This window comes from Streptomyces sp. NPDC096013 (assembly GCF_044763565.1).
Lineage (GTDB): Bacteria > Actinomycetota > Actinomycetes > Streptomycetales > Streptomycetaceae > Streptomyces.
In genome coordinates, this window is sequence record NZ_JBIWGK010000010.1 from 1 (window position 1) to 54,379 (window position 54,379).

A 54,379-nucleotide genomic window follows, 5' to 3' on the forward strand; every position below is an offset into this window, starting at 1 on the left:
ACATTCCGAACCCGGAAGCTAAGCCTTACAGCGCCGATGGTACTGCAGGGGGGACCCTGTGGGAGAGTAGGACGCCGCCGAACAAATATTGCGAAAACCCCTGTACCGTTTATTCGGTACAGGGGTTTTCTGCGTTTAGGCTCGACGGTATGCGCTATGACCTCGTGATCTTCGACAACGACGGTGTCCTCGTCGACAGCGAGCCGATCTCCAACAGGCTGCTGGCCGGCTATCTGACCGAGCTGGGGCACCCGACCTCCTACGAGGACTCCCTCCGTGACTACATGGGCGCCGCGATGCATCGCGTCCACGATCTCGTCGAGGAGCGGACCGGGGAGCGGTTGCCGGACGACTTCGACGACGTCTTTCACGCGCGGGTGTTCGCCGCGTTCGAGCGGGAGTTGAAGCCGGTCGCCGGGGCCGTCGGGGTGCTGGAGAGGCTGGTCGCGGAGGGGGTGCCGTACTGCGTGGCCTCGTCCGGGAGCCATGAGCGGATTCGGGTGGGGCATCGGACGACGGGGCTGGACGAGTGGTTCGAGGACGCGTGGGTCTTCAGCTCCGAGGACGTGGGGCGGGGGAAGCCCGCGCCGGATCTCTTCCTGTACGCGGCCGAGCGGATGGGTGTGGCGCCGGAGCGCTGTGTCGTCGTGGAGGACAGTCCGTTGGGGGTGCGGGCGGCTGTTGCCGCTGGGATGGATGTGTATGGGTTCACTGCCATGACTCCCGCTGAGCGGCTGTCCGGGGTCACCCAACTCTTCGGTGACATGGGGCAGTTGGCTGACCTGCTGGAATGACCCCGGGCAGCGTCGGGGCGCTGACATTTGTCATGCCGAGCTCCGGACGATCGGTTCTACTGGCGGACCTGGTCCTCGCGGGAAGCTGAGGGCATGACGACGAACACGGGCTCCCTGAAGAAGAACTTCGCGCCGCTCCTCATGGACGTGGCGGTGCCGATCGGGTCGTACTACCTGCTGAAGAGCGCGTTCGGGATGAGCACGGTGGCGGCGCTGGGGTGGAGCAGTGTCGTGCCGGCGGTGCGGACCGTGTGGGGGGTTGTCGCCGAGCGGGCGATCAACGCCTTCGCCGCCCTGATTCTGTTCGTGAACGTGATCGGGCTGCTGCTCAGCTTCGTGGCCGGGGACCCGCGGCTGATGCTCGCGAAGGACAGCGGGATCAGCAGCGCGGTCGGGATCGGGATTCTGGTCTCCGTGGTGATGGGGAAGCCGATGATGACCGCCGGGATGAAGCCCTTCCTGGTGAAGGGGGACCCGGCGCGGGATGCCGCGTTCGAGCGGCTGCTCAGCGGGTCGGCGGCCTTTCAGCGGGCCGAGCGGCGGTTCTCGCTGGTGTGGGGTGTGATGCTGCTCGCCGAGTGCGTCGCACGGATCGTCGGTGTGTACACGCTGCCCGTGGACACCATGGTGTGGCTGGGCACGGTCGTGATGATCGGCACGATCGCCGTGACGTCCGTGATCAGTGGTGGGGTCGCCGTGGGGCCGATGGCGGAGATGATCGACGCGGAGCTGAAGCCCGCGGATGCCCCCGCACCTGCGGTGATGCCTTCGCTGGCCGTTGCTCGGTAAAGCTGAACAGAATTCATCTTTGGCTGGATCTACCCACGAGTACGCCGGGGCCCTTACGCTCGCCGCCATGACAGATGTGCTGCGGCGCGGTAGGGCCTCTTTGGCGTTCAGCTTCTTCGCTCAGGGCGCCACCTTCGCGCTGCTCGTGACGCGCATCCCGGCGATCCAGGACCGGTACGGGGTCTCGGACGGGCTGCTGCCCGTCTTCCTCGCGGCCGTGCCGATCCTCGCCGGCGTGGGCAGCGTCACCACCGAGCAGTTGGTGAAGCGAATACGGCCCAGCGTGCTGCTGCGCTGGTCCCAGCCGGTCGTCCTGCTGGCGCTGCTCGGCGTCGGGGCGGGCGACAGCATGGCCGAACTGGCCGTCTCCCTCGGTGTGTTCGGGCTCGCGGTGGGCGCGCTGGACGCCTCGATGAACATGCTCGGGGTGAGTCTCCAGCGGACGTACGGGCGAAGCATCATGCTCAGTTTCCATGCCGCGTACAGCCTGGGCGGGATCGTGGGGGCCTCGCTGGCGTGGGCCGGGGCGCACTGGCATCTCGCGCTGTGGGTGTCGTATCTGCCGGTCGTGGTGGTGCTGTTGCCCGCCGCGCTGGTGGGGAGCCGGTGGTATGTCGACGGGGGTGCGCCGGGGAGCGAGGCGGAGGGTGCGGAGGCCGGGCCGCTGGTCTTCAAGCTGTTGCTGCCGCTGTGTCTGGTGATGACCTTCGCCTATATCGGGGACTCGACGGTCTCCAACTGGAGTGCGAAGTACCTGAAGGACGTGCTGGGCAGTTCGGAGCAGGTGGCGACCGTTCCGTACAACGTCTACATGGTGATGTGCCTGCTCGGGCGGGGGATCGGGGACCTGGGCGTGCGGCGGTTCGGGGCCGTGGCCGTCGTGCGGCTGGGGGCGGTGGTGGCCGCGTTGGGGTTCGCCGTGGTGGCCGTGGCGCCGGGGGCCGGGGTCGGGATGCTCGGGTTCACGCTGCTGGGGCTCGGGTTGTGTGTGCTGGTGCCGCAGACGTTCGCGGCGGCCGGGCGGTTGTTCCCGGGGGCCTCGGACACGGCCATCGCCCGTCTCAACGTGTTCAATTACGTCGGTTTCCTGATCGGTTCGCCCTTGGTGGGGGCGCTGGGCGATGCCTGGAGCTACCGCGGGGCGATGCTCGTGCCGATGGTGTTGGTGCTGGTGACGTTGGTGTACGCCCGCTCGTTCGCGCCCCAGCCGGGCCGGTACGGTGACGGGCATGAGCGGGCGCGCACAGCTGATGTGGGACGAGGCAGTAACGGGCTATGACTTCGGCCGGGACCATCCGATGGATCCCGTCCGGCTCGCCCTGACCCGGAGACTCGTCGACGCCTTCGGGCTCGACAAGGACCTGGACGTCGTCGCGGCGAAGCCCGCCGGTGACTCGACGTTGCGGCTGGTCCACCGGGAGGACTACGTCGAGGCGGTGAAGGCGGCCTCGGCCGATCCGGAGTCCGCGGACGGGTCGTACGGGCTCGGAACCATGGACGATCCCGCCTTCGCCGGGATGCACGAGGTGTCGGCGTTGATCGCGGGGCAGTCCGTCGGGGCCGCCGAGGCCGTGTGGGGCGGGGACGTCCTGCACGCCGTGAACTTCTCGGGCGGGCTGCATCACGCCATGCCAGGGGCCGCCTCGGGGTTCTGCGTCTACAACGACGCCTCGCTGGCCATCGCCCGGCTGCTGGAGCTGGGGGCCGAGCGGATCGCGTACGTCGATGTCGACGTGCATCACGGGGACGGGGTCCAGGCGGCGTTCTGGGAGGACCCCCGGGTGCTGACGATCTCGTTGCACGAGCATCCGCGGACCTTGTTTCCGCAGACCGGGTGGCCCGAGGAGACCGGGGGCGGGGCCGGGGAGGGAGCCGCGGTCAATGTGGCGTTGCCCGCGGGGACCGGGGACGCGGGGTGGCTGCGGGCGTTCCACGCAGTCGTACCGGAGCTGCTCGCGGACTTCAGGCCGCAGGTACTGGTCTCGCAGCATGGGGCCGATACGCACTTCGAGGACCCGTTGGCGCATCTCGCGGTGTCGTTGGACGCGCAGCGGGCTGTGCAGGTCGCGTGTCATGAGCTGGCGCACGAGTACGCGGACGGGAAGTGGGTCGCGCTCGGTGGGGGTGGCTATGCCGTGGTGGAGGTCGTGCCGCGGTCGTGGACGCATCTCGTCGCCATCGCCGCCGGGCGGGAGATCCCGCCCGAGACGATGATTCCCGAGGGGTGGCGGCAGGAAGTGTTCGCTCGGACCCGGGAGTTGGGGCCGCAGCGGATGACTGATGGGCGGTGGCCGGTGGTCTACGCCGACTGGGAGTCGGGGTACGACCCCGCCGATCGCCTCGACCAGGCTGTCGTGGCGACTCGGCGGGCCGTGTTTCCGCTGCGGGGTTTGTTGGCGTAGGTGGGTGGGGGTGACTGGCCCTGGGGGCTGCGCCCCCAGACCCCCATCGGCCCTGAAGGGGCCTCGTCCTCAAACGCCGGACGGGCTGATTATTCGCGGCCTGCGTTGAGAGGCGCCGGAGGCAGCTCGCTCGAGCCGCCCCCGGCGTCGATCCCCGTGTCAGCCGCAGTGGCCCGAGTCGCCGCCGGTGGCGGTGCCGATCTCTCCGTACCACTCGGTGCAGTAGCCGCGGCCGTCGATGTAGACGGGGCCCGCGTAGGACGTGTACTGGCCGGTGTCGCTGACCGGGGTGCTCTCGTGGCCGACGATGACGTTGAGTTCGACGCCCATGAAGATCTTGGCGCCGGGAGTGTTGCGGATGGTCACGGCGCAGTTCTTGCCGGTGGACTCGTTCCAGGTGAGGAAGACCTTGCCGACGTTGCCGACCGGGGTGGAGTCGATGACCTTGTAGCCGGTGCCGCAGGCGCCGTTGTAGGTGGCGGTGGCCCGGACGGTGGCCTTCGCGGTTGTGGCCGCCGAGGCCGGGGCGGTGGCCGCTGCCGTGCCGGCCAGGGCCAGGACGGTGAGCGCGGCGGCGGTCGTGGTGCGACGGGACAGCTTCATCATGGTGTTCCCCCAGGTGATGGTGGTGCCTTGGTGGTGATGGTCAACTCGCTTGGGACGGTTGGTCGTTCCGTCCACGCAAGGTGAGACCCGGGAAGCCGTACGACAGTTGTGGTCCCCTTTGTCACCGTCCTGTCACCGGTGTTACGCCAACTGCGCGGTGTTTCCGGGGTTTTCGCGTGGGCGGTCGCCGGGTCCGTCACCATCGGCCTCGTGTTGAGCACCGGCGCCCTCCGCGCCCATCTGCTGGCCGCCCGGCTGGCCGGACCCGTGGCCACCTCGCGGGAGGAGAGCCTGCGGAGTTACCGCGCCTTCGCCGCCCGCGACCCCCGGGTGCTCATCGGGCTCGATCCCGAATGGACGTGGGGGCAGCGGGACCTGATCGGGTTGATGGCGGACAAGTGTGGGGTTTCGGCCGACCCGGCGCACATTTCCGGGCATGATGTGATCGATCCGGAGCGGACTCTGGCCGCGTTGGACGCCTTCGCCGACCGGGTGGGTGCGGTAGCACAGCGCAGCGGGGCGGTGCTTCTCGGTACCGGGCATCCGCACCGACTGCTCGAGTTCTACGCCTCGCTGGCGGACGCCTTGTCGGCGGCGGGATGTGCTGTTCTCACCCCGGCGCAGGGTCACTGTGTCGACATAACGACCCGGTTCGGTCTACGCACGTACAACCTCGACTACGTACAGGGCGTCGCGCTGATCCGCGAACCGGGCCCCGAACACTCCGGGCGTGAGCCCGGCGCACACACGCACTCGCCGCTGCCGGTTCGGACCGCGCTGGGTGCGGCGGCGGAGGCCGGCGGGGTGCTTCCCGAGCTGGTGATCGGGGACCACGGATGGGTCTGCGGAGCAGGTCAGCTGGGGTTCGAGGCCATTGGGCTCGCCGATACCGACGACCCCGCGCTGTTCGTGGGGGAGGCCGAGGGGTCGGTGTCCGTGGTCGTTCCACTTGATGACGCGGTGCGGTCCGATTACTACCGTCCGCTCACCCGCTACGTACTCAATCGAGCGTGTCTGTCACAGTAGGCCGCCGATGGGTGCACCTCTTCCCCACTCGCATCACACGCCCCTACATTGGGGAGTGAGCACGCAACGACGAAGAGTCACCGGAAGGGGAAGCCGGTGACCGTCGAGTGCGGAAGGTTCAGGTGTGTCATGGCTGCAGCTGGCGAGAGGCCTCTGAACGAGGTTCAGTTCCTTACCGTGGCGGAGGTCGCCTCGGTGATGCGAGTGTCGAAGATGACCGTGTACCGGCTGGTGCACAGCGGTCATCTGCCCGCTATCCGGGTGGGGCGGTCCTTCCGCGTCCCCGAACAAGCGGTACACGAGTACCTTCGCGAGAGTTATGTGGGGGTGGAGACAGCCTGAGGCGATGCCTCGATTACGACCTCAGCGCTCGGACGGGTAGGCTGGCCCCTTGTAGGTCGTATGGGCCCATGATGCCCAGCACCGAGTGATGAGAAGTGAGCGAGGGTAGTCGTGGGCTCTGTTATCAAGAAGCGGCGCAAGCGGATGGCTAAGAAGAAGCACCGCAAGCTGCTGAAGCGCACGCGCGTGCAGCGTCGTAACAAGAAGTAGGCGACGCGGCGCCGCGAGAGCGTCTCCTGTGGCCCCCCACCGCATGCGGTGGGGGGCCACAGTTATGTCTGATCACGCGTTTGCGGGTACTCGGAATGTCGTCGGTCGGGCGGTCATCACAGCGCAACACCCAACCGCTAGGTTGGCCGCACACGGGTAACTCAAAAGGAAGGCGCTGATCTTGGGGAAGGTCGTGCTCGTGACCGGAGTGGCCCGTCAGCTGGGGGGCCGGTTCGTACGGCGGATCCAGCGTGACCCACAGGTGGACCGGGTGATCGCCGTGGACGCGGTCGCGCCCGGGCACCATCTCGGGGGCGCGGAGTTCATCCAGGCCGACATCCGGCAGCCCACCATCGCCCGCGTGCTCGCCGAGTCGGGCGCCGACACGGTCGTCCACATGGACGTGACGGGCACCGCCCTGGGCAGCGGCAGCCGGACCACGGTCAAGGAGACCAACGTCATCGGCACCATGCAGTTGCTGGGCGCCTGCCAGAAGTCGCCGATCGTGCAGCGCCTGGTGGTGAAGTCCAGCACGAACGTCTACGGCTCCGCCCCGCGCGACCCGGCCGTCTTCACCGAGACGACCCCGCCGAAGTCCCTGCCGAGCGGCGGCTTCGCGAAGGACACCGTCGAGGTCGAGGGCTATGTCCGGGGCTTCGCCCGCCGCCGCCCCGACGTCGCCGTCTGCGTGCTGCGATTCGCCAACATCCTGGGTCCGACGGCGGATTCGCCGCTCGCCTCGTACTTCTCGCTGCCGGTGCTGCCGACCGTGTTCGGGTACGACCCGCGGTTGCAGTTCGTGCACGAGGACGACGTCATCGACGTGCTGCGGATCGCCTCGCACGATCCGGAGCGGGGCACGCTCAACAGCGGCACCTTCAACATCGCCGGGGACGGCCTTCTGCTGCTCTCCCAGTGCTCCCGGCGCCTGGGCCGCCCGACCGTGCCGCTGCTGCTGCCGGCGGTCACCTGGGCCGGTTCCCTGGTGCGTACGCTGGGGATGACGGACTTCTCCCCGGAACAGATCCGGCTGCTCACCCACGGCCGGGTCGTGTCGACGGTCCAGATGCGCGAGACGCTGGGGTTCAGGCCGAAGTACACGACCGCCGAGACCTTCGCGGACTTCGCGCGGAGCCAGGGCCCGGGGCTGCTGCCGCCGGAGGCCGTGGCGGGGGCCGTCGACCGGCTCGCCGCGCTCTCCCGGCCGGACCGCGGCCGTCCCCCGACGCCGAGCGTTAACTGAGGAGCGCATCAACGATGGCTGATGCCAAGGTCATTCGGTTCGACGACGACCGGTCCCGCGCGAACGGCGTGCAGCGGCCGCAGCGGCGCCGGAGCACGGGGAGCCGGCGCAAGAACGGCGAGCCCGCCCCGGTCCGTGAGGTCCAGCCCCTGCCGGGCGTGGCCGCCGCGCAGGATGATGTTCCTGTGACACGTGAGGAACAGGAGCCGGAACAGCCGCACGACGAGAGCGTCCAGGGCACGCAGAGCGGCCTGGAACGCCGGATCGCCCACGGCCTGGCCTTCCTGCGCCGCCGCCTCACCGGGGACTACGAGGTCGACGACTTCGGCTACGACGAGGAACTCACCGACCAGGTCCTGATGTCGGTGCTGCGCCCGCTGTACGAGAAGTACTTCCGGGTCGAGGTCAAGGGCATCGAGAACATCCCGGCCGAGGGCGGGGCGCTGATCGTCGCCAACCACTCCGGGACGCTGCCGCTGGACGGGCTGATGATGCAGGTCGCCGTCCACGACAACCACCCCGCAGGCCGCCATCTCCGGCTCCTGGCGGCCGACTTGGTGTTCATGCTGCCGGTCGCCAACGAACTCGCCCGCAAGGCCGGTCACACCCTCGCGTGCGCGGAGGACGCCGAACGGCTGCTGGGGCGGGGCGAGTTGGTCGGGGTGATGCCGGAGGGCTTCAAGGGCATCGGCAAGCCGTTCAGCGAGCGCTACAAGCTCCAGCGGTTCGGCCGCGGCGGCTTCGTCTCCACCGCCCTGCGCAAGGGCACGCCGATCATCCCGTGCTCGATCGTGGGCGCGGAGGAGATCTACCCGATGATCGGCAACTCCAAGACGCTGGCCCGCGTCCTGGGCTTCCCGTACTTCCCGATCACCCCGACCTTCCCGTGGCTGGGCCCCCTCGGCGCGATCCCGCTGCCCACGAAGTGGACGATCCAGTTCGGCGAGCCGATCCCCACGGACGGCTATCCGCCGGAGGCCGCCGAGGACCCGATGCTGATGTTCAACCTCACCGACCAGGTGAGGGAGCAGATCCAGCACACGCTGTACAAGCTGCTGGTGCAGCGGCGGTCGGTGTTCTTCTAGTTCTGGTTCCGTGGTCCTTTGGCTGCGAGCCGTTGGGGGCTGGTCGCGCAGTTCCCCGCGCCCCTGAAAGACGACCGGTGGGGGCGCTCCCAAAGACGGTGGGCGCCCCTTCGACGAGGGGCGCCCATGGCTTTTCAGGAGCGCGAGGAACTGCGCGACCGGCCCCCACCAACCCGTAGCCGAAGAACCACGGAACCGGCGGAGCTAGTTCGCGTCCTCGCTGTCGATGCCGAGGCCGGGCAGCAGACCCGGGAGCAGCGGCGGCAGGGTGACGTCGGGCTCGGTGATCGACGGCTTGCTCGCGGACGGCGATGCCGTGCCGGAGGTCTTCGGGGGGTCCAGGAGGCCGCCCGTGTTGCCGCCGAGGAGGCCGTTGCCGGTGGTGGCGGACTCGCTCGGGGTGCTGGAGTGGCTGGTCTCCGCGGAGCCGTGCGGCGCGCTCGGTGTCGTGGAGTGGCGGGTGCCGCTCGACCCGCCGCCCGTGGACGGGGTGCCCGGAGCGCGGTGCCTGCCGGTGCCGGGGGCCGTGGAGGGCGGCTGGGGGAGCAGGGACTGCAACGGGGCGACCTCTTCGTCTATGGCGTCGAAGACCGAGGAGACCTGGTCGCTGACGTCGCCGAGCTGGACGGGGAGGCGGTCGCGCAGGGCGCCCCAGGCCTCGCGGTGCGAGCGGGAGAACGCGGAGAGGGCCTGGATGGGGCCCAGCGAGTTCGGGTCCTGCTCGTACGCCTCGTGCAGCAGGCGGTGGCCCTCGGACGCGTCGTGCGTCATCCCGGCGAGCGTGCGGCGGATCTCGCCGAGCTGCTCGTGGTCGAGGTGTCCGCCGCGGTCCCGCTCGATCAGCCGGCGTGCCTCGCTCAGGCGGTTGGACGCCTGGTCGAGGTAGGCCACACCGCGCTGGTCGTCGCCGTCGGACAGGTAGTTGAGCTTGAAGTCCTCGATGCCGCGCTTCAGGCCGTAGAGCGAGTCGCCGGGCAGGGCGCCCGAGCTCGCCGCGGCCACTCCGCCGAAGGCACCCGCTGCCACCCCGACGCTCAGTCCGCCGGCCGCGAGGCCCTTGGTGAGCCGGGAGCGCGGTCGCAGCTTGCCCAGACCGGTGGCCCGGTGCGCACCCCGGGACCGGGGGGAACGCTGCTCCGGTACCGAAGCTTCTGGTGCCTCGCCCCCTTGCAGCATGGCCTCGAAGGCGGCGACCAGCTGGGCCCGCTGGACGACCTTGACCTCGGGGTCCAGCACTGGTTTGGGCAGCTCGCCCAGACCGGTGGCGAAGGCCAGCATGCGGCCCTGCTCGGTCTGTTCCGCAGCAGCCGGGGTGGCCGGAGCCGGTCCTTCGGGCTGCTCGGCCGCCGTACCCCGGTCGGACTGCTCCTCATCCAGGGCCTGGGCGAAGGCGTTCGCCCGCCGGTGCGCCGATACGTTCGCGATCACTGGCGGCACCTCCTCTCGTCATGACGGTCGACTCCCCAGGGGGTCCTGAGGGTTGCACCTCCTGACCGCATCCACACGATCGAGTGATCGGAGAGGGCCAGGGTGTGACCACAGGGAGCCTGTATCCCGCACAACGAGTGGCGCGGCACTTGGGTTACGGACGACGGATGATCCGACCGCGAACTCAACGGACTTTCACTGAGCGCGAGTTGGGCGTTACGGAACGTATGCCGTCAGCGGGCGTCGTCCGGGAGGAGCCGGGCGAGAGTGCGCACGGCCCGGTACTGGAGGGTCTTGATCGCGCCCTCGTTCTTGCCCATCACCCGGGCGGTCTCCGCGACGGAGAGGCCCTGGAGGAAGCGGAGCGTGACGCACTCCTGCTGCTGCGGGTTGAGCCGGCGCACGGCGTCGAGCAGCGCGGCGTTCGACAGGGACTCCAGGACGGAGTCCTCGGGGGAGCGCTCGACCTCGTTGGCGTCGAGCATCTCGCCGGTGGTCACTTCCAGCCGGAAGCGGCTCGACTTGAAGTGGTCGGCGACCAGGTTGCGGGCGATGGTCACCAGCCAGGCGCCGAAATCCCGACCCTGATAGGTGAACGTGCCGATGCGGCGCAGGGCGCGCAGAAAGGTCTCGCTTGTGAGGTCCTCGGCGGTGGCCTTGCCTCCCACTCGGTAGTAGATGTACCGGTACACGGTGTCGCTGTACTGGTCGTAGAGGCGGCCGAAGGCGTCGGCTTCGCCGGCCTGGGCGCGCTCCACGAGGTCCATCATCCGGCCGCTGTCGCTGTCAGCGGCCGGACGGCGTGCGGTGGCGGCGCCGGCCGGGCGCCCTCGTCTGCCGGCCGCCCGCCCGTCACCCGACCCCCGGCCCTCGACGACAGCGCTTCGCGCTGGCACCTGCTCGATGCCGTCGGCCAGTGCATAGCACGGGCCTACGGGCGCGGTGGTGGCGAAGGCGGCGGGGACGGCGTACGCGGTGGGGACGAAGCCGCGCAACAGGTCTTGGACCGTTGCGCGCAGCGTAGCCAGGCCCGAGGCGTCAACCCCGACGTGTGGGTACACGGGACTCCCAGAGGCAGAGCTTCCATCACGTGCAGTACCGGAACATTCACCCGTCGTAGCGACGGAGGGGTACCGGATTGCGTCTGAGGAGAATAACGCTTCGTGCAGGCGCTGCTACACCCAGTTGCTCAAATCATCGATTACGTCGCTTCTGTAACCGGTTGACGCCCGATCAAGTACCGCAGAGTGACCGGTTGTTGATCAGAACGGTCCGAATTCAGTCAGGGACCGGGGCGTGTTGTGGCCGTGTGCAGCCAACGTGACTGGACAGGGGGTTACGCGGGTACGTTCCGTGGATTGGCCGTGTTTACCGCGTCACCGGCGGCGGCGATGCAATGCGATCGCCGCGACCGTGCCACCCGCCACCGCGCCCACGCCGGCCGCCGCCGGGATGCCGACCTTGGCCGCCTTGCGGGCCGTGCGGTAGTCGCGCAGCCGCCAGTCCAGCTCGCGCGCGTGCTTGCGCAGCTTGGAGTCCGGGTTGATGGCGTAGGGGTGGCCCACCAGCGAGAGCATCGGGATGTCGTTGTGCGAGTCGGAGTACGCGGCGCAGCGGGACAGGTCCAGCCCCTCCGCGGCGGCCAGCGCCCGCACCGCTTCCGCCTTCGCGGGGCCGTGCAGGGGCTCGCCGACCAGCTTGCCGGTGTAGACGCCGTCGACGGACTCGGCGACCGTGCCGAGCGCGCCGGTGAGGCCGAGGCGGCGGGCGATCACGTTGGCGATCTCCACCGGGGCCGCCGTGACGAGCCACACCTTCTGGCCCGCGGCGAGGTGCGCCTCGGCGAGGGCGCGGGTGCCGGGCCAGATGCGCTCGGCCATGTACTCGTCGTAGATCTCCTCGCCGATCGACTGGAGCTCGGCGACGCGGTGGCCCTTGACGATGGACAGCGCGGAGTCGCGCGCCTCCTGCATGTGCTCGGGGTCCTCGAAGCCGGCCAGCCTGAACCACGCCTGCTGCCAGGCGAACCGGGCGAGGTCGCGGGTCTCGAAGAACTTCCGCTTGTAGAGGCCGCGGCCGAAGTGGAAGATCGACGCGCCCTGCATGACGGTGTTGTCGAGGTCGAAGAACGCGGCCGCTCGGTCGTCGCCGAGGACCGGGAACTCCGGTTCCTCCGCTGCTTTTTCCTCCGCGAGGGCGTCCTGTATGTCCTGGGCGTCCTGCGACGACTTGCGCGCTGCCTCCGCAGAGGCCTCGCCTGCCAACACGCTCCGCGCCGTGGCGGAGCGCCTACGGGGAGTGAGCCATCCGAGAGCGGCCATGCCGTGAGCATAGCCAGTTTGTTCGGTGGTTCCGGAGCCGCGAGGTTCGGAGGCTGTGAACTCTCCGCGGCCGGGCCGTTAAAGAACCGCACCGGTGGCGCGAGAATGGTGTGCATGAGTCATCTCGTCACCCTCATCCGCAAGCCCGGCTGTCATCTGTGCGAGGACGCGCAGCTCGTCGTGGAGAAGGTCTGCGCCGATCTCGGGGTCCCCTGGGAACAGAAGGACATCACCGAGGACCAGCGCCTGCACGACGCGTACTGGGAGCAGATTCCGGTCGTACTGATCGACGGTGAACAGCACACCTTCTGGCGGGTGGACGAGGGCCGTCTGCGCCGGGAACTGACCAAGTAGTTCAACGCGCACCCGAACGTCGCTTAGGATCGACGGCGGTTTGGTCTCGGGGGCGGGAATTACGAGGAGTGTGGCGGTTTTGCCCCCTGGAATACCGGGCGTGACCCCGGTCACGTTGGCCGGGCAAATCGGACACCATCTTTGTGCACGCGTTCACAAAGACATAGCCTGCTTCCGACGGGGCGGTCTGGGTACGTGTGACCGCCCACAGCCCCGCTCTACCCGCAGGAGCACCGTGGCAACTGGCCGAACTCACCGACCGGCGACCCGTAGCCGAGGAATTCCCGAGGCCACCGTCGCCCGTCTCCCGCTGTACCTCCGCGCGCTGACCGGACTCTCGGAGCGCTCGGTACCCACGGTCTCCTCCGAGGAGCTCGCGGCCGCCGCGGGGGTCAACTCCGCGAAGCTGCGCAAGGACTTCTCGTACCTGGGGTCCTACGGCACCCGCGGTGTCGGCTACGACGTCGAGTATCTCGTGTACCAGATCTCCCGCGAGCTGGGCCTCACCCAGGACTGGCCGGTCGTGATCGTCGGTATCGGAAACCTCGGCGCAGCCCTCGCCAACTACGGCGGGTTCGCCTCCCGCGGCTTCCGGGTCGCCGCCCTCATCGACGCCGACCCGGCGATGGCAGGCAAGCCCGTCGCGGGCATCCCGGTCCAGCACTCGGACGAGCTCGAGAAGATCATCAGCGACAACGGCGTCTCCATCGGCGTCATCGCGACCCCCGCCGGTGCCGCCCAGCCCGTCTGCGACCGCCTCGTGGCCGCCGGTGTCACGTCCATCCTGAACTTCGCGCCGACCGTGCTGACCGTCCCGGACGGCGTAGACGTCCGCAAGGTCGACCTCTCGATCGAGCTCCAGATCCTCGCCTTCCACGAGCAGCGCAAGGCCGGCGAGGAGGCCGCCAACCAGGCGGCGCACCCGACCGCCGCGCGCCGCGGCGACTCCGCCGAGCAGGGCCCTGACGGGGACGTCCCCGCCGTGATGCCGGCATGAGTCTCCTCGTCGTCGGGCTGAGCCACCGCAGCGCCCCGGTCAGTCTCCTGGAGCGGGCCACGCTCAACGCGGACGCCCAGATCAAGCTCCTCCAGGACACGGTCGCCGCCGAACCGGCCGCGGAGGCCGCGGTGCTGGCCACCTGCAACCGCATCGAGCTCTACGCCGACGTGGACAAGTTCCACGCGGGCGTCGCCGAGCTGTCCACGCTGCTCGCCCAGCACAGCGGCGTCGGCTTGGACGAGCTCACTCCTTATCTCTATGTGCACTACGAGGACCGGGCCGTCCACCACCTCTTCTCGGTGGCCTGCGGCCTCGACTCGATGGTCGTCGGCGAGGGCCAGATCCTCGGCCAGATCAAGGACTCCCTCGCCAAGGCGCAGGAACTCCACACCGCCGGGCGGCTGTTGAACGACCTGTTCCAGCAGGCCCTCCGCGTCGGCAAGCGCGCCCACTCCGAGACCGGCATCGACCGCGCGGGCCAGTCCCTGGTCACCTTCGGCCTTCAACAGCTGTCCTCCGGTACGGCGGTCGAGGCCTGGGCCAAGGGGAAGCGCGCCCTGGTCATCGGCGCCGGCTCCATGTCGTCGCTGGCCGCCGCGACCCTCGCCCGCGCCGGGGTCGCCGAGATCGTCGTCGCCAACCGCACCGCCGACCGCGCCGAGCGCCTCGCCCAGATCATCACCGAGAGCCCCGAGACGGACGTGTCCGCCCGCGCGGTACCGATGGACTCGGTGCCGTTCGAGCTGACACGTGCCGATGTCGCCGTGTCCTGCACGGGCGCGACGGGCCTGGTCCTGACGGCCGACGCGGTCGCCGCCGCCGTCGAGGGCAGGGTGTCCCAGGACGCCACCGCCGGAGTCGCGGCCCCCCTGGACGACGTACGCGAAGAGCTTCCGCCGACGTCCGTCGGGGCCGAGGACGGGTGTCCGCTGGACCTGTCCGCGGTGCAGGGGGCGAGCGGCTTCTCCGTGCTGGGGGAGGGCGCCGTGGCCGGGATGGACGCGGCGACGCTGGAGCAGCACGCGGCCTGGGTCGGCGGCAGTGCCGTCGACCGGCGCGAGGCGGCCCGGCGCACGCCCGAGGCCGAGGCCGAACTCATCACCGAACTCGCCACCATGGCCGCGACCGTCGGGCGCATCCCCGAGCGGCGCAGGCCCGAGCCCGTGGCCCACATCCCGCGCCCCGCACCGGCGTTGTCGCTCCTCGACCTCGCGATGCCGCGGGACGTCGACGCCGCCGTGCACCGGCTGGCCGGGGTCCGCCTCGTGGACATCGAGTCGCTCGCCGACGCCTCCGCGGACGCTCCGATGGCGGCCGACGTGGACGCGGTCCGGCGTATCGTCTCCGACGAGGTCGCGGCCTTCGGGGCAGCCCAGCGGGCCGCGCACATCACGCCGACCGTGGTCGCCCTGCGTGCCATGGCCGCCGAGGTCGTGGCGGGTGAGATCGCCCGGCTCGACGGACGGCTGCCCGGCCTCGACGACAAGCACCGCGCGGAGATCACCCAGACCGTGCGCCGCGTCGTCGACAAGCTGCTGCACGCGCCGACCGTACGGGTCAAGCAGCTCGCGGCCGAGCCCGGCGGCGCCGGGTACGCGGACGCGCTGCGCACCCTGTTCGACCTCGACCAGGAGACGGTGGCCTCCGTCTTCACGGCCCGACAAGACTCTGAGAACGAGAACAGCAAGAACCGAGGGCCAGTATGAGTAAGCAGGCACTGAGGCTCGGGACCAGGCGGAGCAGACTCGCCCTGGCCCAGTCCGGGTTGGTGGCGGACGCCGTGAGCCAGGTGACCGGACGGCCCGTCGAGCTCGTCGAGATCACCACCTACGGCGACACCTCCCGCGAGCACCTCGCCCAGATCGGCGGCACCGGGGTCTTCGTGACCGCGCTGCGGGACGCGCTGCTCGGCGGTGAGGTCGACTTCGCGGTTCATTCGCTGAAGGACCTGCCGACCACGCAGCCCGACGAGCTGGTGCTCGCCGCGGTCCCCGAGCGCGAGGACCCGCGCGACGTGATCGTCGCCAGGGACGCCCTGAAGTTCACCGACCTGCCCCGCGGGGCGCGCATCGGTACGGGCTCCCCGCGTCGCACGGCCCAGCTGAACGCGTACGCGCGCAGCCACGGCCTCGACATCGAGACGGTCCCGATCCGCGGGAACATCGACACCCGCGTCGGCTTCGTGCGGGACGGTGAACTGGACGCCGTGGTCCTCGCCGCCGCCGGACTCAGCCGGATCGGCCGGATCGACGAAGTGACCGACTTCCTGTCGGTCGACACGGTTTTGCCCGCCCCCGGCCAGGGGGCCCTGGCGATCGAGTGTGCCGCGGACCACGCGGACCTCATCGCGGCGCTCGGTGAGCTCGACGACCCGCTCACCCGGGTCGCCGTGACCGCCGAACGGTCCCTGCTCGCCGCCCTGGAGGCCGGCTGCTCCGCCCCTGTGGGCGCGCTGGCCGACCTTCCCCCACTCTCGGCTCCGTTCGAGCGGGGGGACCCCCAGGCCGCCAGGCAGATTGTCAAGGAAATGCGCCTGCGCGGAATAGTCGGCACGACCGACGGTTCGCGTACGGTGCAGCTGTCCACCACCGGTCCCGTGCCCGAGACGCATGACCAAGCGCTGACGCTCGGTCGCGACCTCGCCGCCGAGATGCTCGCCCAGGGCGCGGCCGGTCTGATGGGGGAGCAAGCCAAGTGAGCCCCACCACTCTTCCCGCCGCCGGTCCTGAACACGGGCACGTCACCTTCCTGGGTGCCGGACCCGGAGATCCGGGACTGCTCACACTGCGCGCCGTGGAGGCGCTGGCGAGCGCGGACGTTCTCGTCGCCGACCACGAGGTGCTCGACGTCGTCCGTGCGCACGCCCGACCTGGCGTGGCCGTCGTGCATCCGGACGCGGGTCCTTCCTCGGACTCGCTCCCGGGCACAGGCACGCCTCAACTAACGGTTGTTGACGGCGTGTCAACAACCGTTGGCCTACCCGCCGTGCGGGATGCCGCACATCTTGTCATGGAGGCCGCGCGGGGCGGCAGGCGGGTCGTGCGTGCGGTGTCCGGGGACCCGGGACTGGATACGTACGCCGCCGAGGAAATGCTCGCCTGCGTCGCCGCGGGTGTTCCCTTCGAGGTCGTGCCCGGTGTCGCCGCGGCCGTCGGCGTGCCCGCGTACGCCGGTGTCCCGCTGCGGGACGCGCAGGGCGCGGACGTCCGGTTCGTGGACGCCCGTACCGCGTCGGACCGGTGCTGGACGGAGGTCGGGGCGTCGGACGGCACGGTCGTCGTGTCCACCTCGCTGGACTCCGTGGCCGCGGCCGCCGGTGAGCTGGTGGCCGCGGGCCGTAAGCCGGACACGCCGATGACCGTCACAGTGGCTGGTACGACCACTCGTCAGCGGACCTGGTCCGCGACCCTCGGGACGATCGCGCAGACGCTGAAGCAGGCGAAGGTGCTGCCGTCCCCCGACGGTGGCCGGCCGGTGATAGCCGTGGTCGGTGAGCGGTCCGCCGCCGCGCAGCGCGACCAGTTGTCGTGGTTCGAGTCCAAGCCGCTGTTCGGCTGGAAGGTCCTCGTACCGCGTACGAAGGAACAGGCGGCGTCGCTCTCCGACCAACTCCGGTCCTACGGCGCCGTACCGCACGAGGTGCCCACGATCGCCGTCGAGCCGCCGCGGACGCCGCAGCAGATGGAGCGGGCGGTCAAGGGGCTCGTCACCGGGCGGTACGAGTGGATCGCCTTCACGTCGGTGAACGCGGTCAAGGCCGTACGGGAGAAGTTCGAGGAGTACGGGCTCGACGCCCGGGCGTTCGCCGGGATCAAGGTCGCCGCGGTGGGGGAGCAGACCGCCAACGCGCTGATCGCCTTCGGGGTGAAGCCGGATCTGGTGCCGAGCGGGGAGCAGTCCGCGGCCGGGCTGCTCGAGGACTGGCCGCCCTACGACCCCGTCTTCGATCCGATCGACCGGGTGTTCCTGCCGCGGGCGGACATCGCCACGGAGACGCTTGTCGCCGGGCTGATCGAGCTCGGGTGGGAGGTGGACGACGTGACCGCGTACCGGACCGTGCGGGCGTCGCCGCCGCCGGCCGATACGCGGGAGGCGATCAAGGGGGGTGGCTTCGACGCCGTTCTCTTCACGTCGTCCTCCACCGTGCGGAACCTGGTGGGGATCGCCGGGAAGCCGCACAACGTGACCGTGATCGCCTGTATCGGGCCCGCTACGGCGAAGACCGCCGAGGAGCACGGGCTGCGGGTGGATGTGATGGCTCCGGAGCCGTCCGTGCACAAGTTGGCCGAGGCGTTGGCGAACTTCGGACTCCGTCGGCGGGCGGCGGCTCAGGAGGCGGGGGACCCGGTTACCCGGCCCAGTGAGCGTCGTCCTGGTGCGCGGAGGCGTCGGACCACCTGAGGTCGAGTTCGAGGTTGCGGTGAGTGGGGGCGGGCGTCCGTGGGGCGCTGCGCCCCTACACCCCCGCTTCGGCCCCGAAAGGGCCTCGTCCTCAAACTCCCCCAGAGGGGGGACCCCCAACGGGCTGAGTACTGCGGGCCTGTGCCGAGAGGGCGCCGGACGGGCTGGATTGTGCCGACCCGTGCTGAAAAGTTCGCGGACTTGTCGCCGACCGATCACCGACTCACCGTCGGCAAAGGCGCCCCTGAGCCGGGCGTAGCGTAGACGTCATGACGACGTACGGATCCTTTCCCGGCTCGCGCCCCCGGCGGCTGCGGACCAGCCCGGTCATGCGGCGGATGGTTGCTGAGACCCGGTTGCACCCGGCCGACTTCATCCTTCCCGCGTTCGTGCGGGAGGGGGTTTCCGAGCCGGTGCCGATCGGGGCCATGCCCGGGGTCGTGCAGCACACTCGGGACAGTCTGAAGAAGGCCGCCGCCGAGGCTGTCGAGGCGGGGATCTCCGGGATCATGCTGTTCGGGGTGCCCGAGGAGTCCAAGAAGGACGCCCTGGGGACGGCCGGGACCGATCCTGACGGAATTTTGCAGGTCGCCCTGCGCGATGTGCGGGCCGAGGTCGGGGACGAGCTGCTCGTCATGTCCGATCTGTGTCTGGACGAGACCACGGATCACGGGCACTGCGGGGTGCTGGACGAGCTCGGGCGGGTGGACAACGACGCGACCCTTGAGCGGTATGCCGAGATGGCTCAGGTGCAGGCCGATGCGGGCGCCCATGTCGTCGGGCCCAGCGGGATGATGGACGGGCAGATCGGGGTCATCCGGGACGCGCTCGACCAGATCGGGCGGGAGGACGTGGCGATCCTCGCGTACACCGTGAAGTACGCGTCCGCGTTCTTCGGGCCGTTCCGTGAGGCCGTCGGTTCCTCGCTCAAGGGGGACCGCAGGACGTACCAGCAGGACCCGGCCAACGCCCGTGAGTCCCTGCGGGAGTTGGCGCTCGACCTGGAGGAGGGGGCCGACATGGTGATGGTCAAGCCGGCCGGGCCCTATCTCGACATCCTCGCCAAGGTCGCCGAGACCGCGGACGTGCCGGTCTTCGCCTATCAGATCTCCGGCGAGTACTCGATGATCGAGGCCGCCGCCGAGAAGGGCTGGATCGACCGGGACCAGGCGATCTTCGAGGCGCTCACCGGGATCAAGCGGGCCGGGGCGCAGAACATCCTCACGTACTGGGCGGTGGAGGCGGCGCGGAAGCTCCGCTGAACACGCGTCAACAGGCAACGCTTCGAGATCGTTCCGGCGTCGGGCTGATCTCGGTCCGGCGGCCGGGGCATGTCCTGGCGTGAAATCGACGGCCGTTGTGGGTGGGTGTGCCCCCAAATACCCTTCCGTGTCCGGCACTTATGTGGATTTGACGCGTGCGCATCACGGTCCATACCTTCTGCGCCTGGCCTGATCCGTTCCGGACGGTCTGGAATGTCGATCCCTGGGGGACACCATGAGCTGGTTCATCGAGGCGCTGAAGAAGTACGCGGTATTCAGCGGGCGCGCGCGCCGCAAGGAGTACTGGATGTTCGCGCTGTTCGCGGGCATCATCGCGATCGTCCTGGGCATCATCGGCGTGGCGATCAAGTTCCCGTACCTCGTGATCCTCTTCTACCTGGCGATCCTGCTGCCCGGCCTGGGCGTCACCGTCCGCCGACTGCACGACACGGGCCGCTCGGGCGGCTGGATCTTCATCTCGCTGATCCCGCTCGTCGGCGGCATCATCCTGCTGGTCTTCACCGTCACGGACAGCCAGTCCGGCGCCAACCAGTACGGCCCGAACCCGAAGGAGATCGACGGCGTTCCGGCGCAGGTCTGATCGCACGCGTCACCGAGGGCCCGTCAGGGCGTCGACCCCGCAGAGCTGGGGGTCACGCCCGACGGGCCCTCGTCGCGTACGCCCATGCCGTCCTTGCAGCCCGACAGCAGCAGCGCGGCGAGCACGGCCGCCGACGCGGCCAGCACGCGGACGCGGGTACGGGTGAGAGAGCGGGTGCGGGTGGTGCGGGCCGGCATGGGTCCCCCTGTGGAAGCGAAGCGTCATCGGGTGCAGCTTGGGTGGTCGGGCAGGGCTTGGTCTACAGCTGTCGCCGAATCCGGGACGCCGAAGCCGTCCCGCCCGCGCTGACCTGCGGGGACGCCGGTCAGCGCGGGCACGTCGCGGGACGCCGGGAAGCGTGCCGGGGGTCGCCCGCCGGGACTTGGGCACCGGCAAGTCCCGGTGGGAGCTAGGTTGTTGGCCACTGCTCCTGTTGCCCTTTGTATGACCACCCTTCCGGGAGACGCGCATGTCCGGTGACGCCCTCAGCCAAGACCCCGCCGAGCTGAGAAGGAGGATCGACACCACCAGGGCCCACCCGGCCCGGGTCTACGACGTCTTCCTCGGCGGCAAGGACAACTACCCCGTCGACCGCGAGGCCGCCGCCGCGGCGCTCGCCGCCAACCCGCGCGGCTATCTCGACGTCCGGCACAACCGCGACTTCATGCGCCGCGCGGTCACCCGGCTGTCGCGGGAGCACGGGGTCCGCCAGTTCCTCGACATCGGCACCGGACTGCCCACCGCGGAGAACGTGCACCAGATCGCCCAGGGCATCGACCCCGAGGCGCGGATCGTCTACATCGACAACGACCCGGTGGTCCTCGCGCACGCCCGCGCCCTGCTCACCAGCACCCCCGAGGGGCGTACCGACTACATCGACGCCGACCTGCGCCGCCCTGCCGACATCCTCGAACAGGCCGCCAAGACCATCGACTTCAGCCGGCCGGTCGCGCTGCTGCTGGTGGCGGTCCTGCACTTCGTCGAGGACGAGGAGGCGTACCCGCTGGTGCGTGAGCTGGTGGACGTGCTGCCGTCCGGCAGCCATCTGGTGCTCAGCCACCTCACCGACGAGATGCACCCGATCCCGAGCCGCGCGGTCCAGCGGACGTACACGGAGCGGGGGTTCACCTTCGTGTTCCGGTCCAGGGACGAGGTCGAGCGGTTCTTCACCGAGACCCCGGGCCTCACCCTGGACGAGCCCGGTGTGGTCCCCGTCCACCAGTGGCACCCCGGGCCCGCGCCCGCCCCGCAGGTGGTCGACCAGGCGTACTTCGAGAGCCTCGACGACATCGAGAAGATCACCTACCGGGACATCAACGATGTGACGGACGACGACATCAACGTGTACGGGGCGACCGGCAAGAAGGCCTGAGCGGCAGGGGCGGGCCCCGGTCCGTGTCCGGATCGCGGAAACCCGCTTGTATACGGCACGTACCTTCCTACGCTGTCCGCCATGACCGTCACCGAGACACCCGCCGTCCCTCTGCCCCCGCTCGCCGCGCGTGCCCGTGCGATCGGGGGTTCGCCGGTACGGGACATCCTCGCCGTGACCGGCCGCCCCGAGGTGATCAACTTCGCGGGCGGGCTCCCGGCCCCCGAACTCTTCGACGCCGCCGGGATCGCCGCCGCGTACCAGGCGGTGCTCACGGAGACGCCCGCGCGGGCGCTCCAGTACGCGACGACCGACGGCGAGCCGGTGCTGCGGACCGCCCTCGCCGCGCGGACCTCCGCCCGCGGGCTGGCCACCGGCGCCGACGAGCTGCTCGTCACCACCGGTTCGCAGCAGGCGCTCTCGCTGCTCGCGACCGCGCTGCTGGAGCCGGGGGACGTCGTCCTGGTCGAACGGCCCTGCTACCTGGCGGCACTTCAGGTCTTCGCGTTCGCCGGTGCGCGGATCGTCGCCGTGCCGGGCGACGCGGCCGGGGTCGATCCCGAGGCGCTGGACGCACTCGTCGCGCGGGAGCGGCCGAAGCTGTTCTACACCGTGCCGACCTTCCAGAACCCGACCGGCCGCACGCTGCCCGCCGACCGCAGGGCCGCCGTCGCGGAGGTCGCCGCGCGGCGCGGGCTGTGGATCGTGGAGGACGATCCGTACGGCGAACTCCGCTTCGAGGGCGAGCGGTTGCCGTGGATCGCGGCCCAGGAGGGTGCGGCGGACCGTACGGTCCTGCTCGGCTCCTTCTCCAAGGTGATGGCCCCCGGCCTGCGGCTGGGCTGGCTGCGGGCGCCGGCCGACCTGCTGCGGGCCTGCGTGGTCGCCAAACAGGCCGCCGATCTGCACACCCCGACCGTCAACCAGCTGGCCGCCGCACGGTACTTGGCGGACAACGACCTCGACGCGCATGTCGCCCGGGTCGCGGCCGTGTACCGGGACCGGCGCGACGCCATGCTCGCGGGCCTGCCCAACTCCTTGCCTGAGGGGTCGAGTTGGGAGCGCCCTGAGGGCGGCATGTTCCTGTGGGCGCGGCTCCCGGAGTCGTACGACACGACGGAACTGCTGGCGCGGGTGGTGCGGCAGGACGTCGCTTATGTCCCGGGTGCGCCCTTCTACGCCGGGGAGCCCGACCGTTCGACGATGCGGCTGTGCTTCGTGACGCAGACGCCGGGGGAGATCCGGGAGGGACTCAGGAGGCTGGGGGCGGGACTCATGGGCTGACCTGCTGGCCTGCCGGGGGGATTCCAACTCGGTGCGGTGCGCTTATGGTTGCCGCAGGCCTCGAACACGGAGGCCCTGAATCGGTGAATCCCCTTGGAAGCGCACCGAGTTGACCCCTGGGAGGGAATGGCCATGGCACCGGTGCTCGTCGGACGTGAAGGTCTGCTGGCGGGAGAGCGCATCCCGATCGTCGACACCCGTGTCACGTTCGGGCGCAACGCGGGGAACACGGTCGTCATCGCCAGCCCGAGCGTCTCCCGGTTCCACGCCGAGATCGTCTTCGACCAGGACGCGGGGTACGTCCTGCGCGACTGCGGCAGCAGCAACGGCACCCAGGTCAACGGGGAGGAAGTGGAGGCGCGGCTGCTCCAGCCGGGGGACGAAATCACCATCGGGGACCAGGAGTTCCGCTTCGAGGTCGCCGACGCCATGCAGACCCTGATGGCGCTGAACCTGCCCCGCTCGGTGACCCACCCGGAGGAGGGCGACGAGGGGTCCGTGCTGCGGGTCACCGTCGTGGGCGGCGGTCCCGTCGGCCTCTCCATGGCCCTGCTCCTTGAGCACTTCCTCGGCGCGCAGGCGCGGATCACCGTCTACGAGGGCCGGTGGCGCAAGAACGGCCGTACCGTCGTCTGGAAGAGCCAGGAGGAGGGCAACGTACGGCGCCAGCAGGTGGTGACCGTGCAGAGCCGGCAGTACCTCGCGTGGCCGCCGTACGTGCAGGAGCGGCTCTTCGACCCCGAGCACTACACCGAGATGTGGCCGTCGGGCCCGGACTCGATCGGCGACCACCACCCGCGCAACATGCGGATCGCCTACATCGAGGACAAGCTGCTGGAGCTGGCGAACGAGAAGCGCGACCGCATACGCCTCATCCCCGCCAAGTTCGACCCGGCGGAACAGCGCGACGAACTCGCCACGCAGCACGTCCTCGCGATCTGCGACGGCGGCCGGTCACGCACCCGGGAGCACTTCGCCGCCCGCTTCGGCAAGGCCGACGAGTCCATCTACTCCCTCGACGGCGTCCACCTGCGGGACGTGGTGCTGGGCCTGAGGGTGAAGTCGGAGCTGCCGGACCCGATGGCGATCCTGCTGACGGTCGTCCAGAACCGGTTCCTGCTCAACTCGTTGCGCGGCGAGGGCTTCCTCAACATGCGGCTCACCGACACCGAGTTGACCGAGGTCATCGGCATCGATCCGGTCCGCCGCGTCTTCGAGGAGTGCATCGCCTCCCGCCCGTGCCTGATGGACCGCGACGAGCACGGCGACTTCCAGTGCGCGACCCACGGCACGCTGTTCCTGCCCGCGCTCATCAAGGGTTCCCCCCTGTGGAAGCGCGTGCACGAGGGCCTACGGCTCTTCGACGTCTCCGCCCAGGATCTGAGCGCCGTCACCAGCTTTCGTCTGGACATGGTGCAACGCCCGCGCTTCTCGGCCGAGTTGCTGCCCCCGACCGTCAACTCGCCCGGCACCTACGGCTTCCTCCTCGGCGACGCGGCCAACGCCATCCACTTCTGGCCGGGCCGGGGCCTCAACAGCGGCCTGGCGTCGGCCATTTCGCTGGCCCGTTCCCTCAACAGCGCCTGGAACGGACGGCCGTTCCGCGACGCCGACTTCCTCCGGCACGAAGCGGCCATGTCGATGCTCCAGTACCGGCACAAGAGCCGCGCGTGGAAGGCGATGGTCACCACCGACGACCAGGGCGTCACCTGGGCGATCAAGGACATCATCGACCACGGCATCGACGGCATCACCGAGGAACCCGACCGCGAGGCGGACACGGCCACCCTGCTGGCCCGCATGGGCGCCATCCGCGACCGCCTCGCCCCCCGACTCCCCGGCATGCCGGACGACGAGGCCATCCTCGAACGCCTCCGCACCCTGGAGTCCCGGACCCTGCGCATGCTCGTCCTCAGCGGCGCGTGGGACACCCTGACGATGGGCGGCGAGGAGGTCGACATCGACATCTTCTACGGCCCCGACTCCACGGCGGCGGCCGCGGCGGTGGAGGCGCTGGAGCCGGCCACCCAGCAGTGAGCGGGCGACGCGGTGGTGAGCGGGGTCCGTCCGGTGATTTCGTAGGGTGGGGGCATGTCTGACAGCGACGCCTTCGACCTGGACGAATACCTCGCGCACATCGGGTGGGAGGTATCGGGGAAGGGACCGCGGCGGCCTGACGCGACGACGCTGCGGGCCGTGCATCTCGCCCATATGCGAGGCATCCCGTTCGAGAACCTGGACGCCCTGCGGCGTACCGCTCCCTCCCTCGAACTGCCGGACCTGACAGCCAAGTTGCTGCGCGGTGCGCGCGGTGGCTACTGCTACGAGCAGAACACGCTGCTGGCCGCCGCGCTGCGGGCACTGGGGTTCGGCGTGACCCTGCTGACGGCGCGGGTCGTGGTCGGCACCGACCGGATCGAGAGCCGCCCGCGCACCCACATGGCCCTGCTGGTCGAGGTGCCGGGCGAGCCGCGGCCCTATCTGGCCGACGTCGGGTTCGGGGCGATCGGGGCGCTGCTGGAACCGGTGCCGCTGGTGGCCGGCGAGGAGTTCGAGGACGCGGGCCGCCGGCACCGGCTGGTCCAGGTGCCGCATCGGGGGCCGCTGGAGCTGTGGGTCCTGGAGGCGTACACGGGAGGCAAGGACGGCGGCTCCTGGCAGGCGCAGTACGCCTTCACCCTGGACCCCTTCGAGCACGTCGACTTCGAGGTCATCAACTGGCACATCGCCACGAACCCGCGCTCCCCCTTCACCCAGCGCCTGTACGTCCAGCGCGTCACCCCCGACCGCCACCTCCTGCTGCACGGACGCGTGTTGACCGAGACGCGGGCCGACGGACGCGTCCACAAGCGGGAGTTGACGGGCGAGAGGGAGGTGCGGCTGGTGCTGGAGGGGGAGTTCGGGATCGAGGCGCCGGAGGGGATGAAGCTGCTCAGCTGATCCGGGGCGGTCGTGCCGGGCGGGTCAGTCCCACCAGAAGGACCACACCCGCTGGTCGAGCACCTCGTGCCGGGCGTACGCGTGCAGCGTCCCGTGGTGCCCCTGGGTGATGTTGTCCGGGCAGAAGGCGAAGTGCTCGGCGGCGATCTCCTCGGCCTCCTCCAGGGTCGTCGGCGGGGCCGCCACCGACAGCACCAACCGGTCGAAGGCGAGGGCCACGACGCGTATCCCGAAGCGGTCCTCCCAGGAACGCAGGACCGCGCAGAGCAGGGCCGTGTCGTCCTCGTGGTTCGCGGCGCCCATCCAGCCGATCGCCGCCGGGATGTCGGCGCTGCGGCGGGCCGGGACGAGCGCGAGACGCGGGTCCTTGAGCCAACTTCCGCCGTCCGCCAGGGAGTCGGCGACCTCGGCGGCCCGCGCGTCCGGATCGGCGACCAGGGTGAGCGGTTCGGCGAGACCGGGCCACTCGTCGCCCTCCGAGGCGTACGCCTCCCAGAGCTCCCCCAGCACCTCGTCGGCGTCGTGATCCCCGGGGTACGACATCTCGTACGGGCTCAACTCCCACTCCTGCGGCCCGCCGTGGCCCCCGTCCACATCCAGCAGCACCGGCAGCAGCCCGGCGCCCCGCGCGGCCCGGAGCGCGGCCCAGCCTCCCGGCCGCGCCGCCTCACCCGCACACCACAACAACGGTTCGTCCGCCGGACCGTCGGCGGTCACGTCGATCAGACTCCCGGCAGGGAGCTCAAGCCCGAGCGAACTGCTGCTCGGATCGGCCGCCAACTTGGGCAGCGGGTTGGGAAGAGTCGCCATGCCGGAGACTCTAGAGGCGGGGACTGACAGTGGGCCCCGCCGACTAACGGGTCGCGGTGAACGCGGCCCAGGCGGCGGGCCCGAGTTGGAGCGTGGGGCCGTCCGTCGCCGGGTTCTTGGAGTCGCGGATGTGGATGGTGTGGGGGCAGGCGGCGACTTCGAGGCAGGCGCCGCCTTCGTCGTTGCTGTAGCTGGACTTCCGCCAGGCGTAAGCGACTTCGAGGCACTGGCCGCCTTCGTCGCCGCTGTAGCTCGACTTGAACCACTGAAGTGCGGTGCTCATTGGTCTCCTAGCAGACGGTCGAGCAGGTCCCTGGACTCTTGGGGCCTCAGGGCCTGTGACCGCAGCATCGCATATTTGCGCGCCAGGATGGACACCTCATCCGGGTCGGAAACCCACTGGCTGCCGCGCTGGCCTTCGGTGTAGGCCAAGTGCTGGTGGTCCGGTGTTTCCAGGAGGGTGAAGGGGCCGTTCAGACCGGCATGTGAGGCAGCATTCGTCGGCAGGAACTGGAGCGCCAGGCCCGGGAGTTCCGCGCAGTCGCGAAGGAACCGGAGCTGGTCACGGCGCGTCTTCCGGCCCCCGATGCCAAGATGCAGCACCGGCTCCCACACCACGAAGCTCATGGTCGGCGGCACCTTGCGCTGGAGGATCTCCTGCCGCTCGATACGGCCCGCCAGCTTCGCCGCGATCTCGTCCTCGTCGTAGGCCGGAATGCGTTCCGCGAGCACCGCGCGGGCGTACTCCGGTGTCTGGAGCAGGCCGGGGATGACCGCGTTGTCGTACCAGGACAGGGCGATGGCCTCCCGCTCATGCACCATGTACTCCTCGGCGTACAGCGGGAACTGGTCGATCTCCGGCAGGTTCTCGACCCCCGCCTCCAACGTGCCCTTCGTGTCGAGAATCCGGTCCAGCGTCCTGGCAAGGTCCGGTATCAACCGGCGGCGCCCCTGCTCGACCGACGCGATCGTCTCCTCGTCGACCAACGCCAGTTCGGCGAGCTGGCGTTGGGTGTGACCGGCCGCCCTGCGCGCCGCTTGGAGTTGTTTGCCCAGCATCCGCATCGTCGAGCGGTTCTTCTTGGAGTTCATGCTGTGGTGCTCCCCATGTCCACCCGTTCCGGACCCCGTGCGGACCCGTACTCCGCCCGTACAAAATCAAGAGCAGGGCTCACGCACTGTCAACACTAGTGACGCTGCGCAACTCTTGTCCCGTGAACCCGAGTGAGAAGTTCTTCCGGCGCGAACGCCGGTCCGTTCCCGCCGCCAGACGCTTCGCGCACGCGTTCCTCGTGGAGCAGGGGCTCGCCGAGGCCGAGCGCAGCGATGATGTCCTGCTCTGCGTCAGCGAGTTGGCGACCAACGCGTTGGTGCACGGGGTGCCGGCGGGGCGTCAGTTCCGGGTGGCGCTGCGGTACGACGGCCAGGTGCTGCGGGTGGAGGCGCACGACAGCGGGGGTGGTGTCCCGCGTGCGGACAGATGCCCCGAGGACACGGACGAGGGTGGGCGTGGGCTGCTGCTCGTCGCCGCGCTGGCCGACAAGTGGGGGGTGCGGGAACGGGAGTTGGGCAAGGTGGTGTGGGCGGAGTTCGGGGGTTACTTCCCCAACTTCCGGCGCGCCCGGCGTACTTGACGGTTGCCCGTCACCGCGTCCAGGAATCTTCGCCCGCTGCCCGCCTCGTACGCCGGGCCCTCCAGGCGGAGGACTGTGCCGTCGCGGACGACGGCGTAGGCGATCGGGCTGGCCGACTTAGGGAGGGTGACCGGGTGGCGGCCGGAGGGGAGCTTCAGGCGGGCGGGCAGGCGGAGTCGGGCCGTGGGGGGGCCGGAGGTCAGGGAGTCAGGGGTGGGGAGCAGTTCGGCTTCCACTCCCAGTGCCGCCACCGTCACCCTCACCCGGGCGGGCGTGCTGTCCGGGGTCGCCGCGATGTACGGCAGGGGCAGTGAACTCCCCTCGCCGCGCTCGGCGTTGGCGGTGGCGGCCGTGACGGCGTCCTGGCCCAGCTGGCGCTGGCGCTGGTCCACGTCGAGGGCGAGTTGGCCGCTGCCCGTCCAGTACGGGAGGGAGAGCCGGCCGCCGGTCAGGGCGGGGGACGCCGCCGGGGTGCCCGGTGTGCCGTCGCCCGTCACGCGTACCAACCGGTCCACGCCCAGGAGCTGGACGTACGCCCACACGTCGTGCACGCCGCGCTCCAACGGCCGCCCGCCGGCGAGGCGTTCGGGGTCCAGGGACAGCTGCCCGGTGGCGATCAGCTGCGCACGCCCGTCTCCGAGGGGCTTCAGCCGGACCTCCAGGTCGCCCTCCGGGTACCACCAGTCCTCGCGGTCGCGGTCCTTCACCACCAATTCCGCGTACGCCAGCCGGAAGGGGTCCGGGACCTGCCAGCCGTCCTCCGCTCCCGGTACTCCGTCCAGCAACTCCGGGTCCAAGTAGTGCTGTCCGTCCCGTTCGACGAGGGTCAGGGGTGCGCCGTCGCCGCGCAGGAGGCCGAGCGTGACGTCGGCGACCAAGCGGCCGTTCCGCCAGCGCGGTTCGCCGACCTCGCTGCGGACCTTGACCTCGCGGACGCGCTCCGCGAGCGTCACCGCGCCGTCGAAGTCACCGGCTTCCAGGAGGGCGGCGCGCAGGCGGGACACCGCCGGGAGGCCGTCCCGTACGGCGGCCGGGAACTCCTCCAAGGCGACTTCCCGCGCCGCCTCGAAGCGCTGCCGCTGCTCGGCCGGGTCCTCGCGGAGAATCTCCGGCTCGCGGGTGCGGGAGAGGATCTCGACGTGGTAGAGCCGGTGGAGAAGGCGGTTCTGGAGCGCGTCGATGTCGTCGGACGCGGGGGTGGCGTCCTTGAACTGGCGGACGATCGTGCGGGTGTTGGGCCAGAAACCGTGCTTCGGGTTGAAACGGTGCTGGGTGTTGTTGCCGCCGTCGTCCCGCTTCATCCAGTAGTAGACGGGATAGTCGGCGAGGATCGAGATGCGCTCCGCCTTGAGGTAGGCGGCACTGACGAAGGCGAGATCCTCCAGAATCCACGGGCCCTCGGGGAATTGGAGCCCGTGCTCCTCGACGAACGCCCGCCGGAACATCTTGTGCGGGGACATGCTCTGCATCAGCTCGTCGTTCTCGATCGTGCAGGCGTCCACCGTGTGCCGGAACAGGCGGCGGGGCCGCACCATCGTGCTGGACATCTTGCCGAGGACGACGTCGGCGTCGTTGCGCTTCGCGTGGTCGTACAGCCGCTCCAGGGCCTCGGGCCCGAGCGTGTCGTCATGGTCGACGAACTGGATGTACTCGCCCTTCGCGTGCCGCATGCCGAGGTTGCGGGGCGCGCCCGGCCAGCCGGAGTTCGGCCGGGTGTGGACCTGGACGTTCGGGTGCCCGGCGGCGATCTTCTTCAGCCGGCTCAGCGTGTCGTCGGTCGAGCCGTCGTCGACGTAGATGACCTCGTACTCGTCGGCGGGCAGACTCTGCCCCAGCAGCGACGGCGCGCACTCATCGACGTACTTCCCGGTGTTGTACACGGGAACGACGACGCTGACTTTGACTCTCGGCATTCAAAGACCCTACACAGCTACCTCACACGCCCGTCAAAGCACTCCTTCCTCCCCGGCGCCGCCCCCGCCTTCGCCGCGGGCTGGAGGCAGGCCCTCACCACCGTCCCCGGGGCCGTCACCGTCATCAGTGTGTAGAGGTACGACTCCGCGTCCGCCGCGTCGCCCACCTGAGCGCCGTAGGTGTGGCCGGACCTGGTCAGCTCGATGCGGTCGCCGATGTGGCCGCCCCAGGTGCGGGCCCAGGTCGTGCCGCAGAGCCTGCTGTGGCGGAGTTCCATCCAAGCGCCGCTTGCCGTCCGGTGCTGGGCGACCGTGTCCGGCTGGGCGGCGCAGAGCATCGCCATGGGGCTGCGGCCCTCGCAGGTCGTGCCGTGGCAGCCGGGGCCCGCCGGTGTGGCCGAGGTGGCGGCGGTCGGGGACAGCGGCTCGGACGCGGGAGCGTTGGGAAGCAGCAGCAGGGCGATCACCACGCCGGTCACGGCCACCGCGCACACCGATGCCAGGACCGCCAAGGCCGCCACACCCCGGTGTTCCGGGACCGCCGGAAGAACAGGGGGAGGGGGAGCGGGCGACGGGGGCGGAGGGATCTTCGGAAGGGCTGGGACCGCTCGCCCGCTCCACTCCGCCTCCGCGATCTCCCACAGCGCCAGGCACCGGCCCACCGGCTCGCCCGCGAGTCGGCACAGCGCCTCCACCGCCTCTCGCGGGGGCAGGGTCTTGCCGTTGAGGTAGCGCTCCCAGGACGACTTGCTGTACGGCGTCTTCGCGGCGAGGCCGGCCAGGCTCAGGCCGGTCTCGGTGCGTAACTGTCTGAGGGCTGCGGCCAGTTGATTCATCCCCGGAGCGCCTTCCAGGTGTGGGGTCCGACCATGCCGTCCACGACGAGTCCCGACCGCTTCTGGAACTGCTTGACCGCGTGTTCCGTCAGCGGGCCGAAGATCCCGTCGATGCCGCCCGGCGAGATGCCCGCCCTGCGCAGCAGACACTGCGCCTCGGCGACATCGGGCCCGGCGTTGCCGACGGCCAGATTCTGCTGCTGGGTACGGCTGTTGCCCGCATACCAGTGGCCGCCGATCCGTTCCGGCCGACAGGGGTACGGCGACGCGGCCGTCGGCTCGGCGAGTGGAACCGACGACCGGGTCCGGGCCGTAGGGCTGCCCGCGGTGTCGTTGTTCATGATGCGGACCGTCACCAGGACCGCCGACGAGACGGCGAGGACGAGGGTCACCGAGCCCGCCACGAGGGCGATGCGCAGGGCGCGTCTCTCCGGGGAGCGGGCGGACTGTTCCGGCGACGGCAAGTGGCTCGGCGGCAGAGGTCGTTCGGGTGCGGTCCGCCAGCCCTCCGCCGCCACCTCGCGCAGTGCCAGCAGGCGGGTCGGGTCCTCGCCGCACACTCGGGCGAGGGCCTCCAGCGCCTCCGCGGGCGGCAGGGCGCGGGCACCCAGATAGCGTTCCCAGGACTTCGGGCTGTAGCCCGTCCGGGCCGCCAACTGCCGGATGCTCAGGCCGCTGTGGTCCTTCAGCCGGCGCAGGCGCACCACCAACTGCCGTACACGTGGATCGAGTTCCTCGGGCAGCACTTTCCAACGCGACATGTTCCCCCCAGTGCGCGTTCGGGACCGTGGTCAGCGGTCCCTGCCGCGTCGCATTCTGCATCACTGACACCTCATCGCACGGGCTTTCGGTTCCCGGGCGTGGAGGGAATCGGCCATCGTCGGCGACGGGCCGGACGGCGTCCCGTCCCGCCGTCCCCGCTGTCCGCGTCCCCGCAGGTCGGAGGGGGTGTCGTCCCATCGAGACGTCACTTGGGCGGGGACGGTGGCGGGGTGGACCCGGCGGACCGCAGTCTCGTTCCAGCACGACGACCGACTACCTGAAAGAGGAACGCATGCGACCGAATGTCGTGGCCAGGACCCTCGTCAGCCTCACCGCCGTCGCCGGTATCGCGGTCGGGGGCGTCGCGTTCGCCGCCCCCAGCTTCGCCGCGCCGGCCGCCTCCGTACAGGCCTCCTCCGTCTCGATCCAGGCGGTGCAGAACTTCGGCCTCTCCACCGCCGAGGCCAAGAAGGTGCAGAACTGGCTGCACACGTACTGGGGTTACAACGACACCATCGACGGGCAGCTCGGCCCGAACAGCTGGAAGGCCTTCCAGCGCAACCTCCAGACCTACTGGGGCTACACCGGCGCCATCGACGGCGACCCCGGCGTCAACACCATCAAGGCGCTCCAGCGGCTGCTCCAGAACTGGGGCTACACCGGCGCGATCGACGGCGACGCGGGCTCCGGCACCCGGGCCGCGTTCAAGAACTTCGCCAACGGCATCTGAGCCGACAGCGCACTGAGTAAACGGCGTTGACGACCGCGGGCTGTCCCTCACGGGGGAGGGACAGCCCGCGGTTCGGCGTGCGCGTCAGAGCTTCTCGGGTGTCCTGATGCCCAGCAGTGCCATGCCCCGCTGGAGCGTCCGGGCCGTCAGGTCCACCAGGAACAGGCGGTTTTCCACTACCTCGGGGGCGTTGTCCGGGGAGAGGACGTGGCACTGGTCGTAGAACGTCGTCAGGGTGGAGGCCAGTTGGTAGAGGTAGGCCGTGAGCTTGTGCGGGGCGTACTCCTTCGCCGCCTCCGTGACCACCTCGCTGAACTGGTCCAGATGGAGGCCCAACGACCGCTCCGCCGGGGCCAGTTCCAGTTCCGGGTGGGCCTGGGGGTGGAACTCGCCGGCCTTGCGGAGGATGGACTGGATGCGGGCGTAGGCGTACTGGAGGTACACCGACGTGTCGCCGTGCAGGGAGACCATCTGGTCCAGGTCGAACTTGTAGTCGCGGACCGCGGACGTCGACAGGTCGGCGTACTTCACCGCGCCGATGCCCACGTAGCGGCCGTTGTCGACGATCTCCTGTTCCGTCAGGCCCACCTTCTCCGCCTTGTCCCGGACCACGGCCGTGGCGCGCTGGACCGCCTCGTCCAGGAGGTCCTCCAGCTTCACCGAGACGCCCTCGCGGGTCTTGAACGGCTTGCCGTCCTTGCCGAGGATCGTGCCGAAGGCCAGCTGGTACGCCGTGACGTCGTCGTTCAGCCAGCCGGCCCGGCGTGCGGTCTCGAAGACCATCTTGAAGTGGAGGGACTGGCGGACGTCCACGACGTAGAGGAGCGAGGTGGCCTTCAGGTTGAAGACCCTGTCCCTGATCGCGGACAGGTCCGTCGCCGCGTAGCCGTAGCCGCCGTCGGACTTGCGGACGATCAGGGGGACGCGGTTGCCGTCCGGGCCCTTGATGTCGTCGAAGAACACGCACAGGGCGCCGTCCGAGATCTCCGCGACGCCGGACTCCTCCAGGAGGCGGCAGGTCTCGTCCAGCATGTCGTTGTAACCCGACTCGCCGACGATGTCCGCGTCCCGGATCTCCATGTCCAGCTTCTCGAAGACGGAGAAGAAGTAGATCTTCGACTCGTCCACGAACTTCTGCCAGGCGGCCAGGGTCTGGGGGTCGCCGGCCTGGAGGTCCACGACCCTGCGGCGGGCCCGGGTCTTGAACTCCTCGTCGGAGTCGAAGAGTTTGCGCGCGGCCTTGTAGAGGCGGTCGAGGTTGGACATCGCCTCCTCGCCGGTGACGTCCGCGTCCGCGTGGTCCAACTCGCCCGGGTGCTCGTCCAGATACTGGATGAGCATGCCGAACTGGGTTCCCCAGTCGCCGATGTGGTGCCGGCGGACCACCGACTCGCCGGTGAACTCCAGGAGCCGGACGACCGCGTCGCCGATCACCGCGGAGCGGAGGTGGCCTACGTGCATCTCCTTCGCCACGTTCGGCTGGGCGTAGTCGATGACCGTCGTGCCGGGGTGCTCCGCGAGGGGGACGCCGAGGCGGGCCGAGTCGTCGGCGTAGCGGGCGGCCAGGGTCTCGGTGATCGCCCGGTCGGTGATCGTGACGTTCAGGAAGCCGGGGCCGGAGACCTCGATGTCCTTGATCACGTCGCCGGTGGTCACGTTGGCGACGACCTGGGTGGCGAGCTCCCGGGGGTTGGCCTTGGCCTTCTTCGCGAGGGCGAGGATGCCGTTCGCCTGGAAGTCGGCTCGGTCGCTCCGTCGCAGCAGGGGGTCCGCGGACGCCTCCGGCAGGGTTGCCGTGAGGGCGTTCGCGAGGTGCTGGTGGACTAGGTCGGTGAGCGACGTGACCGAGGTCATGGGGTGGGAGCCGTTCTCCTCGTGGGTTGGGTAGACACGGTCAGTATCCCACGTGGGGTAAAGCGAGTTTTCGGGTGCGGGCGGGGTGGGGGCCGGTCGCGCAGTTCCCCGCGCCCCTTGGTGGCGGCTGCGCCGCCGACCGAGCCTTGGGCTTCGCGGGGGTCTTAAGTCTCTGCGGGTCGGTGGGGGCTGGTCGCGCAGTTCCCCGCGCCCCCTGGTGGCGGCTTCGCCGCCGACCAGGCCTCGGGCCTCCGGCCTCGCGGCCCCTGGCCCCCACCCCCCACCCCCCCACAGTCACGTGCTTGGAAAAGGCGTTTTCGTGGATGTGGGCTTGGCTGGGACAATGGGGCGGTCAGTCGTGCGACCGTACCGGCTGCCCCGTGTCAGAAAGAAGGACGTGCCGATCGTGGCTCAGAGCACCGAGACCACCGACTGGGTCTCCCGTTTCGCGGATGAGGTCATCGAGGAGTCGGAGCGTCGGGCCCCGGGCAAACCGGTCGTCGTCGCGTCCGGGCTGTCCCCCTCCGGGCCCATCCACCTCGGGAACCTCCGCGAGGTCATGACCCCGCACCTCGTCGCCGACGAGATCCGCCGCCGGGGTCACGAGGTCCGGCACCTCATCTCCTGGGACGACTACGACCGTTACCGCAAGGTGCCCAACGGGGTCGAGGGCACCGACGCGAGCTGGGCCGAGCACATCGGGAAGCCGCTGACCTCCGTACCGGCCCCGGCCGGTTCCCCTCACCCGAACTGGGCCGAGCACTTCAAGGCCGCCATGGTCGCCTCCCTCGCCGAGCTGGGCGTGGAGTTCGACGGGATCAGCCAGACCGAGCAGTACACCTCCGGGGTGTACCGCGAGCAGATCCTGCACGCCATGAAGCACCGCGCCGACATCGACGCGATCCTGGAGCAGTACCGCACCAAGAAGGCCCCGCCCAAGAAGCAGCAGCAGAAGGCCGTCGACGACGCCGAGCTGGAGGCGGAGGCCGGGTCCGGCGCGGCCGAGGAGGACGACGGCAGCTCCGGTTCCGCCGGGTACTTCCCGTACAAGCCCTTCTGCGGCAGCTGCGGCAAGGACCTCACCACCGTCACGGCGTACGACGACGACACCACCGAGCTGACCTACGTCTGCACCGAGGACGGCTTCACCGAGACCGTCCTGCTCAGCGAGTTCAACCGCGGCAAGCTCGTCTGGAAGGTCGACTGGCCCATGCGCTGGGCCTACGAGGGCGTCATCTTCGAGCCCTCCGGTGTCGACCACAGCTCACCCGGCTCCTCCTTCCAGGTCGGCGGGCAGATCGTCGGGATCTTCGGCGGCAAGCAGCCCATCGGCCCCATGTACGCCTTCGTCGGCATCAGCGGCATGGCCAAGATGTCCAGCAGCAAGGGCGGCGTCCCCACCCCGGCCGACGCGCTGCGGATCATGGAACCCCAGCTGCTGCGCTGGCTCTACGCCCGCCGCCGCCCCAACCAGTCCTTCAAGATCGCCTTCGACCAGGAGATCCAGCGGCTCTACGACGAGTGGGACAAGCTCGACGGGAAGGTGGCGGACGGGTCCGCCCTTCCGGGCGACCTCGCCGCGCACGCGCGTGCCGTGGGGACCGCCGCCGGTGAGCTTCCGCGCACGCCCCGCCCGATGCCGTACCGGACCCTCGCGTCCGTCGCCGACATCACCGCGGGCGACGAGGACCAGTCGCTGCGCATCCTCAGCGAACTCGACCCCGCCAACCCGCTGTCCACCCTCGACGAGGTCCGCCCCCGGCTCGACAAGGCCGAGGCGTGGATCAACACGCAGGTCCCCGCCGACCAGCGGACCATCGTGCGCGACGAACCCGACACCGAACTCCTCAAGTCCCTCGACGAGCCCTCCCAGCAGTCCCTGCGGCTGCTGCGCGACGGCCTCGCCGACCACTGGTCCCTGGACGGTCTGAGCCACCTCGTCTACGGCGTCCCCAAGGTCCAGGCCGGCTTCTCCGCCGACGCGACCGCCAAGGAACTCCCGCCGGAGATCAAGACCGCCCAGCGGACGTTCTTCGCCCTCCTCTACCACCTGCTGGTCGGTCGCGACACCGGCCCGCGTCTGCCCACCCTGCTCCTCGCCGTGGGCCAGGACCGGGTACGGAGGCTGCTGGGGGAGTAGACCCCGGTGCTACGACGATGAGGGCGCCCCGAGCCGAGAAGCTCGGGGCGCCCTCATCGTCGTAGGAGACCGGACCGGAACCGCTTACGCGATGTGGTCCTCCTGGAGTTCCGCCGTGTGGCGGTTGGTGAAGCGCTTGGCCATGCGGTCGGCGTCGCGGTGCGCCAGCGTGATGCCGTAGGTGGCCTCGACGTCGTCGCGGAACTGGCCGCCCGTCGGGTAGCTGCCGTCTATCGACTTCTTGAAGATCAGGTAGTAGTCGTCCTCGGTCGGCTCCGTGCCGCCGCCCGCGCCCAGTTCACGGGTACGGCCGGGGCCCGCCGGGATCGGGAACGTGCCGGTGTCCTCCGGCGAGGGCTCCGGCTCGGGGAGCGGGGGCTCCTCGAACTGCTGCTGGGGAAAAGCCTGTTGCTGCGGGAACGGCTGCTGCTGCTGATCGAACCGCCGTTGCTGTTCGAACCGCTGCTGCTCCTCCTCGTACTGCTGGAACTGTTCCGCCTGCTGCTGCTCCGCGTACCACTGGCGGTAGGCCGCGTCCGGGTCGTACGTCGGGTCGTAGCCGCCCTGGTACGCCACCTGCTGCGGGTCCCGCGAGTGCAGCCACGGGTTCTGCGGCTCGGCCTGGTCCTGCGGCTGCTCGTGCCGTTCGTCGGCCTCGGCGGCGGGGAGCTGCTCGCGGGCCGGTGCCGGGGCGCTCTCCACGGCGGGTGCCGTCACCGGCTCCGGCTCGCGGGCGGGCTCCAACTGCGGGGTGGGGGGCAGCAGTACGGGCTCGATGCCCGCTGCCGCCAGGCCCGAGGGGGCGGTCTCCGCGAGGGGGACGCCGTAGCGGGCCAGGCGCAGCGGCATCATCGACTCGACCGGGGCCTTGCGGCGCCAGGCGCGGCCGAAGCGGGAGTGCAGGCGGGCCTGGTAGACGAGGCGGTCCTGCTCCAGCTTGATGACCTGCTCGTAGGAGCGCAGCTCCCAGAGCTTCATCCGGCGCCAGAGGAGGAACGTGGGGACGGGGGAGAGCAGCCAGCGGGTGAGCCGGACGCCCTCCATGTGCTTGTCGGCGGTGATGTCGGCGATGCGGCCGATCGCGTGCCGGGCGGCCTCCACCGAGACCACGAACAGGATCGGGATCACCGCGTGCATGCCGACACCGAGCGGGTCGGGCCAGGCGGCGGCGCCGTTGAACGCGATCGTCGCGACCGTCAGCAGCCATGCCGTCTGGCGCAGCAGCGGGAAGGGAATCCTGATCCAGGTCAGGAGCAGGTCGAGGGCGAGCAGGACACAGATGCCCGCGTCGATGCCGATCGGGAAGACGTAGGCGAAGTTCCCGAAGCCCTTCTTCAGGGCGAGCTCGCGTACGGCGGCGTACGAACCGGCGAAGCCGATACCGGCGATGACCATCGCACCGGAGACGACCACACCGATGAGCACGCGGTGCATACGTGTGAGCTGAATGGGCGCGGACACCCGGACTCCCCTCCCCTTACTTGTCGTTGCGCGCAACAGGGTGGCACAAGTGTGCGGCGTCCTGGGTGCCGGTCTGTCGGGAGCCCGGTCCACGAAAGGGCCGGGCTCCGTCAACGGGCCTTGCTGACCTGCGAGTTGAGGTCCGAAAACGAACCCGATGTGAAATGTGCCGTCAGCTCTTGGCTGCCGCGGATGACGCGGAGGAGGAAGCGGTGGCCGCCGGGGCCTTCGCGTCCGACTTCGCCGCCGACTTGGAGGCGGACGGGGAGGCGGACTTGGCGGGCGACTTGGACGGCGACTTCGAGGGCGTGCTGCTCGCGCCACCCGAGCCGGAGCCCGAACCCGCGCCCGTGCCCGCGCCGTTGGCCGACGTGACCGCCGCGACGGCCTCCTTCACGGCCTTCTCCGCCGCCTTCGTCAGCGTGTCCGCGCTCGGCGCCTTGTCGCCCGCGAGGCCCGCGCCGTTGTAGTCGATCGTGACGACCACGTTCTCGACGCGCGCCACCACCGTCTGCTGCTTGAAGGCGCCTTCCTTCTTCTTCAGGTCGTAGCGCACCGCCGTCGCCTCGTCGCCCGCACCCGCGACCGGCACCGACTTGGTGTTCTTCGCGCCGGTGACCGCCTGCGCCGCCTGCACCTGCTTCGCGTAGTACGACGCGGCCAGCTTGTTGCCCTCGCCCTGCGTCTGCGAGGAGTCGAACCGCAGCAACGACACGTTCAGCCAGCGGAACTGCGAGCCCTTGACGCCCTTGTTGTCCAGGCTCGTCCAGGAGCAGCTGCCCCGCGTCGCCGTGTCGCTCGACGTGCCCTCCTTGCCCGACTTGGCGCCCTTGGGCACCAGATCGGTCAACGTCTTCTTCGACAGCACCGCACACGGCTCGGGCAGCTTCTTGTACGCCGCCGCCTGCACCGTCGGCGCGGCGGTCGCGTCGGCGGACGTCGTCGCACCGGGGCCTGCCGTCTCCTTGCCGGCGCCGTCGGCGGAGCCGGAGTCCGAGGAGCAGCCGGCCGCGATCAGCATCACCGGGACGGCCGCCGCGCAGACAAGGACGCGGCTCAGACGCTTCGCCCGCTGCTGGTCGCTCCGGTCTCGCTGTGCTGGTTGATGCATGGTTCCTTCACTCATGACGCTCGTGGTTCCTGCCGTCGGATCGGGTCCGAGGGGCCACGGTACGCGGTGAGCCACCTGTGCGGTCCCGGTTCACGGCCTTTGCGCAACCCCCCGGGCGGCACCCGTGAACGCCCTAGCCGTTGAGTGCGCCGGCCAGTCGCACGGCCAGTTTCCGCGCCCTGTCCTGCATCTTCTGGCTGTCCGGCACGACGCCGACCGTCGCCGGCTGCTCCTCGTACTCGACGGTCACGATGACGTTGGACGTGCGAAACACCACAGTCACCGTGCGCTGTTGAGCCGTCGAACCGGAGCTGCTCAACGCGTCGTCGAGGAACGCCTCGTCCCCGAGACCCGTGAGCGCGCGCGGCTGGAGGGCGGCGGCCGAGGACGAGGCGGAAGCGGCGGAGGAGGAGGGAGAGGAGGGAGAGGAGGGGGATGACGAGGACGAGGACGAGGGGGTGGTGGAGGCGGACGCCGGGGCGGACGCGGTCGCGGTGTCGGACTCGGACCCCGACGTGGTCGCGCTCGCCGACGGCTCCGGAAGGTCCGCCGCCGTCTCCTTCGTCGCGAAGATCGTCTGCGCCTGGCTGTCGTCGCTCACGGCGTTGTCGTACGACACCACCCGCTCGAAGTCGACCAGCAGATGGTCGGTCGCGTCCGTCGACTCCACCTTCCAGCGGCAGCCGACCTTGCGGTCCGTGTCGTACGTCAGCGTCGCGTCGCCCGCGTACGCCGCCTCGCGCTGATCGGGGTCGGTGATCTGCTGGATACCGGGGAGCAGGGAGTCCAGGGCGTCGTGGCCGACCACTCCACAGGGCTCGGGAAGCGTGCGGTACTTGCCCGGCTGGGCCACCGCCGTCGCCTGCCCGGCCTCGCCCGGGTTCGCGTCGTCCGTCGTACCGCTGTCGGTCGCGCCGCTCGTGCAGCCGGCCAGCAGCGCCACGAGGAGTGCGGCGGTGCCGGGTACGTACGCCTTCCGCTGCACGGTCGGGCTCCTCTCGACGGTGTGTCGGGTGTGCGTCGGTTGTGTTCGGTGTCCCTCGACCCCTGGAACGAACCAGGGTCCCCCAGTGTCCCCGCTGGTTAATCGCTTGCCGCACCAGGGGACCCCCTGGAGACAATGTCTATCGCACGCACAGCCGTGGATGCCGGTCCGCTGTCCCATTCATTGACCTTGGCGCCGGTTTTGCGATGTATGACTTTTGGTGAACTCCGGGGGAATGAGGACGATATGTCGTACGTGGAGATGCCGGGCGCGAAGGTTCCGATCCGTCTGTGGACCGATCCGGCGTCGGTCGAGGAGGGCGCGCTCCAGCAGCTGCGCAATGTCGCGACCCTGCCGTGGATCAAGGGCCTGGCGGTCATGCCGGACGTGCACTACGGCAAGGGGGCGACGGTCGGCTCGGTCATCGCGATGCACGGAGCGGTGTGCCCCGCCGCGGTGGGGGTCGACATCGGCTGCGGTATGTCGGCGGTGCGGACATCACTCACGGCGAACGATCTTCCCGGCGATCTGTCGCGGCTGCGCTCGAAGATCGAGCAGGCGATTCCGGTGGGGCGCGGGATGCACGACAGCCCGGTCGACCCGGGACGGCTGCACGGGCTGGCCACCGGCGGGTGGGACGACTTCTGGGGGCGGTTCGACGGGGTCGCGGACGCGGTGAAGTTCCGGGAGGACCGGGCCACGAAGCAGATGGGGACGCTCGGGGGAGGGAATCACCTGGTCGAGACGTGCACGGATTCTGAAGGCACGGTTTGGCTCATGCTGCACTCCGGGTCCCGGAACATCGGCAAGGAACTGGCCGAGCACCACATCGGCGTGGCCCAGAAGCTCCCTCACAACCAAGGCCTGGTGGACCGCGACTTGGCTGTGTTCATCTCGGACACTCCTCAGATGGCCGCCTACCGGAACGACCTCTACTGGGCCCAGGAGTACGCCAAGTACAACCGAGCGATCATGATGGCGCTTTTGAAGGACGTGATCCGCAAGGAGTTCAAGAAGGCGAAGCCCACCTTCGAGCCGGAGATCTCCTGCCACCACAACTACGTGGCGGAGGAGAGGTACGAGGGCGTGGACCTGCTGGTCACTCGTAAGGGCGCGATCCGGGCGGGCTCCGGCGAGTACGGGATCATCCCGGGCTCGATGGGCACCAGTTCGTACATCGTGAAGGGCCTCGGCAACGAGAAGGCATTCAATTCGGCCTCGCACGGGGCTGGTCGGCGCATGAGCCGTAACGCGGCGAAGCGGCACTTCACTGTGCGGGACCTGGAGGAGCAGACGCGAGGCGTCGAGTGCCGTAAGGACGCGGGGGTCCTGGACGAGATCCCGGGTGCCTACAAGAACATCGATCAGGTGATGGCGCAGCAGCGGGACCTCGTCGAGGTCGTGGCGAAGCTGAAGCAGTTCATCTGCGTGAAGGGTTAACGAGCGGGGTTCCCGACCGGAACCGGGGGCCCCGCTCATTTCGTCAGTGATCGCTTGGCAGTGGTACCTGGCCGGTGCGCAATCGCCAGAGGCGCATCTGACAGCTCAGCTCCGTCCGGCCGAGCTGCTCGGCTGAAGCATCGTTGCTGTTCAGTTCCAGCAGTATGCGGTCTTCCTGTTCCGTCCAACGTCGCTGCGTGCAAGCGGCCCGCATGTTAGCGGGACGTACCAAGGCAATAAAGGTGAACTGCCAGCTTTTGGGGGGTCTCCTTCGTGTAGAGGACGTTGTAGATGGCGTCGCGGGTGTTGCGCTTGACGAGGCGCTCGGCGCCCGTGACCTCCTGGGTGCGGCGGCCCAGATAGGTGGCGATGGCCGTGCTTGCCGTAGTGAGGGAGACGAAGGGGAAGCCCTTGTTCGTGTAGCCCACCGAGCCGTCTGCGTCGATGACACCGCGCAGGTAGTCGCGGTGTGAGAACTCGCCGCGAGGTGGCGCTATCGCCTTCGACTTGCGGCCCGAGTGGTGGGTCTTGGCGAAGTTCGTCGACCGCGTGCGCTCGGTGATGCTGCTGTTGTACGGCGTCAGCTTCTGGAACTCGCGCAGGAGATCGATGTCCCGGACGTTGATCTCGACGGACAACTTGCCCTTCTGCCCGACGCCTTGCTGCAGATGCCCGTCCGCCTGCAGGAACCCGAACATGTACGCGTATTCAGGGACCCTCAGGTCCATGAACCGGTCACCGATAGGCTCGTGATCAGCCACAGGGAAGCTCCACTTCCGTGCTGGTCAGGCCCTCGTCCGGGATTGCCGTCCCGGGCGGGGGCCGTCGTGTTGATGTTGTGGCGCGAGCCTAGGTCGACTGTTCGAGCGACGTGCGGATGATCGACACGGTTCACTCGTGCGGGCTAACCAAGGAGGATGCGGAGAGTCAAGGTGGCGGCTGTTCTGAGATCGCTCTGGGGTCTCTCTGACCCCGCTGTGAATTCGCTTCCTATTGCTGCGAATTCCAGCCAGCGTCGCACGTCAAAATGCATACGCCATTCGCGAAAGCATTGATTGTACGCGTCCCTCATTGCTGCCCTCGAATTTAACTGTGATGCTGCGCGGGAGTTGGTCCCACCCCCACCCGCAGTGTCTCGGAGGACAGCACATGCGTGAACAGCAGGAGAATCAGGGTGAGTTGAGTCGGCGGGCCGTGGTGGCGGCCGGGGCCGTTACCGCCTTCACGCCCGCCGCCTCGCTGCTGCCGTTGGACAACTTCACCGCCGTGCACGACGACCTCAACGTCCGTGTGCTGCTGGTGGAGTCCGGGTCCCGGCGGATCGCGCCGGCCGTGCTGGACCTGACCTCGATCAGCGCGGAGGCGGTCGCGCTGATGCGGGACGCGATCACCGGGGCACCGGTGTGGCCGCCGCGAACATCATGGTCACCGTCACCCACTGCTTCTCCGCGCCGCATGTGCGGGCGAGTTCGTCCTCGGCCGGTGCCGCCGCGTACGTCCAGAACATCGTCGCCGCCACCAAGTCCGCCGTCGCCGACGCCGTGAAGAACCTCCAGGACGCCGAGGTCGGCTACGGCTCCGGTCGAGTTGACGTCAACGTGAACCGCAACGTCCTGACCGCGGACGGCTACTGGCTCGGCGTGAATGAGCAACTGCCCTCCGACAAGGGCGTGTACGTCGCCCGCTTCAACGACCTCGACGGCAACCCGATCGCCGTCCTGGCCAACTACAACGTGCAGTCCTGCGTGATGCAGGACTCCGTCATGGCCGACGGCACCCTCCCGATCTCCGCCGACCTCGCCGGCGCGGCCGTGGCGCACGTCGAGAGCCAGTACCCCGGCGCCGTCGGCTTCTGGCTGGTCGGGTCACCTTCACCCCCACCGGGACAACCCAGTTGCCGCTCTGGGTCTTCCAGGTCGGCAAGGGCGTCTTCGCGGGCGTGGAGCCGGAGTTGTCCACCTCGACCGCGAACACGATCCGCGAGAACTCGTCCTTTTCCAGCACGTTCGTCATGTCGATGTTCGAGGGCGGCGCGAAGAACATGCCCGACAAGTGGAATTTCGACCACGTCACCTATGCGGCCGTTGACGGCTTCTACATCAAGGGCACCACGGAGAAGGCCGCGGTGCGAATCGATCGCATCATCAAGTCCCTGAACTGAATCCGGGCGAGGTGAATGGAGATGCGGATGATGACCACAAGGCGTGCCTTTGAGGGCGGGTTCCGGGGATGGCTGCGGTGGCCACCACAGGCCTTGCCGCGTGCGATTCGGATTCGGGTTCGGATGCGAAGAGCGGTACCGGTCACGACCGGGCCAAATCCTGTCCGCTGGTCCTGTTCATGCACGACGCGAGCCTGATCACCACCACGGTGCGGGCGACGCCTGCGCCATGAGGCCCGACTGCCGCGCCGCGCCTACTTGTTCGGGGCGTGGGTCACCGCGTAGATCATCACGAACGCGACGACATGGATGCCGAAGAGGAAGTAGCCGAGGAAGTACCAGACCTTGCGTTCGTTCCTGGTCTCCTCGGCCAACCGGCGCTTGTCCAGGGCCTCTTGGGAGTTGTCGGGGCCGTCCGGGCGGCCCGCTTCGCCGGTCATCACAGCTCCCGGTGGACCTTGGTGTTCGAGGCCTGGGCGCGGGGGCGGACGACGAGGAGGTCGATGTTGACGTGGCTGGGGCGGGTGACCGCCCACGTGATGGTGTCGGCCACGTCGTCGGCGGTGAGGGGCTCGGCGACGCCCGCGTAGACCTTCGCCGCCTTCTCCGCGTCGCCGCCGAAGCGGGTCAGCGCGAACTCGTCCGTCTTGACCATGCCGGGCGCGACCTCGATGACCCGCACCGGGGTGCCGACGATCTCCAGCCGCAGCGTCTCCGCGAGGACGTGCGAGCCGTGCTTGGCGGCGACATAGCCCGCGCCGCCCTCGTACGTGCCGTGGCCCGCCGTGGAGGAGACGACCACGACCGTGCCGTCGCCGCTCGCGGTGAGGGCCGGGAGCAGGGCCTGCGTGATGTTCAGGGTGCCGAGGACGTTCGTCTCGTACATCGTGCGCCAGTCCGCGGGGTCGCCGGTGGCGACCGGGTCGGCGCCGAGCGCGCCGCCCGCGTTGTTGACCAGGACGCCGATCGTCTTGAACGCGGTCGCGAACTCGTCGACGGCGGCCCGGTCGGTGACGTCGAGGGCGTAGGCCGTGGCCTGGCCGCCGTTCGCGTTGATCTCCTCGGCGAGCGCCTCGATACGGTCCTTGCGGCGTGCGGTGACGACGACGCGGTACCCGGCGGAGGCGAGCTGCCGGGCCGTGGCGGCGCCGATGCCGCCGCTCGCCCCGGTGACGACCGCGATTCGGGAGGCGGCGGACGGTGCGGCGGTGGCCATGGGCTGCTCCTGGGGACGGTTCGACGGGATCGTACGTACGACTCCGTCCAGGATAGGCGGGCCCGGTTCCGGGTCAGTTCCCCCTCGGCGCCCACATGATCACGGCCATCCCGGCCAGGCAGATCAGGGCGCCGGCGATGTCCCAGCGGTCGGGCCGGTAGCCGTCGGCGACCGCGCCCCAGGCCAGTGAACCGGCGACGAAGATCCCGCCGTAGGCCGCGAGGATGCGGCCGAAGTGGGCGTCGGGCTGGAAGGTGGCGACGAAGCCGTAGACGCCGAGGGCCATGATCCCGCCGCCGATCCAGAGCCAGCCGCGGTGTTCGCGCACCCCCTGCCAGACCAGCCAGGCGCCGCCGATCTCGAAGAAGGCGGCGACGACGAAGAGGGCTGCGGAGCGGAGCACGAGCATGGGCGCCATCAGATCACGCGGCTGTCACCTGTTGGAGGGCGCCTGTCACCCGCTCCGCGGGGGATACATCCGTACGACCACGGTGGCGTGGTGCAGGGGCGCGGCGTACTGAGGAGCGGATCGCATGCGGGTACCAGGGGTACTGCGGATTCTCGCGGCAGGGGGTGCCGCACTGGCGGTGATGGGCGCGGCGCCGGGGCACCCGGACCTCCCCGGCCCGGAGGCGGATCTCGCCTATCACGGCTCCGCCGCCATGACCGCCGGGCGGGTCGACGTCCGGTTCACCCCGCGCAACCACGGCCCGTCCGCGGTGCCCGACGCGACCGTACGGCTGCGCTGGTCGAAGCCGCTCGCGGACGCGCAGACGCTGCCGGAGGGGTGCGCGCGGTCGGGGGAGCGGGCGGTGGTCTGCCGGACGGGGGCGCTCGCCGCGGACGGCGTGGGCGAACGGATCGACCTGCGGGTACGGATGCGGGACACGTCCTCCGAGGTGCTGATGGAGCTGGACACGCTGTGGGGCGGGGGCGCGGTGGACGGGAACCGGGCCAACGACCAGCAGCGGGTGCTCGTCCTGGACACCGGTGACACCTACTACTTCTGAGCCACACCCGTGAGAGCGCGGAGCCGCGCCCGCGAGCACGTCGTACGATCTCGATCTCCGCACGGCACGGACGGCACGCGCGGGACGGCACAGGCGACGAGGGGTGCGACATGTCCGGGAACGCGCGGGCGCGGCTGCTGCACGAGTTGTCCTCCGTGTCGCGCCGGTACATGGCGTCCTACGCCCTGTTCAACCAGGCCGTCGCCGACCGCCTCGGGCTGCACCCCACCGATCTCCAGTGTCTGAACCTGCTCACCCTGGAGGCCGGGCCCGTGACGACGGGCCGGGTCGCCGAGCTGACCGGGCTGACGACGGGGTCGGCGACGCGGCTCGTGGACCGGCTGGAGCGGGCCGGTTACGTGGTCCGTGAGCGGGACTCGGAGGACCGGCGGCGGGTGCTGGTGGCGACCGTGCCGGAGAAGATCGCCGAGTTCGGGCGCACATGGAACCGGCTCGGCGGCGGCTGGTTCACCCTCTTCGACGATCTCGGCGACGCCGAACTCGCCGTGATCGTCGGGCACATGAGGCGGACGGTGGAGTTCAGCGGGCAGCAGATCGCGCGGCTGCGTGCGGGGGACGTGTAGCGCCCACGGCGCCGAAAACCCGTTGAGCGGCGCCGTCGGACGCCGTTAGCGTGCTGTGGAATCCCGTCGTCTGGGCAAGGACGTTCCGTTGCACACCGTGTGAGACCTCCCGAGTGCTGATCTGTCGCGCGTCGCGTCTGTGCGCCGCGCCTCTTTCCGCTGCGGACTTCTCACTGGAACCGGTGTACTTCTGTGCTCGCGACCTGGTTTGTCATGCCCACCTGCCTTCCGCTCGTCCTCCGCCGTTGCCACGCGTGCGCGTCCGAACGCTTCCGCGCGCACGGCAAGTTCCGTGTCAACGCCCATCACAAACTCATCGACGCCTGGCTCCTCGCGCTCTGCGACGGCTGCGGGGCCACCACGAAGCTGACGGTCCTGGAGCGGGCGAACGTGCGCTCCGTACCGCCAGGACTCCTGGACCGGCTGCACGCCAACGACCCCGTCCTGGCAGCCGAGTTGCTCCAGGACCCGGTGCTGCGGCGACGTAACCGCATCGCCCTCGACTGGGCCGGAGCCTGGCGTCTCGACACCGGCGGAACGGAGCACCTCGACCACGAGGTGATCGACGTCGCGGTGCGGTTCGGGGCGCGGATACCGGTCCGGCCGGTACGGCTGATCGCCGAGGGCTGCGGTCTGTCACGGGCCGAGGCCGGGAGGCTGATCGCGGACGGGAGCCTCGTGTCGGGGGTCCGGCTGGACGCCCGGCTCACCGGCGACTTCACGTTCACGCTCAAGCGCTGAGCCGCAGGGGCGGTCACCGGCGGCGGACCGCCCGGCGACCGCCCCCAAGAGGCGGCTCCACCTGTCATCTCCACCCGGAGTTCCACCCGTGGGTCCGGGAGCTTTCCCGGCTCCGGCGGAAGAGTCGTCCTCAGGAAAACGCGCGGCGGGACCACCGCCGGAGACCGAGGAGTGCGACGTCATGACGGACATGGAGCAGGCGCTGACGATCAGCGGGGGCATCTTCGCGGTGATGATGCTGACGCAGTACGGACGCCGGAAGTACGACCTGCACAAGGTGCTGATGCCGATCGGCACGGTGTCCGCGGTGGGCTACTTCTATCTGAAGGGGATGCCCGCCCACCACGCCGACGTGGTCGTCTATCTGGTGGGCGCCGCGATCGGACTGGCCTGCGGTCTCGTGGCGACGCTCACGACCGGCGTCGAGCGGGACCCGGGCACGGGGAAGGTGCACACCCGGTGCGGCGCGGGCTTCGTGGCGATCTGGACCGCGGTGGTCGCCCTGCGCGTCGCCTTCATCTTCCTCGCCGAGCACAACACCTGGTTCCGCGACCACCTCGGCACGTTCATGCTGGACCACCACATAGCGCAGGACGCCGTCGCGCCGTTCTTCGTCATCATGGCGCTGGCCATGGTCCTCACCCGGGTGTTCCTGCTGCTGGCCCGCGTCCGCCTGCCGGCACCGGCCGGGACCCTCACCCGTGGGTCTTCACCAGTCCGTGGGTGAACGCGTACCTCACGGCGTGCGCCCGGTCCCGCAGATGGGCCTTGGCGAAGAGGTTGTTGATATGGGTCTTCACCGTGGCCTCGCTGACCACCAGCCGCTCCGCGATGCCCCGGTTGGTCAGGCCCTCGCCGATCAGGGTGAGGACCTCGACCTCCCGGGGGGTGAGGTCCGGGGCGAGTCCGCTGGCAGGCCGCTCGGCGGGGACCCCGCCCCGCGCGGCGGCGGCGACGAGCCGGTCCCGTACGGCGGGGTCGAGCACGGACTGCCCGGCCGCCGCGGCCCGCACCGCGCGGGTGATGTCCTGCCGGCCGGACTCCTTGGTGAGGTAGCCGCGGGCGCCGGCACCGAGCGCGGCGAGGATGTACTCCTCGTCGGCGAAGGTGGTGAGCACCACGACGGCGACCCGGGGAAAGCGCTCGGCGATCAGCCGGGTGGCCTCCACCCCGTCCACCCGCGGCATGTTGAGATCCATCAGGATCACGTCCGGCGAGTGCTCCTCGGCGGCCCGCACGGCCTCCCCGCCGTCCTTGGCCGTCGCGACGACCTCCACGCCGGGCTGGAGATCCAGTACGGTCGCCAGCGCCTCGCGCACGGCGGTCTGGTCGTCGGCGACGACCACCCGGACCAGGCCCTGCTGCTCGCGCCGAGCATCCGCCTGCTCCTGCTCCTGCCCCTGTCGCTGCCCCTGCTTCTCGTCGCTCATGCCGGGATCACCACGCGCACTCGCCATCCTCCCGCGTCGTCGCCGTCCACGATCGGCCCGGCCGTGACCGTGCCGCCCACCAGGTCGAGGCGCTCGCGCATCCCGACGAGTCCCATCCCGCTCCCCGCTCCCGCCAAGGGCCGAGAGCCCTCCGGCGGCGCGGAGTTGACCACCTCGAAGACGGTCTCCTCCGGGAGCCCCTCCCGTTGTTCCAGGTACTCCAGGCGCATGCGGACCGGGGCGCCGGGTGCGTACTTGTGCGCGTTGGTCAGCGCCTCCTGGGCACAGCGCACGATCACCTGGGTGCGGCGGACGGGCAGTTCACGCGGCGGCCCGTCGACGGTCAGGGTACCGGCGCCGGTCGCGGATTCGAGCATGGACCGCAACGTCTCCACCAGCGGCAGCGCGTCCTCGCGCAGGTCCCCGACCGTGCGCTGCACCTCGGTCAGCCCCGAGCGCACCAGGCTCTGCGCCCGCTGGGCCGCCTCCCGGGCCCGCCCGATGTCGCCGGACTCCAACAGGGCGTCGGTGACCTCCAGTTGCATGTTCACCCCGGCCAGCGAGTGGGCCAGTACGTCGTGCACGTCCCGGGCTATCCGAGCCCGCTCGGCGAGCGCCTCGGCCCGTGCCACGGCCCGCGCGGCCAGCTCCGCCTGCTCGGCGGCGGCCCGCGCGGAGCGCAGTGCCTCGGCGTGGGCGCGGTTGGAGATGCCTACGAGCACGCTGACCCCGGTGAAGGCGCCCACGATCCACGAGGTGTGGTGCCCGCCCCACGGCAGGAGCAGTACCCCCGCGCAGAGGATGCTGGTGCACGCGGCGAAGGGCAGGGAGCGGCGGCTGTCGAGGCGGTACCCGGCGTGCCCGGTGACGAAGTAGGCGAACAGGGCCGAGGCACCGGACCGGTCGAGAGCCAGCAGCGCGGCGGCCCCGAGCGACCAGACGCAGAGCACCGTGAGCTGCGCGCGGGGCGAGAGCCGGTCCTCGGGGATGAGCCGCGTGCACGTCATCAGCGAGACCAGGACGAGCAGACACAGCACCGCGAGCCCTGTGCCGGAGGTGCCGATCGGGCGCACCGCGATCGCGCCGACGACGATGCCGGCGACCGTCCCGAAGACCTGCATGGGGTTGTTGTCCTGGGTGAACCAACGGGTCAGGGTCTGGGTTCGGTGCACCGTGCTCTCTTCCCGCTGTCGTCCGGCCGCTGCGAAAGCTACCAGCGGGCGGGTGGGTGCGTCGGCCCAGTGCCGCTGGTCCGCCGAAGGCGCACGCGGGATCGGGAAACCGGCGTCAGCGCCCGCCCTGCCCGCTCTGCGCACCCTGCGCGTACGCCGTCGGGGTCACCCCGACCGTGGCTGTGAAGTCGCGGACCAGGTGGGCCTGGTCGGCGTAGCCGAGGTCGGCGGCCAGCCCTGCCCAGTCCACGGGCTCGCCGACGCCCGCCCGCTCCAGGGCGTCGTGGATGCGGTAGCGCAGGATGACCCACTTCGGGCCGACGCCGACGTAGCCGGCGAAGAGGCGTTGCAGCAGCCGTACGGAGAGGCCCTCCGCGCGGGCGAAGTCGGTCACGCGGCGGATCGTGCGGTCGGTGCGGATGCGGTCGACCAGGGTGGTCGCGAGGTCGGTCTGCGGATCGGGGCGGGGGACGAGGGCGAGCAGGAAGGCGTCGAGCGCGGCGACGCGGGCGGTCTCGTCGGCGGGGTCCAGGACCGTGGCGGGGTCGGTGCCGGGGAACACCTCGGGTTGCCGGACCCGCCGTCCCGTCCACTCCGACACCGGGCGGTCCGGCGCGACCGAACGGAACGCGCCGGGCCGGAACTTGATGCCGCAGACCCGTCCCCGTCCCTCCAGTTTCTGGGCGAAGAGGCCGTGCGGGATGCCCGCGACCTCGACGAAGGCGTCCTCGCCCGCGAGCCGCTGGAAGACGATGTGCACGGCCGGGTGCGGGACGACGTGGGAGACGTAGGGCTCGGTCAGGTCCCAGTCGATGAGCCAGTAGTGCTCGATGTACGGGCGGAGGGGCCCGGCGGGTTCGGGGCGGCGGAAGTGCACGCGCGCGAGGAGCTCGGCGGGGTCGACGATTCCTCGGGTGTCACGGTCCGGGACGGCCATGAGGCGATCGTAGGACGAGCCACTGACAACGGCCGGGGGGTGACGTTGACGGGGGCCGACCCGGACATTGGCGGCAGCTTCACCCGGGCCTGCCCAGGCGTCGGCATCGACCCCGCGTGGGCCGCCTCAGGCGTTGGAGTCAGCCCCGTTCGGGCCAGCTCCGGCACCGGCATCGACTCGGCGCGGGCGGGCTCAGGCGTTGGAGTCAGCCCAGTCCGGGACTGCGCGGCACGGCATCGACCCCGCGCGGACATGCCCAGGCGTCGGAGCCGCCCCCGCCCGGGCCGCGGCGGCTCCGGCACTGGCGTCAGAGGCACGCGGGCCGGCACCGGCGTCGCCCACGCTCCGGCCAGCTTCGGTGTCGGGGTCAGCCCCGCCCCGGCCTGCGCGGGCACGGCATCGTCCCCGCCCCGGCCTCCCAGGCGTCGGCGTCAGCCGCACCCGGGCCCGCCCACGCACCGGCACCGAGTCCGCCCGCACCCCTCCGGAATCCGCCCCACCCCGCCCCCCGGCCCCCCCCCCGCGGAATATGTGCGGCGAGGTAGCCGTTGGGGGGTATAGTTGAATAATCAACAACCTGGAGGGTGAACGACCATGCAGTTCGGGATCTTCAGCGTCGGCGATGTCACACCGGACCCGACCACCGGACGGACGCCGACCGAGCGGGAGCGCATCAAGGCCATGGTCGCCATCGCGCTGAAGGCCGAGGAAGTCGGGCTCGACGTCTTCGCGACCGGTGAGCACCACAACCCGCCGTTCGTGCCGTCGTCGCCCACCACGATGCTCGGCTACATCGCGGCGCGGACGGAGAAGCTGATCCTCTCCACCTCCACCACGCTCATCACCACCAACGACCCGGTGAAGATCGCGGAGGACTTCGCGATGCTCCAGCACCTGGCCGACGGCCGGGTGGACCTGATGATGGGCCGCGGCAACACCGGCCCGGTGTACCCGTGGTTCGGCCAGGACATCCGCCAGGGCATCAACCTCGCCATCGAGAACTACGCCCTGCTGCGCCGCCTGTGGCGCGAGGACGTCGTGAACTGGGAGGGCAAGTTCCGCTCGCCGCTCCAGGGGTTCACCTCGACGCCCCGCCCGCTGGACGACGTACCGCCGTTCGTCTGGCACGGTTCGATCCGCAGCCCCGAGATCGCCGAGCAGGCGGCCTTCTACGGCGACGGGTTCTTCCACAACAACATCTTCTGGCCGGCCGACCACACCAAGCAGATGGTCGAGCTGTACCGGGAGCGGTACGCGCACTACGGGCACGGCACACCGGAGCAGGCCATCGTCGGGCTCGGCGGCCAGGTCTTCATGCGGAAGAACTCCCAGGACGCCGTCCGCGAGTTCCGCCCGTACTTCGACAACGCCCCGGTCTACGGCCACGGGCCCTCCCTGGAGGACTTCACCGACCAGACCCCGCTGACGGTCGGCTCCCCGGAGGAGGTCATCGAGAAGACCCTCGCCTTCCGCGACTACGCCGGTGACTACCAGCGCCAGCTGTTCCTGCTGGACCACGCCGGGCTGCCGCTCAAGACGGTCCTGGAGCAGCTCGACCTGCTGGGCGAGGAGGTCGTACCCGTCCTGCGCAAGGAGTTCGCGGCCAACCGCCCGGCGAATGTGCCGGACGCGCCGACCCACGAGTCGCTGCGTGCGGCGGCCGAGGAAGCCGAGGAGAAGGAAGGGGTGACCGTCGCATGAAGCTGGTCGTCGTCTCGGCGGGCCTGAGCGTCCCCTCGTCCACCCGCCTGCTGGCCGACCGCCTGGCCACCGCCACGGCGGACCGCGTCCCCGCGGAGATCCAGGTCGTGGAGCTGCGCGACCTCGCGGTCGAGATAGCCCACAACCTCACCAACGGCTTCCCCGGCAAGAAGCTGGCGTCCGCGCTGGCCGCGGTGACGGAGGCGGACGGCCTGATCGCCGTCACCCCGGTGTTCTCGGCGTCGTACAGCGGACTGTTCAAGTCCTTCTTCGACGTCCTGGAGAAGGACGCGCTGGCCGGCAAGCCGGTCCTGATCGCGGCGACGGGCGGCAGCGCCCGCCACTCCCTGGTCCTGGACCACGCCCTCCGCCCGCTGTTCGCCTACCTCCGGGCGATCGTCGTCCCGACCGCGGTCTACGCCGCCTCGGAGGACTGGGGCGCGGAGGGCCTCCCGGAACGTGTCGACCGGGCGGCGGGCGAGCTGGCCGCCCTGATGCGGGGCCTGTCGGCAGCGCGCCCGGCGGACAGGCCGGCGGTCGTACCGTTCGCGGACCAGCTGGCGGCACTGAACATCGGCCCGTCCGGCGGGTGAGGACGAGGCTCCGTTCAGGGCCGAAGCGGGGCCCGGGGGGCTGGGGGCGCGGCCCCCGGGCGGGTCTGCCGCACCCGACCGTGAGAAGACGGTAGGAGCGGGGGCCGGGTTGCGCCCACCTCGGTGAGAGCCAGGTAAAAAGGGTGATCGTAGACCCGCCCCCACCGCCCCACCGCCGGAGGCCTTGGCACACTGGATGACGTGCCCCAGACTGTGCTGCTCGCCGAAGACGACCGCGCCATCCGTCATGCCCTGGAGCGGGCCCTGACCCTGGAGGGCTACCAGGTGACCGCGGTCGCCGACGGTGTCGAGGCGCTCGCGCAGGCGCACCGCACCCCGCCGGACATCCTGCTCCTCGACGTCATGATGCCCGGCATCGACGGCCTCCAGGTCTGCCGTGTGCTGCGCGCGGAGGGCGACCGCACCCCGATCCTCATGCTGACGGCACTCGTGGAGACCGCCGACCGCATCGCCGGTCTCGACGCCGGCGCCGACGACTACGTCGTGAAGCCCTTCGACGTGGAGGAGGTCTTCGCCAGGCTCCGCGCGCTGCTCCGCCGCACCAGCCCGGTCCCGGCGAACGGCGTCCCCGGAACCCCCGGCCCGTCCGGAATCCCCGGCACCGCCCCCGACGTACTGCGGGACGACCCGCACACGGCGATGTCCTCCGACAAGCAGATCTCCGCGGCCGGTCTCCGCATGGACCTCCAGGCCCGCCGCGTCTGGCGCGACGACCGCGAACTGGAGCTGACCCGGACCGAGTTCGAACTCCTCGAACTCCTCGTCCGCAACGCGGGCATCGTCCTGGACCACTCCACGATCTACGACCGCATCTGGGGCTACGACTTCGGCCCCGGCTCCAAGAACCTCGCCGTCTACGTCGGCTACCTGCGCCGCAAGCTCGACCAGCCCGGCGCGCCGCAGCTGATCCACACGGTGCGTGGCGTGGGTTACGTGCTGCGGGAGGACTGAGTGGGCCGCCTGCGGCGGTTCGTGGCCACCAGGCGACCCAGGCTCGTCTCGCTGCGCACCACGTTCGTGGTGTCCTTCGCGGCGGTGACCGCGGCCGTCACCCTGCTCGTCGGCGTGCTGTCGTACGGCGCGGCGGCCCGCCTGGTCCGCGTCGATCAGGAGTCCGTGTTCGACCAGGTCGTCCAGGATCTCCAGGACGAGGTGCGCACGCACCAGATGACCCCGGACGACTTCTCGTCCTCCGCGCCCGGCCACGACATCGTGCGCCCCGCCCGCACGGACGTGCAGGTGCTCGGCCCGGACGGCGGTGTCCTCGACAGCGGCAGCCCGGCGCTGCCCGTCACCGGCGACGACCGGGCGATCGCGGGCGAGCGGATCGCCGGGAAGACGGCCGAGCACAAGGACGTCGCCGTCGCCGAGGACGTGTACCGCATCGCGACCGTCTCGCTCGGGGCCGGGCGGGGCGCGGTGCAGGTCGCGCAGGAGTTCAGCGACACGGAGGATCTGCTGCGGGCCCTTCAGCAGCGGACGTTCGTGCTGATGGCGGCCGTGGTGGTGCTGGCCGGGCTGTGCGGCTGGTGGCTGGCGCGGCGCATCACGCGCCGGCTGATCGTGCTCACCGCCGCCGCCGAGGACGTGGCCCGCACCCGCCGCCTCGGCGTCCAGGTGCCGGTCACCGGCTACGACGAGGTGGGCCGCCTCGGCCGCGCCTTCGACCGGATGCTC

Annotated in this window: 58 protein-coding genes and 1 rRNA gene (1 of these 59 cut by a window edge); 35 read left to right on the forward strand and 24 right to left on the reverse strand. The window is 70.2% G+C overall.

The genetic code is table 11. The annotated features are described in order from the left end of the window. The 5 genes from rrf to ACIRB1_RS29780 form a co-directional block, all read left to right on the forward strand. A 5S ribosomal RNA gene (rrf, locus tag ACIRB1_RS29760) occupies nt 1-83 on the forward strand; the annotation flags it as partial. Nucleotides 84-149: 66 nt separating this feature from the next. After that, complete coding sequence (locus ACIRB1_RS29765; RefSeq protein WP_403467598.1) at nt 150-794, forward strand: HAD family hydrolase; 645 nt, start codon at nt 150-152, stop codon at nt 792-794. A gap of 93 nt (nt 795-887) precedes the next feature. Beyond that, complete coding sequence (locus tag ACIRB1_RS29770; protein WP_403467599.1) at nt 888-1,583, forward strand: VC0807 family protein; 696 nt, start codon at nt 888-890, stop codon at nt 1,581-1,583. Nucleotides 1,584-1,650: 67 nt separating this feature from the next. Then, nucleotides 1,651-2,862 (forward strand): MFS transporter, encoded by a 1,212-nt coding sequence (locus ACIRB1_RS29775; RefSeq protein ID WP_352185041.1) that lies wholly within the window; start codon nt 1,651-1,653, stop codon nt 2,860-2,862. Further along, a complete protein-coding gene (locus ACIRB1_RS29780; protein WP_403467600.1) occupies nt 2,813-3,985 on the forward strand; it encodes an acetoin utilization protein AcuC in 1,173 nt (390 codons plus the stop codon). The genes ACIRB1_RS29775 and ACIRB1_RS29780 overlap by 50 nt, the downstream gene beginning before the upstream one ends. Nucleotides 3,986-4,144: 159 nt before the next feature. Here the strand turns inward: ACIRB1_RS29780 and ACIRB1_RS29785 are convergent, their stop codons facing one another. After that, entirely contained in the window at nt 4,145-4,591 is a 447-nt protein-coding gene (locus tag ACIRB1_RS29785; RefSeq protein ID WP_352185039.1) for a spore-associated protein A, read from the reverse strand. A 210-nt stretch (nt 4,592-4,801) separates the two neighbouring features. Between ACIRB1_RS29785 and ACIRB1_RS29790 the strand changes: the two genes are divergently transcribed. The 5 genes from ACIRB1_RS29790 to ACIRB1_RS29810 all read left to right on the forward strand — a co-directional run bounded on the left by ACIRB1_RS29790 (nt 4,802) and on the right by ACIRB1_RS29810 (nt 8,497). Then, nucleotides 4,802-5,617, forward strand: coding sequence for a phosphatase (locus tag ACIRB1_RS29790; protein WP_403467601.1), 816 nt, complete (start codon nt 4,802-4,804; stop codon nt 5,615-5,617). Between the two features lie 129 nt (nt 5,618-5,746). Next, nucleotides 5,747-5,959, forward strand: a complete 213-nt coding sequence (locus ACIRB1_RS29795; protein ID WP_004984898.1) for a helix-turn-helix domain-containing protein — start codon at nt 5,747-5,749, stop codon at nt 5,957-5,959. A 111-nt stretch (nt 5,960-6,070) separates the two neighbouring features. Further along, entirely contained in the window at nt 6,071-6,169 is a 99-nt protein-coding gene (locus tag ACIRB1_RS29800; RefSeq protein WP_003948845.1) for a 30S ribosomal protein bS22, read from the forward strand. 181 nt (nt 6,170-6,350) lie between these two features. After that, on the forward strand, nt 6,351-7,412 hold the full coding sequence (locus ACIRB1_RS29805; RefSeq protein ID WP_403467602.1) for an NAD-dependent epimerase/dehydratase family protein: 1,062 nt from the start codon (nt 6,351-6,353) through the stop codon (nt 7,410-7,412). 14 nt (nt 7,413-7,426) lie between these two features. Then, a complete protein-coding gene (locus ACIRB1_RS29810; protein ID WP_403467603.1) occupies nt 7,427-8,497 on the forward strand; it encodes a lysophospholipid acyltransferase family protein in 1,071 nt (356 codons plus the stop codon). 204 nt (nt 8,498-8,701) lie between these two features. Here ACIRB1_RS29810 and ACIRB1_RS29815 read toward each other — a convergent pair whose 3' ends face one another. The 3 genes from ACIRB1_RS29815 to ACIRB1_RS29825 form a co-directional block, all read right to left on the reverse strand. Next, nucleotides 8,702-9,925 (reverse strand): DUF5667 domain-containing protein, encoded by a 1,224-nt coding sequence (locus tag ACIRB1_RS29815; protein ID WP_403467604.1) that lies wholly within the window; start codon nt 9,923-9,925, stop codon nt 8,702-8,704. 233 nt (nt 9,926-10,158) lie between these two features. After that, nucleotides 10,159-10,986 carry an ECF subfamily RNA polymerase sigma factor, BldN family gene (locus tag ACIRB1_RS29820; RefSeq protein ID WP_352185034.1) on the reverse strand — a complete coding sequence of 276 codons (828 nt, stop codon included), beginning with the start codon at nt 10,984-10,986 and terminating at the stop codon, nt 10,159-10,161. A 315-nt stretch (nt 10,987-11,301) separates the two neighbouring features. Next, a complete protein-coding gene (locus ACIRB1_RS29825) occupies nt 11,302-12,246 on the reverse strand; it encodes an HAD family hydrolase (protein ID WP_403467605.1) in 945 nt (314 codons plus the stop codon). 114 nt (nt 12,247-12,360) lie between these two features. On the opposite strand from ACIRB1_RS29825, the gene ACIRB1_RS29830 reads away from it, so the two are divergent. The 7 genes from ACIRB1_RS29830 (at nt 12,361) to ACIRB1_RS29860 (ending at nt 19,864) form a co-directional block, all read left to right on the forward strand. Beyond that, nucleotides 12,361-12,600 carry a glutaredoxin family protein gene (locus tag ACIRB1_RS29830; RefSeq protein ID WP_266769718.1) on the forward strand — a complete coding sequence of 80 codons (240 nt, stop codon included), beginning with the start codon at nt 12,361-12,363 and terminating at the stop codon, nt 12,598-12,600. A gap of 235 nt (nt 12,601-12,835) precedes the next feature. After that, nucleotides 12,836-13,597 (forward strand): redox-sensing transcriptional repressor Rex, encoded by a 762-nt coding sequence (locus ACIRB1_RS29835; protein ID WP_352185032.1) that lies wholly within the window; start codon nt 12,836-12,838, stop codon nt 13,595-13,597. Beyond that, nucleotides 13,594-15,306 carry a glutamyl-tRNA reductase gene (locus tag ACIRB1_RS29840; protein ID WP_403467606.1) on the forward strand — a complete coding sequence of 571 codons (1,713 nt, stop codon included), beginning with the start codon at nt 13,594-13,596 and terminating at the stop codon, nt 15,304-15,306. The genes ACIRB1_RS29835 and ACIRB1_RS29840 overlap by 4 nt, the downstream gene beginning before the upstream one ends. Next, a complete protein-coding gene (gene hemC / locus ACIRB1_RS29845) occupies nt 15,303-16,298 on the forward strand; it encodes a hydroxymethylbilane synthase (RefSeq protein ID WP_352185030.1) in 996 nt (331 codons plus the stop codon). The genes ACIRB1_RS29840 and hemC overlap by 4 nt, the downstream gene beginning before the upstream one ends. Next, nucleotides 16,295-18,001 (forward strand): uroporphyrinogen-III synthase, encoded by a 1,707-nt coding sequence (locus tag ACIRB1_RS29850; protein WP_403467607.1) that lies wholly within the window; start codon nt 16,295-16,297, stop codon nt 17,999-18,001. Before hemC ends, ACIRB1_RS29850 begins: the two co-directional genes overlap by 4 nt. A gap of 269 nt (nt 18,002-18,270) precedes the next feature. Next, complete coding sequence (gene hemB / locus ACIRB1_RS29855) at nt 18,271-19,263, forward strand: porphobilinogen synthase (protein WP_403467608.1); 993 nt, start codon at nt 18,271-18,273, stop codon at nt 19,261-19,263. A 235-nt stretch (nt 19,264-19,498) separates the two neighbouring features. Continuing rightward, nucleotides 19,499-19,864 (forward strand): DUF805 domain-containing protein, encoded by a 366-nt coding sequence (locus ACIRB1_RS29860; RefSeq protein ID WP_352185027.1) that lies wholly within the window; start codon nt 19,499-19,501, stop codon nt 19,862-19,864. Between the two features lie 23 nt (nt 19,865-19,887). Here ACIRB1_RS29860 and ACIRB1_RS29865 read toward each other — a convergent pair whose 3' ends face one another. After that, a complete protein-coding gene (locus ACIRB1_RS29865; protein ID WP_352185026.1) occupies nt 19,888-20,061 on the reverse strand; it encodes a hypothetical protein in 174 nt (57 codons plus the stop codon). Nucleotides 20,062-20,333: 272 nt separating this feature from the next. Here ACIRB1_RS29865 and ACIRB1_RS29870 point away from each other — a divergent pair, with 272 nt between their 5' ends. The 4 genes from ACIRB1_RS29870 to ACIRB1_RS29885 all read left to right on the forward strand — a co-directional run bounded on the left by ACIRB1_RS29870 (nt 20,334) and on the right by ACIRB1_RS29885 (nt 25,460). Next, nucleotides 20,334-21,236, forward strand: coding sequence for an SAM-dependent methyltransferase (locus ACIRB1_RS29870; protein ID WP_352185025.1), 903 nt, complete (start codon nt 20,334-20,336; stop codon nt 21,234-21,236). Nucleotides 21,237-21,317: 81 nt separating this feature from the next. Beyond that, nucleotides 21,318-22,520 (forward strand): PLP-dependent aminotransferase family protein, encoded by a 1,203-nt coding sequence (locus ACIRB1_RS29875; RefSeq protein ID WP_403467609.1) that lies wholly within the window; start codon nt 21,318-21,320, stop codon nt 22,518-22,520. 132 nt (nt 22,521-22,652) lie between these two features. Beyond that, a complete protein-coding gene (locus tag ACIRB1_RS29880) occupies nt 22,653-24,557 on the forward strand; it encodes an FHA domain-containing protein (protein WP_403467610.1) in 1,905 nt (634 codons plus the stop codon). Between the two features lie 54 nt (nt 24,558-24,611). Then, complete coding sequence (locus tag ACIRB1_RS29885; protein ID WP_403467611.1) at nt 24,612-25,460, forward strand: arylamine N-acetyltransferase; 849 nt, start codon at nt 24,612-24,614, stop codon at nt 25,458-25,460. 24 nt (nt 25,461-25,484) lie between these two features. On the opposite strand, the gene ACIRB1_RS29890 is transcribed toward ACIRB1_RS29885, so the two are convergent. Genes ACIRB1_RS29890 through ACIRB1_RS29900 form a run of 3 tightly spaced genes read right to left on the reverse strand, consistent with a single transcriptional unit; the run spans nt 25,485 to nt 27,362 of the window. Next, complete coding sequence (locus ACIRB1_RS29890; RefSeq protein ID WP_403467612.1) at nt 25,485-26,270, reverse strand: DUF4253 domain-containing protein; 786 nt, start codon at nt 26,268-26,270, stop codon at nt 25,485-25,487. 43 nt (nt 26,271-26,313) lie between these two features. Then, nucleotides 26,314-26,553, reverse strand: coding sequence for a DUF397 domain-containing protein (locus tag ACIRB1_RS29895; protein ID WP_390922440.1), 240 nt, complete (start codon nt 26,551-26,553; stop codon nt 26,314-26,316). Next, nucleotides 26,550-27,362: a Scr1 family TA system antitoxin-like transcriptional regulator gene (locus ACIRB1_RS29900; protein ID WP_403467613.1), complete on the reverse strand. Its 813-nt coding sequence runs from the start codon at nt 27,360-27,362 to the stop codon at nt 26,550-26,552. Before ACIRB1_RS29900 ends, ACIRB1_RS29895 begins: the two co-directional genes overlap by 4 nt. Nucleotides 27,363-27,484: 122 nt before the next feature. Between ACIRB1_RS29900 and ACIRB1_RS29905 the strand changes: the two genes are divergently transcribed. Further along, the gene (locus ACIRB1_RS29905) at nt 27,485-27,904 is read left to right on the forward strand and encodes an ATP-binding protein (protein WP_403467614.1); all 420 of its coding nucleotides are present in this window, start codon (nt 27,485-27,487) and stop codon (nt 27,902-27,904) included. Here ACIRB1_RS29905 and ACIRB1_RS29910 read toward each other — a convergent pair. Genes ACIRB1_RS29910 through ACIRB1_RS29920 form a run of 3 tightly spaced genes read right to left on the reverse strand, consistent with a single transcriptional unit; the run spans nt 27,868 to nt 31,414 of the window. Continuing rightward, nucleotides 27,868-29,817: a glycosyltransferase family 2 protein gene (locus ACIRB1_RS29910; protein ID WP_403467615.1), complete on the reverse strand. Its 1,950-nt coding sequence runs from the start codon at nt 29,815-29,817 to the stop codon at nt 27,868-27,870. The two genes, ACIRB1_RS29905 and ACIRB1_RS29910, sit on opposite strands and share 37 nt — an antisense overlap. A gap of 17 nt (nt 29,818-29,834) precedes the next feature. After that, on the reverse strand, nt 29,835-30,653 hold the full coding sequence (locus tag ACIRB1_RS29915) for a helix-turn-helix domain-containing protein (RefSeq protein WP_403467616.1): 819 nt from the start codon (nt 30,651-30,653) through the stop codon (nt 29,835-29,837). After that, a complete protein-coding gene (locus ACIRB1_RS29920; protein WP_403467617.1) occupies nt 30,650-31,414 on the reverse strand; it encodes a peptidoglycan-binding protein in 765 nt (254 codons plus the stop codon). The genes ACIRB1_RS29915 and ACIRB1_RS29920 overlap by 4 nt, the downstream gene beginning before the upstream one ends. A 293-nt stretch (nt 31,415-31,707) precedes the next feature. Between ACIRB1_RS29920 and ACIRB1_RS29925 the strand changes: the two genes are divergently transcribed. Next, the gene (locus ACIRB1_RS29925) at nt 31,708-32,145 is read left to right on the forward strand and encodes a peptidoglycan-binding domain-containing protein (protein WP_352185014.1); all 438 of its coding nucleotides are present in this window, start codon (nt 31,708-31,710) and stop codon (nt 32,143-32,145) included. Between the two features lie 84 nt (nt 32,146-32,229). Here ACIRB1_RS29925 and argS read toward each other — a convergent pair whose 3' ends face one another. Continuing rightward, complete coding sequence (gene argS, locus ACIRB1_RS29930) at nt 32,230-33,999, reverse strand: arginine--tRNA ligase (RefSeq protein ID WP_352185013.1); 1,770 nt, start codon at nt 33,997-33,999, stop codon at nt 32,230-32,232. Between the two features lie 397 nt (nt 34,000-34,396). On the opposite strand from argS, the gene lysS reads away from it, so the two are divergent. Next, nucleotides 34,397-36,139 carry a lysine--tRNA ligase gene (lysS, locus tag ACIRB1_RS29935; RefSeq protein ID WP_352185012.1) on the forward strand — a complete coding sequence of 581 codons (1,743 nt, stop codon included), beginning with the start codon at nt 34,397-34,399 and terminating at the stop codon, nt 36,137-36,139. 84 nt (nt 36,140-36,223) lie between these two features. On the opposite strand, the gene ACIRB1_RS29940 is transcribed toward lysS, so the two are convergent. The 3 genes from ACIRB1_RS29940 to ACIRB1_RS29950 form a co-directional block, all read right to left on the reverse strand. Then, nucleotides 36,224-37,600, reverse strand: a complete 1,377-nt coding sequence (locus tag ACIRB1_RS29940) for a DUF2637 domain-containing protein (RefSeq protein WP_403467618.1) — start codon at nt 37,598-37,600, stop codon at nt 36,224-36,226. A 172-nt stretch (nt 37,601-37,772) separates the two neighbouring features. Next, entirely contained in the window at nt 37,773-38,711 is a 939-nt protein-coding gene (locus ACIRB1_RS29945) for a DUF3558 family protein (protein ID WP_403467619.1), read from the reverse strand. Between the two features lie 133 nt (nt 38,712-38,844). After that, nucleotides 38,845-39,696, reverse strand: a complete 852-nt coding sequence (locus tag ACIRB1_RS29950; RefSeq protein ID WP_403467620.1) for a DUF3558 domain-containing protein — start codon at nt 39,694-39,696, stop codon at nt 38,845-38,847. 246 nt (nt 39,697-39,942) lie between these two features. Between ACIRB1_RS29950 and ACIRB1_RS29955 the strand changes: the two genes are divergently transcribed. Then, the gene (locus ACIRB1_RS29955) at nt 39,943-41,136 is read left to right on the forward strand and encodes an RtcB family protein (RefSeq protein WP_403467621.1); all 1,194 of its coding nucleotides are present in this window, start codon (nt 39,943-39,945) and stop codon (nt 41,134-41,136) included. A 215-nt stretch (nt 41,137-41,351) separates the two neighbouring features. Here ACIRB1_RS29955 and ACIRB1_RS29960 read toward each other — a convergent pair whose 3' ends face one another. From ACIRB1_RS29960 to ACIRB1_RS29970, 3 genes are all read right to left on the reverse strand, one after another. Then, the gene (locus ACIRB1_RS29960) at nt 41,352-41,897 is read right to left on the reverse strand and encodes an LAGLIDADG family homing endonuclease (protein ID WP_403467622.1); all 546 of its coding nucleotides are present in this window, start codon (nt 41,895-41,897) and stop codon (nt 41,352-41,354) included. Between the two features lie 408 nt (nt 41,898-42,305). Then, nucleotides 42,306-42,527 carry a hypothetical protein gene (locus tag ACIRB1_RS29965; RefSeq protein ID WP_403467623.1) on the reverse strand — a complete coding sequence of 74 codons (222 nt, stop codon included), beginning with the start codon at nt 42,525-42,527 and terminating at the stop codon, nt 42,306-42,308. Then, nucleotides 42,524-42,655, reverse strand: coding sequence for a hypothetical protein (locus tag ACIRB1_RS29970; protein ID WP_403467624.1), 132 nt, complete (start codon nt 42,653-42,655; stop codon nt 42,524-42,526). Before ACIRB1_RS29970 ends, ACIRB1_RS29965 begins: the two co-directional genes overlap by 4 nt. Nucleotides 42,656-43,030: 375 nt before the next feature. Here ACIRB1_RS29970 and ACIRB1_RS29975 point away from each other — a divergent pair, with 375 nt between their 5' ends. Together ACIRB1_RS29975 and ACIRB1_RS29980 are read left to right on the forward strand one after the other, a co-directional pair. Next, entirely contained in the window at nt 43,031-43,297 is a 267-nt protein-coding gene (locus tag ACIRB1_RS29975) for a hypothetical protein (RefSeq protein ID WP_403467625.1), read from the forward strand. Between the two features lie 77 nt (nt 43,298-43,374). After that, nucleotides 43,375-43,530, forward strand: coding sequence for a hypothetical protein (locus ACIRB1_RS29980; RefSeq protein WP_403467626.1), 156 nt, complete (start codon nt 43,375-43,377; stop codon nt 43,528-43,530). Nucleotides 43,531-43,551: 21 nt separating this feature from the next. Here the strand turns inward: ACIRB1_RS29980 and ACIRB1_RS29985 are convergent, their stop codons facing one another. From ACIRB1_RS29985 to ACIRB1_RS29995, 3 genes are all read right to left on the reverse strand, one after another. Beyond that, on the reverse strand, nt 43,552-43,737 hold the full coding sequence (locus ACIRB1_RS29985; protein WP_403467627.1) for a hypothetical protein: 186 nt from the start codon (nt 43,735-43,737) through the stop codon (nt 43,552-43,554). Then, complete coding sequence (locus ACIRB1_RS29990; protein WP_328830808.1) at nt 43,737-44,513, reverse strand: SDR family NAD(P)-dependent oxidoreductase; 777 nt, start codon at nt 44,511-44,513, stop codon at nt 43,737-43,739. The genes ACIRB1_RS29985 and ACIRB1_RS29990 overlap by 1 nt, the downstream gene beginning before the upstream one ends. Before the next feature lie 73 nt (nt 44,514-44,586). Next, nucleotides 44,587-44,922: a YnfA family protein gene (locus tag ACIRB1_RS29995; RefSeq protein WP_352185006.1), complete on the reverse strand. Its 336-nt coding sequence runs from the start codon at nt 44,920-44,922 to the stop codon at nt 44,587-44,589. Between the two features lie 124 nt (nt 44,923-45,046). Between ACIRB1_RS29995 and ACIRB1_RS30000 the strand changes: the two genes are divergently transcribed. From ACIRB1_RS30000 to ACIRB1_RS30015, 4 genes are all read left to right on the forward strand, one after another. Then, nucleotides 45,047-45,523, forward strand: coding sequence for a hypothetical protein (locus tag ACIRB1_RS30000; RefSeq protein WP_352185005.1), 477 nt, complete (start codon nt 45,047-45,049; stop codon nt 45,521-45,523). A 110-nt stretch (nt 45,524-45,633) separates the two neighbouring features. Further along, nucleotides 45,634-46,107 (forward strand): MarR family transcriptional regulator, encoded by a 474-nt coding sequence (locus ACIRB1_RS30005; RefSeq protein ID WP_352185004.1) that lies wholly within the window; start codon nt 45,634-45,636, stop codon nt 46,105-46,107. A 213-nt stretch (nt 46,108-46,320) separates the two neighbouring features. Then, the gene (locus ACIRB1_RS30010) at nt 46,321-46,848 is read left to right on the forward strand and encodes a DUF1062 domain-containing protein (protein ID WP_352185003.1); all 528 of its coding nucleotides are present in this window, start codon (nt 46,321-46,323) and stop codon (nt 46,846-46,848) included. Nucleotides 46,849-47,029: 181 nt separating this feature from the next. Beyond that, a complete protein-coding gene (locus tag ACIRB1_RS30015; RefSeq protein ID WP_352185002.1) occupies nt 47,030-47,575 on the forward strand; it encodes a hypothetical protein in 546 nt (181 codons plus the stop codon). Here ACIRB1_RS30015 and ACIRB1_RS30020 read toward each other — a convergent pair. From ACIRB1_RS30020 to ACIRB1_RS30030, 3 genes are all read right to left on the reverse strand, one after another. After that, nucleotides 47,544-48,278, reverse strand: a complete 735-nt coding sequence (locus tag ACIRB1_RS30020) for a response regulator transcription factor (protein ID WP_352185001.1) — start codon at nt 48,276-48,278, stop codon at nt 47,544-47,546. The genes ACIRB1_RS30015 and ACIRB1_RS30020 overlap by 32 nt on opposite strands. Beyond that, nucleotides 48,275-49,450: a histidine kinase gene (locus ACIRB1_RS30025; RefSeq protein ID WP_352185000.1), complete on the reverse strand. Its 1,176-nt coding sequence runs from the start codon at nt 49,448-49,450 to the stop codon at nt 48,275-48,277. The genes ACIRB1_RS30020 and ACIRB1_RS30025 overlap by 4 nt, the downstream gene beginning before the upstream one ends. A gap of 115 nt (nt 49,451-49,565) precedes the next feature. Continuing rightward, nucleotides 49,566-50,387, reverse strand: coding sequence for a DUF6597 domain-containing transcriptional factor (locus ACIRB1_RS30030; protein ID WP_403467628.1), 822 nt, complete (start codon nt 50,385-50,387; stop codon nt 49,566-49,568). Between the two features lie 594 nt (nt 50,388-50,981). Here ACIRB1_RS30030 and ACIRB1_RS30035 point away from each other — a divergent pair. The 4 genes from ACIRB1_RS30035 to ACIRB1_RS30050 form a co-directional block, all read left to right on the forward strand. Then, complete coding sequence (locus tag ACIRB1_RS30035) at nt 50,982-52,088, forward strand: LLM class flavin-dependent oxidoreductase (protein WP_403467629.1); 1,107 nt, start codon at nt 50,982-50,984, stop codon at nt 52,086-52,088. Continuing rightward, nucleotides 52,085-52,681 carry an FMN reductase gene (locus ACIRB1_RS30040; RefSeq protein WP_403467630.1) on the forward strand — a complete coding sequence of 199 codons (597 nt, stop codon included), beginning with the start codon at nt 52,085-52,087 and terminating at the stop codon, nt 52,679-52,681. Before ACIRB1_RS30035 ends, ACIRB1_RS30040 begins: the two co-directional genes overlap by 4 nt. Before the next feature lie 201 nt (nt 52,682-52,882). After that, the gene (locus ACIRB1_RS30045) at nt 52,883-53,653 is read left to right on the forward strand and encodes a response regulator transcription factor (RefSeq protein WP_403467631.1); all 771 of its coding nucleotides are present in this window, start codon (nt 52,883-52,885) and stop codon (nt 53,651-53,653) included. Then, a protein-coding gene (locus ACIRB1_RS30050) for an ATP-binding protein (protein WP_403467632.1) crosses the window boundary here: on the forward strand, nt 53,654-54,379 show its 5' end (the start). The gene runs 735 nt beyond the window's last position; only the first 726 of its 1,461 coding nucleotides appear in the window; its start codon is at nt 53,654-53,656; the stop codon falls past the right edge of the window.

Excerpts from the sequence above, each read along its gene's own strand:
- ACIRB1_RS29785 (WP_352185039.1), bottom strand. The coding sequence starts at position 4,591 with ATGATGAAGCTGTCCCGTCGCACCACGACCGCCGCCGCGCTCACCGTC.
- ACIRB1_RS29765 (WP_403467598.1), top strand. The coding sequence starts at position 150 with ATGCGCTATGACCTCGTGATCTTCGACAACGACGGTGTCCTCGTCGAC.
- ACIRB1_RS30020 (WP_352185001.1), bottom strand. The coding sequence starts at position 48,278 with ATGAGCGACGAGAAGCAGGGGCAGCGACAGGGGCAGGAGCAGGAGCAG.
- ACIRB1_RS29885 (WP_403467611.1), top strand. The coding sequence starts at position 24,612 with ATGTCTGACAGCGACGCCTTCGACCTGGACGAATACCTCGCGCACATC.
- ACIRB1_RS29775 (WP_352185041.1), top strand. The coding sequence starts at position 1,651 with ATGACAGATGTGCTGCGGCGCGGTAGGGCCTCTTTGGCGTTCAGCTTC.
- ACIRB1_RS30015 (WP_352185002.1), top strand. The coding sequence starts at position 47,030 with ATGACGGACATGGAGCAGGCGCTGACGATCAGCGGGGGCATCTTCGCG.
- ACIRB1_RS29915 (WP_403467616.1), bottom strand. The coding sequence starts at position 30,653 with ATGAATCAACTGGCCGCAGCCCTCAGACAGTTACGCACCGAGACCGGC.
- ACIRB1_RS29795 (WP_004984898.1), top strand. The coding sequence starts at position 5,747 with ATGGCTGCAGCTGGCGAGAGGCCTCTGAACGAGGTTCAGTTCCTTACC.
- ACIRB1_RS29990 (WP_328830808.1), bottom strand. The coding sequence starts at position 44,513 with ATGGCCACCGCCGCACCGTCCGCCGCCTCCCGAATCGCGGTCGTCACC.
- ACIRB1_RS30040 (WP_403467630.1), top strand. The coding sequence starts at position 52,085 with ATGAAGCTGGTCGTCGTCTCGGCGGGCCTGAGCGTCCCCTCGTCCACC.
- ACIRB1_RS29860 (WP_352185027.1), top strand. The coding sequence starts at position 19,499 with ATGAGCTGGTTCATCGAGGCGCTGAAGAAGTACGCGGTATTCAGCGGG.
- ACIRB1_RS29865 (WP_352185026.1), bottom strand. The coding sequence starts at position 20,061 with ATGCCGGCCCGCACCACCCGCACCCGCTCTCTCACCCGTACCCGCGTC.
- ACIRB1_RS29995 (WP_352185006.1), bottom strand. The coding sequence starts at position 44,922 with ATGCTCGTGCTCCGCTCCGCAGCCCTCTTCGTCGTCGCCGCCTTCTTC.
- ACIRB1_RS29770 (WP_403467599.1), top strand. The coding sequence starts at position 888 with ATGACGACGAACACGGGCTCCCTGAAGAAGAACTTCGCGCCGCTCCTC.
- ACIRB1_RS29890 (WP_403467612.1), bottom strand. The coding sequence starts at position 26,270 with ATGGCGACTCTTCCCAACCCGCTGCCCAAGTTGGCGGCCGATCCGAGC.
- ACIRB1_RS30000 (WP_352185005.1), top strand. The coding sequence starts at position 45,047 with ATGCGGGTACCAGGGGTACTGCGGATTCTCGCGGCAGGGGGTGCCGCA.
- argS (WP_352185013.1), bottom strand. The coding sequence starts at position 33,999 with ATGACCTCGGTCACGTCGCTCACCGACCTAGTCCACCAGCACCTCGCG.
- ACIRB1_RS29920 (WP_403467617.1), bottom strand. The coding sequence starts at position 31,414 with ATGTCGCGTTGGAAAGTGCTGCCCGAGGAACTCGATCCACGTGTACGG.
- ACIRB1_RS30010 (WP_352185003.1), top strand. The coding sequence starts at position 46,321 with ATGCCCACCTGCCTTCCGCTCGTCCTCCGCCGTTGCCACGCGTGCGCG.
- ACIRB1_RS30035 (WP_403467629.1), top strand. The coding sequence starts at position 50,982 with ATGCAGTTCGGGATCTTCAGCGTCGGCGATGTCACACCGGACCCGACC.
- ACIRB1_RS29780 (WP_403467600.1), top strand. The coding sequence starts at position 2,813 with ATGAGCGGGCGCGCACAGCTGATGTGGGACGAGGCAGTAACGGGCTAT.
- hemC (WP_352185030.1), top strand. The coding sequence starts at position 15,303 with ATGAGTAAGCAGGCACTGAGGCTCGGGACCAGGCGGAGCAGACTCGCC.
- ACIRB1_RS29895 (WP_390922440.1), bottom strand. The coding sequence starts at position 26,553 with ATGAGCACCGCACTTCAGTGGTTCAAGTCGAGCTACAGCGGCGACGAA.
- ACIRB1_RS29875 (WP_403467609.1), top strand. The coding sequence starts at position 21,318 with ATGACCGTCACCGAGACACCCGCCGTCCCTCTGCCCCCGCTCGCCGCG.
- ACIRB1_RS29810 (WP_403467603.1), top strand. The coding sequence starts at position 7,427 with ATGGCTGATGCCAAGGTCATTCGGTTCGACGACGACCGGTCCCGCGCG.
- ACIRB1_RS29955 (WP_403467621.1), top strand. The coding sequence starts at position 39,943 with ATGTCGTACGTGGAGATGCCGGGCGCGAAGGTTCCGATCCGTCTGTGG.
- ACIRB1_RS29945 (WP_403467619.1), bottom strand. The coding sequence starts at position 38,711 with ATGCATCAACCAGCACAGCGAGACCGGAGCGACCAGCAGCGGGCGAAG.
- ACIRB1_RS30030 (WP_403467628.1), bottom strand. The coding sequence starts at position 50,387 with ATGGCCGTCCCGGACCGTGACACCCGAGGAATCGTCGACCCCGCCGAG.
- ACIRB1_RS29830 (WP_266769718.1), top strand. The coding sequence starts at position 12,361 with ATGAGTCATCTCGTCACCCTCATCCGCAAGCCCGGCTGTCATCTGTGC.
- ACIRB1_RS29900 (WP_403467613.1), bottom strand. The coding sequence starts at position 27,362 with ATGAACTCCAAGAAGAACCGCTCGACGATGCGGATGCTGGGCAAACAA.
- ACIRB1_RS29880 (WP_403467610.1), top strand. The coding sequence starts at position 22,653 with ATGGCACCGGTGCTCGTCGGACGTGAAGGTCTGCTGGCGGGAGAGCGC.
- ACIRB1_RS29870 (WP_352185025.1), top strand. The coding sequence starts at position 20,334 with ATGTCCGGTGACGCCCTCAGCCAAGACCCCGCCGAGCTGAGAAGGAGG.
- ACIRB1_RS29985 (WP_403467627.1), bottom strand. The coding sequence starts at position 43,737 with ATGACCGGCGAAGCGGGCCGCCCGGACGGCCCCGACAACTCCCAAGAG.
- ACIRB1_RS29825 (WP_403467605.1), bottom strand. The coding sequence starts at position 12,246 with ATGGCCGCTCTCGGATGGCTCACTCCCCGTAGGCGCTCCGCCACGGCG.
- ACIRB1_RS29840 (WP_403467606.1), top strand. The coding sequence starts at position 13,594 with ATGAGTCTCCTCGTCGTCGGGCTGAGCCACCGCAGCGCCCCGGTCAGT.
- hemB (WP_403467608.1), top strand. The coding sequence starts at position 18,271 with ATGACGACGTACGGATCCTTTCCCGGCTCGCGCCCCCGGCGGCTGCGG.
- ACIRB1_RS29910 (WP_403467615.1), bottom strand. The coding sequence starts at position 29,817 with ATGCCGAGAGTCAAAGTCAGCGTCGTCGTTCCCGTGTACAACACCGGG.
- ACIRB1_RS29925 (WP_352185014.1), top strand. The coding sequence starts at position 31,708 with ATGCGACCGAATGTCGTGGCCAGGACCCTCGTCAGCCTCACCGCCGTC.
- ACIRB1_RS30005 (WP_352185004.1), top strand. The coding sequence starts at position 45,634 with ATGTCCGGGAACGCGCGGGCGCGGCTGCTGCACGAGTTGTCCTCCGTG.